Annotated in this window: 51 protein-coding genes, 1 tRNA gene and 1 pseudogene; 25 read left to right on the top strand and 28 right to left on the bottom strand. The window is 62.5% G+C overall.

Annotation, left to right across the window (positions count from 1 at the left end; genetic code table 11):
* Window positions 1-259: 259 nt before the first annotated feature.
* The 7 genes from DCO49_RS06970 to DCO49_RS06940 form a co-directional block, all read right to left on the bottom strand.
* On the bottom strand, window positions 260-1,129 hold the full coding sequence (locus DCO49_RS06970) for a DMT family transporter (RefSeq protein WP_116863404.1): 870 nt from the start codon (window positions 1,127-1,129) through the stop codon (window positions 260-262).
* Window positions 1,130-1,179: 50 nt separating this feature from the next.
* Window positions 1,180-2,244 (bottom strand): UDP-N-acetylmuramate dehydrogenase, encoded by a 1,065-nt coding sequence (gene murB / locus DCO49_RS06965; RefSeq protein ID WP_116863401.1) that lies wholly within the window; start codon window positions 2,242-2,244, stop codon window positions 1,180-1,182.
* Window positions 2,245-2,252: 8 nt separating this feature from the next.
* Window positions 2,253-3,308, bottom strand: a complete 1,056-nt coding sequence (locus DCO49_RS06960) for a quinone-dependent dihydroorotate dehydrogenase (protein WP_116863400.1) — start codon at window positions 3,306-3,308, stop codon at window positions 2,253-2,255.
* Window positions 3,309-3,316: 8 nt separating this feature from the next.
* Entirely contained in the window at window positions 3,317-4,087 is a 771-nt protein-coding gene (locus DCO49_RS06955) for a class I SAM-dependent methyltransferase (protein ID WP_116863399.1), read from the bottom strand.
* Between the two features lie 5 nt (window positions 4,088-4,092).
* The gene (locus tag DCO49_RS06950) at window positions 4,093-4,377 is read right to left on the bottom strand and encodes a DUF4190 domain-containing protein (protein WP_108768676.1); all 285 of its coding nucleotides are present in this window, start codon (window positions 4,375-4,377) and stop codon (window positions 4,093-4,095) included.
* A 140-nt stretch (window positions 4,378-4,517) separates the two neighbouring features.
* Window positions 4,518-5,327 (bottom strand): SDR family oxidoreductase, encoded by an 810-nt coding sequence (locus tag DCO49_RS06945; RefSeq protein WP_116863398.1) that lies wholly within the window; start codon window positions 5,325-5,327, stop codon window positions 4,518-4,520.
* Window positions 5,328-5,368: 41 nt separating this feature from the next.
* Complete coding sequence (locus DCO49_RS06940) at window positions 5,369-6,901, bottom strand: aldehyde dehydrogenase family protein (protein WP_116863397.1); 1,533 nt, start codon at window positions 6,899-6,901, stop codon at window positions 5,369-5,371.
* A gap of 393 nt (window positions 6,902-7,294) precedes the next feature.
* On the opposite strand from DCO49_RS06940, the gene DCO49_RS06935 reads away from it, so the two are divergent.
* The 9 genes from DCO49_RS06935 to DCO49_RS06900 all read left to right on the top strand — a co-directional run bounded on the left by DCO49_RS06935 (window position 7,295) and on the right by DCO49_RS06900 (window position 18,230).
* The gene (locus DCO49_RS06935; RefSeq protein ID WP_116863396.1) at window positions 7,295-8,752 is read left to right on the top strand and encodes an undecaprenyl-phosphate glucose phosphotransferase; all 1,458 of its coding nucleotides are present in this window, start codon (window positions 7,295-7,297) and stop codon (window positions 8,750-8,752) included.
* Window positions 8,753-8,900: 148 nt separating this feature from the next.
* Window positions 8,901-9,335: a low molecular weight protein-tyrosine-phosphatase gene (locus DCO49_RS06930; RefSeq protein ID WP_116863395.1), complete on the top strand. Its 435-nt coding sequence runs from the start codon at window positions 8,901-8,903 to the stop codon at window positions 9,333-9,335.
* Window positions 9,336-9,388: 53 nt separating this feature from the next.
* A complete protein-coding gene (locus DCO49_RS06925; protein ID WP_116863394.1) occupies window positions 9,389-11,602 on the top strand; it encodes a polysaccharide biosynthesis tyrosine autokinase in 2,214 nt (737 codons plus the stop codon).
* 120 nt (window positions 11,603-11,722) lie between these two features.
* The gene (locus DCO49_RS06920; RefSeq protein WP_165835699.1) at window positions 11,723-13,183 is read left to right on the top strand and encodes a lipopolysaccharide biosynthesis protein; all 1,461 of its coding nucleotides are present in this window, start codon (window positions 11,723-11,725) and stop codon (window positions 13,181-13,183) included.
* A 191-nt stretch (window positions 13,184-13,374) separates the two neighbouring features.
* The gene (locus tag DCO49_RS20320) at window positions 13,375-14,136 is read left to right on the top strand and encodes a hypothetical protein (RefSeq protein WP_165835698.1); all 762 of its coding nucleotides are present in this window, start codon (window positions 13,375-13,377) and stop codon (window positions 14,134-14,136) included.
* Window positions 14,129-15,040: a glycosyltransferase family 2 protein gene (locus DCO49_RS06915; protein WP_116863392.1), complete on the top strand. Its 912-nt coding sequence runs from the start codon at window positions 14,129-14,131 to the stop codon at window positions 15,038-15,040. Before DCO49_RS20320 ends, DCO49_RS06915 begins: the two co-directional genes overlap by 8 nt.
* A gap of 31 nt (window positions 15,041-15,071) precedes the next feature.
* Complete coding sequence (locus tag DCO49_RS06910; RefSeq protein WP_116863391.1) at window positions 15,072-16,247, top strand: O-antigen polymerase; 1,176 nt, start codon at window positions 15,072-15,074, stop codon at window positions 16,245-16,247.
* A gap of 33 nt (window positions 16,248-16,280) precedes the next feature.
* Window positions 16,281-17,192 carry a glycosyltransferase gene (locus DCO49_RS06905; RefSeq protein WP_116863390.1) on the top strand — a complete coding sequence of 304 codons (912 nt, stop codon included), beginning with the start codon at window positions 16,281-16,283 and terminating at the stop codon, window positions 17,190-17,192.
* Between the two features lie 12 nt (window positions 17,193-17,204).
* Window positions 17,205-18,230 carry an NAD-dependent epimerase/dehydratase family protein gene (locus DCO49_RS06900; protein WP_165835697.1) on the top strand — a complete coding sequence of 342 codons (1,026 nt, stop codon included), beginning with the start codon at window positions 17,205-17,207 and terminating at the stop codon, window positions 18,228-18,230.
* A 26-nt stretch (window positions 18,231-18,256) separates the two neighbouring features.
* Here DCO49_RS06900 and DCO49_RS06895 read toward each other — a convergent pair whose 3' ends face one another.
* The 6 genes from DCO49_RS06895 to DCO49_RS06875 form a co-directional block, all read right to left on the bottom strand.
* Complete coding sequence (locus tag DCO49_RS06895; protein WP_116863388.1) at window positions 18,257-20,392, bottom strand: YjbH domain-containing protein; 2,136 nt, start codon at window positions 20,390-20,392, stop codon at window positions 18,257-18,259.
* Window positions 20,392-21,165 carry a capsule biosynthesis GfcC family protein gene (locus DCO49_RS06890; RefSeq protein WP_243402685.1) on the bottom strand — a complete coding sequence of 258 codons (774 nt, stop codon included), beginning with the start codon at window positions 21,163-21,165 and terminating at the stop codon, window positions 20,392-20,394. The genes DCO49_RS06895 and DCO49_RS06890 overlap by 1 nt, the downstream gene beginning before the upstream one ends.
* Window positions 21,162-21,791, bottom strand: a complete 630-nt coding sequence (locus DCO49_RS06885) for a YjbF family lipoprotein (RefSeq protein ID WP_243402684.1) — start codon at window positions 21,789-21,791, stop codon at window positions 21,162-21,164. Before DCO49_RS06885 ends, DCO49_RS06890 begins: the two co-directional genes overlap by 4 nt.
* A 77-nt stretch (window positions 21,792-21,868) precedes the next feature.
* Window positions 21,869-22,975, bottom strand: coding sequence for a polysaccharide biosynthesis/export family protein (locus DCO49_RS06880; protein ID WP_116863386.1), 1,107 nt, complete (start codon window positions 22,973-22,975; stop codon window positions 21,869-21,871).
* Window positions 22,976-23,064: 89 nt separating this feature from the next.
* Entirely contained in the window at window positions 23,065-23,370 is a 306-nt protein-coding gene (locus DCO49_RS20145; RefSeq protein WP_133249407.1) for a hypothetical protein, read from the bottom strand.
* A gap of 88 nt (window positions 23,371-23,458) precedes the next feature.
* On the bottom strand, window positions 23,459-23,992 hold the full coding sequence (locus tag DCO49_RS06875; protein WP_243402683.1) for a phosphatase PAP2 family protein: 534 nt from the start codon (window positions 23,990-23,992) through the stop codon (window positions 23,459-23,461).
* 166 nt (window positions 23,993-24,158) lie between these two features.
* On the opposite strand from DCO49_RS06875, the gene DCO49_RS06870 reads away from it, so the two are divergent.
* Together DCO49_RS06870 and DCO49_RS06865 are read left to right on the top strand one after the other, a co-directional pair.
* Window positions 24,159-24,235: transfer RNA gene (locus DCO49_RS06870), tRNA-Arg, on the top strand.
* A 94-nt stretch (window positions 24,236-24,329) separates the two neighbouring features.
* On the top strand, window positions 24,330-25,187 hold the full coding sequence (locus DCO49_RS06865) for a hypothetical protein (RefSeq protein WP_133249406.1): 858 nt from the start codon (window positions 24,330-24,332) through the stop codon (window positions 25,185-25,187).
* Here the strand turns inward: DCO49_RS06865 and DCO49_RS06860 are convergent.
* From DCO49_RS06860 to DCO49_RS06840, 4 genes are all read right to left on the bottom strand, one after another.
* On the bottom strand, window positions 25,184-26,173 hold the full coding sequence (locus DCO49_RS06860; RefSeq protein ID WP_116863384.1) for a tyrosine-type recombinase/integrase: 990 nt from the start codon (window positions 26,171-26,173) through the stop codon (window positions 25,184-25,186). The genes DCO49_RS06865 and DCO49_RS06860 overlap by 4 nt on opposite strands.
* Before the next feature lie 179 nt (window positions 26,174-26,352).
* On the bottom strand, window positions 26,353-26,670 hold the full coding sequence (locus DCO49_RS06850) for a hypothetical protein (RefSeq protein WP_116863383.1): 318 nt from the start codon (window positions 26,668-26,670) through the stop codon (window positions 26,353-26,355).
* Window positions 26,667-27,257: a hypothetical protein gene (locus tag DCO49_RS06845; RefSeq protein ID WP_116863382.1), complete on the bottom strand. Its 591-nt coding sequence runs from the start codon at window positions 27,255-27,257 to the stop codon at window positions 26,667-26,669. Before DCO49_RS06845 ends, DCO49_RS06850 begins: the two co-directional genes overlap by 4 nt.
* Window positions 27,254-29,206: a DNA cytosine methyltransferase gene (locus tag DCO49_RS06840; protein ID WP_116863381.1), complete on the bottom strand. Its 1,953-nt coding sequence runs from the start codon at window positions 29,204-29,206 to the stop codon at window positions 27,254-27,256. Before DCO49_RS06840 ends, DCO49_RS06845 begins: the two co-directional genes overlap by 4 nt.
* Before the next feature lie 82 nt (window positions 29,207-29,288).
* Here DCO49_RS06840 and DCO49_RS06835 point away from each other — a divergent pair, with 82 nt between their 5' ends.
* Both DCO49_RS06835 and DCO49_RS06830 read left to right on the top strand, forming a co-directional pair.
* A complete protein-coding gene (locus DCO49_RS06835; RefSeq protein WP_116863380.1) occupies window positions 29,289-29,513 on the top strand; it encodes a hypothetical protein in 225 nt (74 codons plus the stop codon).
* Between the two features lie 75 nt (window positions 29,514-29,588).
* A complete protein-coding gene (locus DCO49_RS06830; protein ID WP_116863379.1) occupies window positions 29,589-29,816 on the top strand; it encodes a hypothetical protein in 228 nt (75 codons plus the stop codon).
* A 32-nt stretch (window positions 29,817-29,848) separates the two neighbouring features.
* On the opposite strand, the gene DCO49_RS06825 is transcribed toward DCO49_RS06830, so the two are convergent.
* From DCO49_RS06825 to DCO49_RS20315, 4 genes are all read right to left on the bottom strand, one after another.
* Window positions 29,849-30,061, bottom strand: a complete 213-nt coding sequence (locus tag DCO49_RS06825) for a hypothetical protein (RefSeq protein ID WP_116863378.1) — start codon at window positions 30,059-30,061, stop codon at window positions 29,849-29,851.
* A 79-nt stretch (window positions 30,062-30,140) separates the two neighbouring features.
* Window positions 30,141-30,377 carry a hypothetical protein gene (locus DCO49_RS06820; protein WP_116863377.1) on the bottom strand — a complete coding sequence of 79 codons (237 nt, stop codon included), beginning with the start codon at window positions 30,375-30,377 and terminating at the stop codon, window positions 30,141-30,143.
* Window positions 30,377-30,724 (bottom strand): hypothetical protein, encoded by a 348-nt coding sequence (locus DCO49_RS06815; RefSeq protein WP_133249405.1) that lies wholly within the window; start codon window positions 30,722-30,724, stop codon window positions 30,377-30,379. The genes DCO49_RS06820 and DCO49_RS06815 overlap by 1 nt, the downstream gene beginning before the upstream one ends.
* Entirely contained in the window at window positions 30,711-30,878 is a 168-nt protein-coding gene (locus DCO49_RS20315) for a hypothetical protein (protein ID WP_165835696.1), read from the bottom strand. Before DCO49_RS20315 ends, DCO49_RS06815 begins: the two co-directional genes overlap by 14 nt.
* 170 nt (window positions 30,879-31,048) lie before the next feature.
* Between DCO49_RS20315 and DCO49_RS06810 the strand changes: the two genes are divergently transcribed.
* The 3 genes from DCO49_RS06810 (at window position 31,049) to DCO49_RS06800 (ending at window position 33,398) form a co-directional block, all read left to right on the top strand.
* Window positions 31,049-32,320, top strand: coding sequence for a hypothetical protein (locus tag DCO49_RS06810; protein ID WP_133249404.1), 1,272 nt, complete (start codon window positions 31,049-31,051; stop codon window positions 32,318-32,320).
* A gap of 215 nt (window positions 32,321-32,535) precedes the next feature.
* Window positions 32,536-33,021: a hypothetical protein gene (locus DCO49_RS20140; RefSeq protein WP_133249403.1), complete on the top strand. Its 486-nt coding sequence runs from the start codon at window positions 32,536-32,538 to the stop codon at window positions 33,019-33,021.
* A 74-nt stretch (window positions 33,022-33,095) separates the two neighbouring features.
* Window positions 33,096-33,398, top strand: a complete 303-nt coding sequence (locus tag DCO49_RS06800) for a hypothetical protein (RefSeq protein WP_116863373.1) — start codon at window positions 33,096-33,098, stop codon at window positions 33,396-33,398.
* Here the strand turns inward: DCO49_RS06800 and DCO49_RS06795 are convergent.
* Window positions 33,395-34,060: pseudogene (locus DCO49_RS06795) on the bottom strand (SOS response-associated peptidase). The gene DCO49_RS06800 and the pseudogene DCO49_RS06795 sit on opposite strands and share 4 nt — an antisense overlap.
* Before the next feature lie 278 nt (window positions 34,061-34,338).
* Here DCO49_RS06795 and DCO49_RS06790 point away from each other — a divergent pair.
* On the top strand, window positions 34,339-34,845 hold the full coding sequence (locus DCO49_RS06790) for a hypothetical protein (RefSeq protein ID WP_116863372.1): 507 nt from the start codon (window positions 34,339-34,341) through the stop codon (window positions 34,843-34,845).
* 38 nt (window positions 34,846-34,883) lie between these two features.
* Here the strand turns inward: DCO49_RS06790 and DCO49_RS06785 are convergent, their stop codons facing one another.
* The 4 genes from DCO49_RS06785 to DCO49_RS20310 form a co-directional block, all read right to left on the bottom strand.
* Complete coding sequence (locus tag DCO49_RS06785; RefSeq protein ID WP_116863371.1) at window positions 34,884-35,342, bottom strand: carboxymuconolactone decarboxylase family protein; 459 nt, start codon at window positions 35,340-35,342, stop codon at window positions 34,884-34,886.
* Window positions 35,343-35,936: 594 nt separating this feature from the next.
* Entirely contained in the window at window positions 35,937-36,350 is a 414-nt protein-coding gene (locus DCO49_RS06775; protein ID WP_133249402.1) for a hypothetical protein, read from the bottom strand.
* Window positions 36,328-36,822, bottom strand: a complete 495-nt coding sequence (locus tag DCO49_RS06770; RefSeq protein ID WP_165835695.1) for a helix-turn-helix transcriptional regulator — start codon at window positions 36,820-36,822, stop codon at window positions 36,328-36,330. Before DCO49_RS06770 ends, DCO49_RS06775 begins: the two co-directional genes overlap by 23 nt.
* A complete protein-coding gene (locus DCO49_RS20310; protein WP_165835694.1) occupies window positions 36,752-37,243 on the bottom strand; it encodes a hypothetical protein in 492 nt (163 codons plus the stop codon). The genes DCO49_RS06770 and DCO49_RS20310 overlap by 71 nt, the downstream gene beginning before the upstream one ends.
* An 832-nt stretch (window positions 37,244-38,075) precedes the next feature.
* Between DCO49_RS20310 and DCO49_RS20525 the strand changes: the two genes are divergently transcribed.
* Window positions 38,076-38,186: a DUF3827 domain-containing protein gene (locus DCO49_RS20525; protein WP_234455939.1), complete on the top strand. Its 111-nt coding sequence runs from the start codon at window positions 38,076-38,078 to the stop codon at window positions 38,184-38,186.
* A 70-nt stretch (window positions 38,187-38,256) separates the two neighbouring features.
* Here DCO49_RS20525 and DCO49_RS06765 read toward each other — a convergent pair whose 3' ends face one another.
* Together DCO49_RS06765 and DCO49_RS06760 are read right to left on the bottom strand one after the other, a co-directional pair.
* The gene (locus DCO49_RS06765) at window positions 38,257-38,616 is read right to left on the bottom strand and encodes a response regulator (protein WP_116863368.1); all 360 of its coding nucleotides are present in this window, start codon (window positions 38,614-38,616) and stop codon (window positions 38,257-38,259) included.
* Window positions 38,609-39,739: a PAS domain-containing sensor histidine kinase gene (locus DCO49_RS06760; protein WP_116863367.1), complete on the bottom strand. Its 1,131-nt coding sequence runs from the start codon at window positions 39,737-39,739 to the stop codon at window positions 38,609-38,611. The genes DCO49_RS06765 and DCO49_RS06760 overlap by 8 nt, the downstream gene beginning before the upstream one ends.
* Before the next feature lie 177 nt (window positions 39,740-39,916).
* On the opposite strand from DCO49_RS06760, the gene DCO49_RS06755 reads away from it, so the two are divergent.
* The 7 genes from DCO49_RS06755 (at window position 39,917) to DCO49_RS06725 (ending at window position 47,956) form a co-directional block, all read left to right on the top strand.
* Complete coding sequence (locus tag DCO49_RS06755) at window positions 39,917-43,021, top strand: response regulator (RefSeq protein WP_116863366.1); 3,105 nt, start codon at window positions 39,917-39,919, stop codon at window positions 43,019-43,021.
* Entirely contained in the window at window positions 43,018-43,842 is an 825-nt protein-coding gene (locus DCO49_RS06750) for a CheR family methyltransferase (protein ID WP_116863365.1), read from the top strand. The genes DCO49_RS06755 and DCO49_RS06750 overlap by 4 nt, the downstream gene beginning before the upstream one ends.
* The gene (locus DCO49_RS06745; protein ID WP_116863364.1) at window positions 43,842-44,414 is read left to right on the top strand and encodes a chemotaxis protein CheB; all 573 of its coding nucleotides are present in this window, start codon (window positions 43,842-43,844) and stop codon (window positions 44,412-44,414) included. The genes DCO49_RS06750 and DCO49_RS06745 overlap by 1 nt, the downstream gene beginning before the upstream one ends.
* Window positions 44,411-45,544, top strand: coding sequence for a hybrid sensor histidine kinase/response regulator (locus DCO49_RS06740; protein WP_116863363.1), 1,134 nt, complete (start codon window positions 44,411-44,413; stop codon window positions 45,542-45,544). The genes DCO49_RS06745 and DCO49_RS06740 overlap by 4 nt, the downstream gene beginning before the upstream one ends.
* Window positions 45,545-45,631: 87 nt before the next feature.
* A complete protein-coding gene (locus tag DCO49_RS06735; protein ID WP_116863362.1) occupies window positions 45,632-46,060 on the top strand; it encodes a BLUF domain-containing protein in 429 nt (142 codons plus the stop codon).
* 75 nt (window positions 46,061-46,135) lie between these two features.
* A complete protein-coding gene (locus DCO49_RS06730; protein ID WP_116863361.1) occupies window positions 46,136-47,188 on the top strand; it encodes a linear amide C-N hydrolase in 1,053 nt (350 codons plus the stop codon).
* A gap of 66 nt (window positions 47,189-47,254) precedes the next feature.
* Entirely contained in the window at window positions 47,255-47,956 is a 702-nt protein-coding gene (locus DCO49_RS06725) for an AraC family transcriptional regulator (protein ID WP_116863360.1), read from the top strand.
* The last annotated feature ends 42 nt before the right edge of the window (window positions 47,957-47,998 follow it).

The raw sequence follows: 47,998 nt of genomic DNA, 5'->3' as shown, positions 1-47,998 counted from the left end.
ACTGTGGGTTTGCGGGGTGTGAGCCGCATGGGCCCGAGGCATGCCTCGGGCGGGTTGGGCAGGACGCCCAACCCCGGTCTTGCCGTGTGCGCAGGACAGCGCACAGGAGCAAGCGGCGACCAAGCCTACATGGACGTATTTACGGCGTCCCCGCAAACCCACAGTGCCCCGCCATCCCACGGAATGCCGCTCTGGCTTCTGACGTTGACGTTGACGTTGATTCTGCAGGTGCAGGGCTGCAAGCCCTGCCGAACAACCCTTACTCGGCCGGCTTGGCGGCCGCCGTCGCTGCCACGCTCGCGGCGCGCCGTGCCAGCACTGCCTCGCGGTGCGCGATATACGCGTTCGCCGCCAGGATGATGCCAGCACCGATCAGCGTCCAGCGGTCCACGCTTTCATCAAACAACAGCCAGCCACACAGTGTGACCAGCGGCAGCTGCAGGAAGCTGATCGGGGTCAGGGCCGATACCTCGCCCAAGCGCAGTGCACGCGTCCACAGCAGCTGGCCGACCGTGCCCATCACGCCCGTCGCCACCAGCCACACCCAGGCCATGCCCGTGGGCCAGACCCATACGAACACGGCCGGGACCAGCGACAGCGGCACCCAGAACACATAGGTGTAGAGCACCACGGTGTCGGCGCTGTCCACGCGGGTCAGCTGCTTGATCTGGATGGCCACCAGCGAACTGAGCAGGGCCGCGGCCACGGCGATCAGGCTGCCGGCGGAAAACCCCGCGGTGCCCGGCCGGACGATCACCAGCACGCCGATGAAACCCACCACCACCGCCGCCCAGCGCCGCACGCGCACGGTTTCACCCAGCCACAGCACCGCGGCAATTGTGACGAACAACGGTGTGGAATAGGACAGCGACACCGCCTGCGCCAGGGGCAGGTGGCCCAGCGCCCAGAACGCGCACAGCATCGAGCCCAGGCCGATCGCGCTGCGCACGAAGTAGCGCGGCAGCTGTTGGGTCTTCAGTGGCGCACGGCCCGGGCGCAGCAGCATCGGCAGCAGTGCCAGCAGGCCAAACGTGTTGCGGAAGAACGCAACTTCCTGGGTCGGCACGTAGCGGGTCGCATAGCGGATGGCGATGGCCATCAAGCCAAACGCCATCGTGCTGGCGAGCATCAGCAGCGCCGCCCGCGCCGGGCTGGCGAGCGCGGGCCGCGCCGTGGCGTTCACCACTGGGCGCCGAGCAGGCGCGGCTCCGGTTCGATCGGCACGCCGAACTTCTCCAGCACCGAGGCGGAGATGCGCCGTGCGAGGTCCAATAGTTCGGCGCCGGTGGCGTTACCGTGGTTGACCAGCACCAGTGCATGGCTGGGTGCCACGCCGGCGTCGCCTTCGCGGAAACCTTTCCAGCCGCAGGATTCGATCATCCAGGCCGCCGAGACCTTGCGCTGGTCATCACGCTCGGCCGGGAACACCGGCAGTTCAGGGAAGTGCTGCAGCAGCACGTCGACCTGTTCCAGCGGCAGCACCGGGTTCTTGAAGAAGCTGCCTGCGTTGCCCAGCACGTCCGGATCGGGCAGCTTGCGGCGGCGGATGGCGATGACCGCATTGGCCACGTCGACCGCACTAGGCAGTTCCACGCCCTGTGCCTGCAGCTCCTCGCGGATGCCGGCGTAGTCCATGCGCAGGGCGTGCAGCAGCGGCAGTCTCAATTCGATGGCGGTGATCAGGTAGCGGTCGGGCTGCTGCTTGAACACGCTGTCGCGGTAACCGAAGCCGCACTGTTCGTTATCCATGCGCACCCAAGCCTGCTCCTGGCAGTCCCAGGCTTCGACGGTCTGGATGAACTCGCCCACCTGCGCGCCATAGGCACCGATGTTCTGGATCGGTGCTGCACCGGCGGTGCCGGGAATCAGTGCGAGGTTCTCCAGGCCGGACAGACCTTCCTGCAGCGACCACATCACCAGGCCGTGCCAGGACACACCGGCGCCGGCGCGGATCACCGCGTGGTCGGCGCGGTGCTCGAGGAAGCTGATGTCGCGGTTGCCGAACACCAGCACGGTGCCCGGGAGGTCATCGGCGATGAGCACGTTGCTGCCGCTGCCCAGCACCAGCAGTGGGCCGTTGGCCACGCTGGGCAATGCCAGCACGTCCGGCAGCAGGGCAGGGTCGTGCAGTTCCAGCAGCTGCGCCGCGTTGGCGCGCACGTGGAAGGTGTTCAACGCCTGCAGCGGGGCGTTTTCGGTAAGGGTCCAGCGCAGCGGTGCGGCGGAGGTGTCGTGGCCGTCCATGGGCGCGCTCACAGCGGCGCCACCGCGCCACGGCTGGGCGCTTCCCGGCGGCGACGGATCGCCTCCACGCACTCGGCCACCAGCGACGGGCCACGGTAGATCAGGCCGCTGTAGCACTGCACCAGGGCGGCGCCGGCGGCCATCTTGGCCACTGCGTCGGCACCGGAGAGGATGCCACCCACGCCGACCAGCGGCACCGATTCGGGCAGGCGCGCGCGCAGGCGACGCAGCACCAGGGTCGACTGGTCGAGCACCGGCGCACCGGACAGGCCACCAGCCTCGCTGGCCAGCGGATCGCCGGCGATGCCGCTGCGATCAATGGTGGTGTTGGTGGCGATCACGCCGTCCACCTGGAGTTCGCCCAGCACGCGGGCGGCGGCGTCGATGTCGCGCTCGCTCAGGTCAGGCGCCACCTTCACCAGCATCGGCACGCGGCGGCCGTGCTGCGCGGCCAGGGCTTCCTGGCGGTCACGCAGCTGGCTCACCAGCTGGCGCAGCGCGGTCTCTTCCTGCAGTTCGCGCAGGCCGGCGGTGTTGGGCGAGGAAATGTTGACGGTGATGTAGTCGGCCAGCGGATAGACCTTGTCCAGGCAGGTGATGTAGTCATCGACCGCCCGCTCGTTGGGGGTGTCCTTGTTCTTGCCGATGTTGATGCCGAGCAGGCCGCGGCGGTTACGCGCGCGCTCGACGTTGCGTACCAGCGCATCGACACCGGCATTGTTGAAGCCCATGCGGTTGATGATGGCCTGGTGCGCCGGCAGCCGGAACAGGCGCGGCTTCGGGTTGCCATCCTGCGGGCGCGGGGTGATGGTGCCGATCTCGACGAAGCCGAAGCCCAGCGCGAACAAGGCATCGATGTGCTCGCCGTTCTTGTCCAGGCCGGCGGCCAGGCCGACCGGATTGGGGAAGGTCAGCCCGAACACGGTGCTCGGCATCGGCGCGATGCGTGCGGCCAGCAGCGGCGTGGTGCCGCTGCGGTAGGCCAGGTCCAGTGCGGACAGGCCGAGGCCGTGGGCGCGCTCGGCGTCGAGCGAGAACAGGAAGGGGCGGGCAAGCGAATACATGCGTCGGTTCAGTCCAGCGTGCCGAGGAAGGCTCGGGTTCGATATTCAAAGACGACCTGTCCATCCACCGCATGGGCGTTGAACAGGTCCTGCAGCGCAGCCAGCATCGGCGCATGGCGCGGGTGCCCGGGCTGCGGTGCGTAGGAGGAAGAAAGCAGGCGCCCGCGCAGAGCGTCGAAGTCCAGGTGCTGCACGTTGGGCAGCTCGATCATGCCGCGCAGGCCGGGGCCGAACCAGGCCTGCATGGTGGCATTGTCCTGGTAGCGCTCGGCCACCGCGGTGTAATCGGTGCCGTAGTCCAGCAGCAGCTGCTCGTAGCCGACCAGGAACGGGCTGGCATCGAGCAGGCGCGAATTCCAGTAGATCAGGGTGAGTCCGCCCGGGTGCAGGATGCGCTGCCATTCAGCACGCACCGCCATGGTGTCGAACCAGTGGAAGGCCTGCGCGGCGCTTACCAGATCGACGCTGGCATCGGCCAGCCCGGTCGCCTCGGCGCGGCCATCGACGGCGCGGAACAGCGGAAACTGCGGTGCCAGCCACTGCTCGGCGGCCGCGCGCATGGCCGCATTGGGCTCCACTGCCACCAGCGGATGGCCGGCGGCCAGGAACGGGCGGCTGGAAATGCCGGTGCCGGCACCGACATCGGCGACGAGCGCTGCAGTCGGCACGGCCATCGGCCCGTGCAGCCAGTCCATCAGCGCAGCGGGATAATCCGGGCGGTAGCGCACGTAATCGGCGACCCGGCTGCTGAAGCGTTCAGTGCTGTCCGATGCGCTCATGGCGGTCAGTTCGACAGCGTGGCCAGCCAGGCCAGACCGCCGAAGAACAGGACGAGGACCAGCAGGCCCAGGCCCAGCATGATCACGTTCAACCAGCCCAGGATGAGACCGGTCAGGGCCAGTCCATCGCCTTCCAGTTCGGCGGGACGGCGGCGGATCTCGCTGCGGGCCATGTGCCCGGTGATGATCGCCACGATGCTGGCCACGAAGGGCAGCACGGTCCAGCTGGCGATGCCCAGCACCAGGCTGAGGACGGCCAGGCCGCTTGTCTGTCGGGGTGCCACGCTCATGGGATCCTCCTTGGCAGTGCACACATGATAGTGCCTGCGGGCCGGCAAGCCCATGGGCGGCACGGCGGCGGCCGGGGTAGGCGTCGACCTTGGTCGATGGAGAGCGCCAGCCAAGGTTGGCAGCTACCCGGGCGTAAGCATCAGCCCATCAACACCTGGCCACCATCCACGTTGAGCACGTGGCCGGTGATCCAGCGCGCCAGCGGCGAGCACAGGAACAGCGCGGCGTCGGCGATCTCGCGCGGGTGGCCGAAGCGGCCGAACGGGATCCGCGCCAGGGTGGCCTGGTACAGCGCGGGATCCTCCACGCGGCGTCGGTCCCACAGGCCATCGGCGAACTCGATCGAGCCCGGCGCGATGGCATTGACCCGGATGCGGTCCGCCGCCAACGCCAGTGCCTGCGAGGTGGTGTAGTGCGAGAGTGCGGCCTTGGCCGCCGCATACGGCGCGCCACCGGGGCGGGGCTGCTGCGCGGCGATCGAGGACAGGTTGAGGATGCAGGCGTCATCCGAGGCCTGCAGCCAAGGCAGGGCCAGGCGGGAGGCACGTACGGCCGCCATCAGGTCGATCTGCAGGCTGGCCGCCCAGCCGTCTTCGTCGTCGGCCATGCCGTAGCCGGTGGCGTTGTTGACCAGCACGTCGATGCCGCCAAGCGCATCGGCGGCGGCCTGCAGCCAGCCGCCGATCTGCTCGATCTCGGCCAGGTCGGCCGCGACAACATGCACGGGCGTGCCCTGTGCCTCGGCGTCGGTCTGCAGTGCCTGCAGCCCGGGCAGGCCGCGGGCGCAGACCGAAACCCGTGCCCCGGCGCCCGCGAATGCCAGCGCCAGTTCACGGCCGATGCCCTTGCTGCCGCCGGCAATGAGCACGCGGCGGCCGCTCAAGTCGAGGGTCGGCTTCATACCTTGTAGAGCCGAGCCATGCTCGGCTGCACTTCCTGCAGTGTTCATGGCCCGTCCTGCCGAGCATGGCTCGGCACTACAAAACAGCGTTACAGGTCGAACTTGATGCCCTGGGCCAGCGGCAGCGAATCCGAGTAGTTGATGGTGTTGGTCTGGCGGCGCATGTAGACCTTCCACGCATCCGAACCCGACTCACGACCACCGCCGGTGTCCTTCTCGCCACCGAACGCGCCGCCGATCTCCGCACCGGACGTGCCGATGTTGATGTTGGCGATGCCGCAGTCGCTGCCGGCCGCCGACAGGAACTTCTCGGCGGTCTTCAGGTTCTGGGTGAAGATCGAGGACGACAGGCCCTGCGGCACGCCGTTCTGCATGTCGATGGCTTCATCGAGGCTGTCGTACGGCATGACGTACAGGATCGGCGCGAAGGTTTCGTGCTGGACCACCGCGTCGCTGTTCTTCAGGCCCGAGACAATGGCCGGCAGCACGAAGTTGCCTGCACGATCGATGCGGGTGCCACCGGTTTCGATGGTGCCGCCGGCGGCCTTGGCCTGGGCGATGGCATCGAGGAACTGCTGCACGGCACCGTCGCTGTTCAGCGGGCCCATCAGGTTGGCAGCATCGGTCGGATCACCGATCTTGCCTTCCACCTGCTTGTAGGCCTTGACCAGCGTGGCCAGCACGTCGGCGTAGATCGAGCGGTGCACGATCAGGCGGCGGGTGGTGGTGCAGCGCTGGCCGGCGGTACCGACCGCACCAAACACGATGCCCGGCACGGCCAGCTTCAGGTCGGCGGTTTCGTCGAGGATGATGGCGTTGTTGCCACCCAGCTCCAGCAGGCAGCGGCCCAGGCGGCGGGCGACCTTTTCGTTGACCGTACGGCCGACCTGGGTCGAGCCGGTGAAGCTGATCAGCGGCACGCGGCGATCGTCGACCATCTTTTCCGACAGGGCGGTGCCGGCGTCGTTGACCAGGAAGAAGATGTCCGGGAAACCGGCTTCGCGCAGCGCTTCATTGCAGATGCGCATGGAGGCGATGGCGGTCAGCGGGGTCTTGTTGGACGGCTTCCAGATGCAGATGTCACCGCAGATGGCCGCCAGGAAGGCATTCCAGCTCCACACCGCCACCGGGAAGTTGAAGGCCGAGATGATGCCGACCAGGCCCAGCGGGTGGTACTGCTCGTACATGCGGTGGCCGGGGCGCTCCGAATGCATGGTGTAGCCGTACAGCATGCGGCTCTGGCCCACGGCGAAATCGGCGATGTCGATCATCTCCTGCACTTCGCCGTCGCCTTCGGGCTTGCTCTTGCCCATTTCCAGGGCGACCAGCGAACCCAGGGCGTCCTTGTGCTTGCGCAGCGCTTCGCCGCACAGGCGCACGGCTTCGCCGCGGCGCGGGGCCGGGGTGGTGCGCCAGGTCTTGTAGGCCTCCTGGGCACGGGTAATGACGGTTTCGTACTCGGCCTCGGTGGTGGCGCGGACCTGCGCGATCGGCTCGCCGGTGGTCGGGTTGACCGGGGTGATCAGCTCACCGCCGGTGCCGCTCGACCATTCCCCGTTGCCCAGGTAGGTGCCAGCGTTGATCGCGTCCAGACCAAGGGACTTGAGCAGCTCGGAAGACATGCAGACTCCTGTGTTTCGTTACGTAGTTGGTGCCGCCGCGGGCAGGTGGGGGATGCGGCGGACTGAACCGGCGATGGTAGCAGAGGGGCGTGGCGGGGCTTGGTGCAGTGCGGGGTAGGGTGGCAGCGCTTGGTGCCGAAGGCTTGACGGCGCGGCCGTCACGATTTGAGATCGCGCAAGGTGACGCAAAGTGAAGAAAATCAGCGGTCTGCGTCTCACTTGGAGACGCTCTGACGTACATGAACGTCGGCTTGCTGCTATCTTTTGTGACGGACTTCAGGCACAATCACGCAGTACTCAATAGAACCGCAACGAAATGCAGGCGCCGGCTGGGGAGACCGGGGCCGCTTTGGATCTCGCCCGGATCTGCGGAACGTTCATAGGAGTTTTCTCGTGCTACATGGATCCGTAGAAGGGCTCGCCAGCCACCCCAGCCGGTCACGCAGGCGCGTCGAAGCGCGGGCCGCCCTCGAGCTGGCGCTTCGAGTCGGCGACCTGGTTGTCGTACCGGTTTCGGCCATCCTTTCCCACGTGCTCTTCTATGGTTCGGCAGCGCCGGACCCGTCGCAGCGTGTAGTGTTTGGTGCCGTGCTGCTGAGCGCGATGGTCTGCTTCATGATCGGCCCCGTGTACCGGGGCTGGCGCGGCCGCGGCCTCGTGGTGGATCTGTGGATCCTGCTGCTGGCGTGGTCGTGCAGCTTCGGGTTGTTCTCCTTCTATGCGGTCCTGGTCGATATGGCCGGGGCTGTCCCGGCGCGCTGGCTGCTGACCTGGTATGCGTCAGGCCTGATCGGCATGGTCGGCGTGCGCGTATTGTTGCGGGCGCAACTGCATCGCCTGCGCGCCCGCGGCCTGGATCGCGAGCGCGTGCTGCTGGTCGGCCTGCGCTCGTCGGGGTTGAAGCTGCATCGTCTGCTGCGCGGCAAGCCTGAGCTGGGCAAAGAAGTGGTCGGCTATTTTTCCGCCAAGGGCGATCTTGCGACGCGCCGCGGCGGCGACGCGCCCCGTTGCCTGGGGGCTCTGGCCGACCTGCCGCGCTACATGGACCAGCATCGTGGCGAATTCGATCAGCTCTGGGTGTCGATGACCCCGGGCGACGCCGGTGACATGAAGGCCATGCTGAAGCAGATCGAGCGCTTCCCGGTGCCTGTACGGCTGATTCCGGACACCACCGGCTGGGGCACGCTTAATCCGGGCGTGCACCAAGTCGGCAATGTGCCGATGATCGGTGTCCGCCAGGGCGTGGCGGATCATAATTTCCGGCTCGTCAAGCGCATTGAGGACATTCTGGTGGCTGGTCTGGCGGTGGTCATGCTGGCGCCGGTATTCGCGGTGCTGGCCGTCGGCGTCAAGCTGAGCTCGCCTGGCCCGGTGCTGTTCCGTCAGCGTCGCCATGGCTTGGGCGGCAAGGAGTTCTCGATGCTGAAGTTCCGTTCCATGCGGGTTCATGCGGAAGGCTCCTCGGACAAGATCACCCAGGCCACCCGCAACGATCCGCGCGTGACCCGCTTTGGCGCCTTCCTGCGCCGCAGCAGCCTGGACGAGCTGCCGCAGTTCTTCAATGTCCTTGGCGGCAGCATGTCGGTCGTTGGGCCGCGGCCGCATGCCGTGCAGCACAACAATCACTATGAGCGCCTGATCGACCGTTACATGCACCGCCACTACGTCAAGCCGGGCATCACCGGTTGGGCGCAGGTACATGGGCTGCGGGGCGAGACGCCCGAGCTGCGTTCGATGAAGAAGCGTGTGCAGTACGACATCGATTACATCCGCCGCTGGAGCCTAACGCTGGATGTGCGCATCATTGCGATGACGGCATTCAAGGTGTTGGGCCAGAAGTCAGCGTATTGAGGCGCTGCTGGGCGGGGAATTGCGACGTAATGCCATGAATTTGCTGGTCATTTCATCGCGTGTAACGTCATCGTAAGGTATCCTGTATGGCTGCCGCCGCCTCACTTGGGGCCGTGGCACTGCATGGAATGCCACAGGATCGAAGTCAGTGTTCAAGAACGTTCTATTCGTATGTGTCGGCAACATCTGCCGCAGTCCTTCAGCTGAAGTCATGCTGAGGCAGGCTGTGGCCGGCAAGGGCATCCAGGTCTCCTCCGCAGGGCTGGGGGCGCTGGTCGGCCATGGGATTGATGCCACGGCACAGGAATTGCTGGCGGAGCAGGGCATGGATGGCCTGGCGCATCGCGCCCGGCAGATCGATGACGCGATCCTGGGAGCGGCCGACCTGGTGCTGACCATGGAGCGGAAGCATGTGCGTCGCATTGCCGAAATCGCACCGCAGGCCTCGGGAAAGACGTTCCTGCTGGGCAAGTGGCAGCAGGAGCAGGAGATTCCTGATCCGTACCGCCAGCAGCGGCCGGCATTCGAGCATGTTTACAAGCTGATGGCTGAGGGTGTTGAGAGTTGGGCGCGGCACTTGTAGTGCCGCTGCCATCCTTCTGCCGCAGCCCGTAATCAATTGAAGAGCGCTTACTGATGACCACTGACACCCGTAATCCGGCACAGGACGATGCCGATGAAATTGATCTGCGGCAGCTGCTTGGCACGTTGATTGACCATAAATGGTGGATTGCGGGCATCACTGGAGCGTTCTTCGCTGTTGCGGTGGCCTACGCCTTGCTGGCAACCCCGATCTATCGTGCTGATGCCATCGTGCAGGTGGAGTCGAAAGTGCCGAGCCTGCCGGGGCTCTCTGATGTTAGTCAGTCGCTCGGAATGGGCGGTGGTGCTGCTGAGGCGACCACCGAAATTGCACTCATTACTTCACGTGCGGTAGTGGGCAGCGCCGTTGATGCCATGAAGCTTGATGTTGAGGTGGAGCCTAATCGTTTTCCGCTGATCGGTGGTTACTTTGCCCGGAAGTCCGAGCGTGCGGAACCCGAAAAGTTGGCGGACCTGCGATTTGGAATGTCTAGGTTTGGTTGGGGCGGGGAGAGGCTTGAGGTTTTCCAGCTAGAAGTTCCACGCCACCTCATGGCCGAGCCTCTCACCCTTGTCGCGGGTGACAATGGAAGCTATGAGTTGTTTGATGACTCAGGTGATCTTCTGGTGAGGGGCAGCGTAGGCGCCGTCGCAAGTAAAAATGGTCTTGTAATTCAAGTTGCCGAAATGCGAGCGCATCCAGGTATGCGATTTGAGGTGACGCGTCAGCGCCATCTCACTGTGGTCAATGAGTTGCAGAAGAAGATCGGCGTAAGCGAGTCGGGTAAAGACTCGGGCATCCTGACGTTGACTTATGAAAATTCGAACCCTCAGTTGGCGCAGGAGTTGCTTCAGCAAGTGGCGCAGGCATATGTGCGTCAGAACGTAGAGAGGAACTCCGCGGAAGCATCAGCCCAGCTTTCCTTTGTGAAAGAACAGCTGCCTAATGTGCGCAATCAGGTCGATGCGGCCCAGAAGGCCTTGAGCGCCTATCAGACTAAGGCGAACTCCGTCGACTTGACGTTGCAGACCAAGGGGTTGCTGGATCAGGAGGTTGCGGTTGAGACCAGTATCCAGCAGTTGCGTCTTCAGCAGGCGGAGATGGATCGCAAGTTCACTCGAGATCATCCTGCATATCAGGCGCTGATGCGTCAGATTGGTGAACTGGAAGGCCGTAAGAACGGGTTCCAAGGGCAGGTCAAGCAACTGCCCGAGGCCCAGCAGGAGCTTCTGCGTCTGACGCGCGACCTGCAGGTAAGCAATGAAATGTACACCGGCATGCTGAATCAGGCGCAGCAGCTGGACGTTGCGCGTGCAGGTACTGTGGGCAACGTTCGAATTGTCGATGTCGCCGAAGTGGACGCGACGACGCCAGTTAAGCCTCGCAAGTCGATGATTGCACTTGTTGGACTCGCTTTGGGTGTCTTTCTCTCCGTAGCTCTCGTGCTGCTGAAGCAGGTGCTGAATCGGGGTGTGGAGGATCCTGCTCAAATCGAGGAACTTGGGCTGCCGGTCTATGCCTCTATCCCAGTGAGTGTGCAGCAGCAAAGCGACTCTGTGCGGGGCAAGTTCAGGGCCGATGGCAAGCTCCATTTGCTGGCAGTCAAGGATCCTGCCGATTTGGCTGTGGAGGCTGTTCGCAGCCTGCGTACCAGCCTGCATTTCGCTCGTTTGGAAGCGAAGAACAATGTCGTTCTGATCTCGGGCGCAAGTCCCAACGCGGGTAAAACCTTCGTTTCTTCGAATCTCGCGGCAGTGATCGCACAGGCCGGTCAGCGGGTTCTTATTATTGATGCCGACATGCGCAAGGGAACGCTGCACAAGGCGCTAGGGGAGGTTCAGACTCCGGGGCTTTCCGACCTTCTGGTCGGCAAGGCGGACCTGTCGCAGGTCGTACGTTCCATGCCGGGAGTCGACAATCTGAGCTTCATTGCCAGAGGCGATGTTCCGCCGAATCCCTCCGAGTTGCTGATGCACTCAAACTTTACGCAGCTCCTTGAGCAGGTTTCGCCGAACTATGACCTGGTCATAGTTGATACCCCACCCATTCTTGCCGTCACTGACGCTGCGATCATTGCCCAGCACGCGGGAACGTGCCTCATGGTCGCGCGTTTCGGCTTGAATCAGGCGAAAGAGTTGGCGCTCGCGAAGCGGCGCTTTGAACAGAATGGTGTTCGTATCCGAGGTGCGATCTTCAATGCCGTCCAGCGTCGTGCCACCGGGTACTACAGCTATGGCTACTATGAGTACAAATCGCATGATGCCTAAGCCTCTCCTGCACGAAGCCGCCTGGAATGGGCATTTTTAGGCTTGAATTGAGTCTGGCCAGATGACTACTTGCAGGGTGAGTGCATCGCCAGTCTGGCTAGATCGTCTGGAGTGCAGGAAGTGACGGGGCTGGCAACCGGTGCTGCGTGGGTCGCGGCATCTCAGTTCGTGCGCGTTGTCGCCCAAGTGGTGAGCATATTTGTTCTTGCAAGGCTAATGGGACCGACTGAGTACGGCTTGGTTGCGCTGGTTTCAGTAGTGTCGGCATTTGCAATCCTGTTCAAGGACCTTGGTTCGTCTGCGGCGATCATTCAATCAGAGACGCTCGACCCATCAATGGTCAGTACCGCTTTTTGGCTGAACATTGGATTCGGGCTGTTCTTGATGTTCGCAATAGCGGTAGGTTCGCCTCTAGCGGAGAATCTGTTCGGTGCCTGCGGACTTGCCCCGGCGTTGGCTTTGCTCTCCATCGCTTTCCCTGTGCTGAGTGCATCCGCAGTGCATCAAGCGCTGCTGGAGCGCTCTCAGCGTTTCGACGTCGTGGCGAGGATCGAGATTCTTGCGGCGGTGACTGGTGTGGCGGTTGCCTTGGTGGCCGCCGCCCTTGGTGCAGGCGTCTACAGTGTCGTGCTTCAGACAGGCGTTGGCGCTGTTGTTTCCAGTGGGATGCTCTGGAGAGTCAGCGCATGGCGGCCATCTTCTCCGCGACGATGGAGTGGGCTTCACTTCACGACGATGCTTGAATACAGTCGGGGCGTTATTGGCTTCAACTTCGTCAACTATTTCTCCAGGAACGCTGATTCCGTAATCGTTGGGCGAGTGCTTTCAACTTCTGTGTTGGGTGCTTACTCGCTTTCCTACCGGATAATGTTGTTCCCTCTACAAAGTCTGACAGTTGCTGTCTCGAGATCCCTGTTCCCGGCGATGTCTCGCCTTCAGAGTGATCCAGAGGGTATGCGGCTGGCATACTTCGGTTCTGTCCGAGTCGTTTCATTCATTGTCGCGCCGCTAATGGCGGGCATTTTTATACTTCGAGAGCCATTCGTGCGGCTTGTGTTCGGTGCTGAGTGGGCGTTGGCCAGCGATATTCTGGCGTGGCTTGCGCCTACAGGATTTCTCCAGGCCATTCTCAGTACTACGGGAGTGGTGTTCATGGCTACGGGGAGAACAGGACTGCTGTTCAAGCTCGGTGTCTTGGGTGCAGTTCTACAAGTCGGTGCATTCGTTGTCGGGGTTCGTTATGGAATTCTTACGATGGCTGCCTGCTACCTCGCGGCGAATGTCGTTAATTCCATTCCGGTCCTGGGTGCCTGTTTAGGTGCTCTCGGCGCCACCGTCAGGCCGCTCATGGGAGCGGTCTGGCGGCCAATGGTTGGCGCATCGCTTATGGCGTGTGTCGTCCAGTTTTTATGGTCGACGAGTCTTCAGGATAAAAGTATGAGCTTGGTTGATCTTTTGATTGCTGTAAGTGTAGGGTCAAGTTTTTACGGCCTCTTTGCAGCTTTGATAGATCGCAAATTTGTCGGAGATGCCGTAAACGCAGTTCGGCGGAAAGGAAAGCCTGCTAGGAGTTTGAGTTAATGCAGTGCGCAAACGAAGCTGGGAGGGCGCCTTCCCAGACTGCACGGATATCCGGTGATTACGATCTATGCATTTGTATAGTTCTCTACGGAAAGTCTGCGCCTGACTGTAAAACGATCGCCTCTCTTCATCGGCAGTCGCACCTGCTAGTCCGCGCTCGCGTCAAGATTGTGGTGTGGAATAACGGACCTGTGAGTTTCTCTAACGCCAGCGTTGAATCTCTCCGAAAGGAGTTTCCGGAGCCGATCAGTATTGAGGTTTTGGAGGATCTGAACAACACGCCGCTGGCGGCAGTGTACAACAGCGTTCTTGAGCTTGTTCCGTGTCAGAGGCTATGCATCCTGGATGACGATTCCGAGCCAGATGAGCGCTTTATAGTCTCTGTTTGCAGTAATAACTGCGTGGACCTCATCGTTCCGCAGATCGCGGTATCCGGTGTCCAGCATGGTCCAGTCAGGCTTGGCAAGTTCATGGCCGCGGGACGACATCAAATTATTAGGCCTTGTGGATTCTTTGCAATCGGGTCAGGACTGGCACCGTCAAGAGCGTTGATGAATAGAGTTCGCGAATCGTTCGGGCAAGTTTTTGATGATAGATACGCGCTTTACGGAGTAGACACGAGCTTTTGCATGCGAGTAGAGCGACTGGCTCGGTCTAGAGCGATTGAAGTGCAGTGCATCGGTAACATTGAGCACGAGCTTTCTCGATTGGATCCTGGAGCTAGCCGGAATGAATTTCGTCGAAGAGAGCGCGGCTGGGATTTTGGAATTACTTTGCGCTACTACTTCGAACTGCGACTCATCAAGCCGCTGCTGGGTGTTCTTCTTCGTGGGCCAGTTGGAGGTGGTAGCGTGTCGGTCTTCACAATGGCAAAAGGATACATGCGCGGAATCCATCCGCGGGCCATCGCGGCTCGCGCTCGGCCCATTTGCGAGGACATGAAGAGTGAATGAGGTACTGGTTAGCGTCGTCGTTCCAACATTCAATCGTGCCAACTATCTCGGGCGATCTATCGATAGTGCATTGGTGTCCTGCAGGGGGGTCGCTCATGAAATTATTGTAGTGGATGATCTTTCTACGGATCATACTGCTGAGGTTGTTTCTGCGTACGACCCTGGGGTTGTCAAGTACCTCCGATGTGAAAGCAAGCAGGGTGGCGGTGGCGCGCGGAATGTGGGCATCGCGGCGGCTAGTGGCGAATTCATCGCATTTCTAGATAGCGATACGATTTGGGCGCCGGATAAGATACAGCGGCAGCTCAAGGTCCTCGAGTCCACGAGCTGTAGAGTTGATGGCGTGTACTCTCTTGTTCGGAAGGTCGATCCTGATGGACGGGAGATTGAGGTGTTTCCGCGGAAGATTCATAGTGAGAATGTTTTCATGAATCTTCTTGTTGACAACTTCATTGATACGCCTTCCGCTGTCGTGAGAAGCGAGGTTGCTCGTGACATTGGTGGTTTCGATCCATCTATCCCAAGGTTTCAAGACTGGGAGTTCTTTCTCCGTGCGTCACAGAAATTCGAGCTAATCGGCATTGATGAAGTCTTGCTGGACTCCATTGAGTTGCCTGACTCCATTTCAAAGAACGATGCGGCCAGAGTTACCGCTCTGAAGAGGATTTTTGAGAGGCACTATTCCCCTGGTATTGTCAGTCATGCGAACTACCGCAGAATGATAGTGAAGATTGTAAATGCTATGAATATATGCGGACATTCCGCGGCCGGCCGGGACTTTATTCGATCCACAAGTCTTTCTGCAGTGGAGAAATTCCTCCTCTCATTCAGTACGCTGATCCCGATCTCCGCTGTAAAGTGGCTCAACCACGTTAGAAAGGGGTTGCTTTCACGTGTCCGCTGACCGTCTACAAAGTCAAAGGCGTCTTCACCTGATGTCGCCATTGACAGTGTTTCTCCTCTCTTGGTTGCTTGTCGCGCTGCTCTACAGTCTTCGCCTATCGGAGTTGCAGTTTTACGGTACTTCGGAGGTATTGTTAGCGCTTGCTATCTTCGTCTTCCCTTTTTTCGCATTCTATCTTGCCAGTTCTGCGGTATTTCGAGCTATGCGCAGTCTGTATGGTGGGGGGGCGCGAATTGTTCAGGTTGGTGAACATTCGCAGGTGGAGGCTTGGGCGGCACGTGTAAACGTGATGTGTTTTATTTTCTTTGGATTAACATTGATTGAAGTGGCGGTGGCAGGATACGTGCCCTTGCTCTCCATGATGCGTGGTGCCCAGATATCGCACTTTTCTTTTGGAATATCATCTGTTCACGGGTTGGTGTTGGCGCTCGGGTCACTGCTTGCAACCGCGGCTTTTTACTGCTTTCTTCTTGGGGCGGGCCGGCGTTATCTGGTACTTTCGCTCATGTGCCTCGGTGTATTCGCGCTGCTCGTTACGCGCAAGATGATTGTAGTATCGGCCCTGCAGATGCTTTTCATATGGATTGCAGCCAGAGGGTTTCCATCTTTTGGGAGAATGCTGGTCATTATTCTCTCCGGGCTCGCTGTCATCTGCCTATTCGGATGGATTGGAGATGTGCGTACAGGCAGGGAGCTTTTTCTTTCTTTATCTAACCCGGTCTTTCACTATCCTGATTGGCTTCCAAGTGGGTTCATGTGGATATATATGTATCTGGTGACCCCGATATTGAACTTCACCAATGCCACCCATGTCATATCGGAATTCTCTGGCGATGCTTCATTCACATGTTCCTTGTGGCCGCGTGTAATTCGCGGTGCATTCGGTTGCATTGATGTGGAAGATGCATTCTCATTTCCTTACCAGGTCAGTGGGGCGTTCAACGTGGCAACGGGTTATATAAACATATTTATGTCCCTGTCCAAGCCTGGTGTTGCTATGTTCTCGGCCCTTCACGGAGTGGTTGCGGCTTGGGTTATGGTGTTTACCAGTGCCAGAGTTTCCAAGGTCGTCGTCTACTCGATCATCATGCAGATTACCCTTTTGATGGTCTTTGGTAATGGATTCTTCAACTTGAATGTCCTGGCGCAGATTCCGCTGGCTTGGCTTGTATTTATGAGGCCTAGATTGAAGCTGCGCTTCGGCTGAGGGTGGATAACGGTGTCTAAAGTGAATGGATCAATGGCGCGTGTTCTGGTCGTCCTCGCCTACTTTAAAGGTGCTGAGTGGATCGAAGAGCAGGTGAGGTCTGTGTTGGCGCAAGAAGGTGTTGAAGTAAGATTGATCGTTTTTGACGATTGCCCGGCATCCTGTCTTGCGGCTGAGGCCTCAGTTGGTTCGATCGATCCGCGCGTTAAGGTCTGCAATAGACGAACTGAAAGCGGCGGCGCAGGTCAGAACTTCCTGAAGGCGATTCAAGATGTTCGGGGCGAGTCCTTCGATTTTCTCTCCTTCTGTGATCAGGATGATGTATGGGACGCCACGAAGCTGTCCCGTGCTATCGATGCGTTACGGTCCGAGGGGGCGGTTGGATACTCGTCTGCCGTCCGTGCAGTCTGGCCAGATGGTACCTCTAAGGCTCTTGTTCAGAATGCTGTAGAGACCGATATGGATTTTCTTTTTGAGGGTGCCGGTCAAGGCTGTACGTTCGTGATCGATCGCGATTTCGCGATGCGCCTGGCCGATATTGTGGAAGAACATTCTGACGCTGTTTCAGGGCTGCACTATCACGACTGGTTCATTTACTCGATGTCTCGAGCTCTCGGAAAGAAGTGGGCATTCGATCCTTCCTCGTCGATGATGTATCGGCAGCACCAGAGCAACGACACAGGTGCCAGAGCGTCTTTCGGTGGTGTGATGTCAAGAATCGTAAAGATTCGCGACGGGTGGTATCGGTCGCAGGTTGCATCAATTATTGAGATTGTGAAGCGGGTTGGCTTGAATTCTGTGCCGTCCGATTTGTTGAAAGTATATGAGAGTCCTGCGACCGTCGTTCGGAGAATTTGGCTTGCAAGGATACTTTTTGCTCGTGGCAGGCGCCGATTCACGGATCGCGGAGTTCTAGCGGTTTCTGCGCTTTTGGGCTGGATTTAAATGGGTGGTGAAATGAGTGGCGTAGCGGTGATATTCGGCGGGTCAGGATTTATAGGCGTGTGGTTCGCTGACATGCTGATTCGTGAGCAGGGATATACTAAAGTTTACCTGGCGGATCTTGAGCGCGTGGACGACAAGCCTCATCCGTTTAGGGTGCGGTTGGCAGGTGTCCATGGATCGGCGCTTCAGTTTGTTTCGGTGGATGTTCGGAACTCAATCGAATGGCGTCCACTGGAGAGCGTCTCGCTAGTTGCAAATTTTGCGGCTGTTCATCGGGAGCCTGGTCACGAGGATTCTGAGTACTTCGAGACGAATATTCATGGCGCACGTAATGTCTGCGCGTGGGCTGATCGAGTAGGGTGCGACAGCATTGTGTTCACCTCGTCGATCTCGCCTTATGGGATAAGTGAGGCGGAGAAGACCGAAGAAACGTTGACCGTTCCTGTGACTGCTTATGGCAGCTCAAAGTTGATTGCGGAGGAGATTCACCGCACTTGGCAGGCTTTAGCTCCGGCCGCGCGGAGGCTAACAATTGTTAGGCCTGGTGTTGTTTTTGGCCCGGGTGAGGGCGGAAATGTCAGTAGATTGGTTAAAGCCGTCAGTCGTGGCTATTTCCTGTACATGGGGAATAGGAATACGCGAAAGGCTGGCATCTACGTGAAGGAGCTTTGCAACTCTATTCTATGGGTCCGGCGTAGGCAGCTCGATCATGGGATTGGGGTGGAGCTCTTCAATGCGTCTATGAATCCCGGTCCATCAATTTCAGACTACGTAGAGTCTGTTAAGCGAGTCGGTCGTGTGAAAGCAATTGTTCCAAATATGCCTTATGGACTCCTGCTTGCTGCGTCCTACCTGATCGAGCTCGTTGCTCGGCCGCTGCGGATCTCTCACCCGTTCAGTCCTGTACGGATTCGAAAGCTCGTTCGGTCTAATAATGTGCTACCTGGTTACCTGGAGTCTTCCGGGTACCAATACAGGTACGATCTGGACTCCGCGTTCGCTGATTGGAAAAGCGAGTGTCCTTCAGAGTGGGCCTGAAAGGGGGAGGGGCGGCCCCTCCTCCTCTAGTCGGTGACACGGTCCAAATTTCTGTAGAAGAAGTCCGGGTCACGCTCGGACGTCATCTGATAGAGGCCGTAGCTACGCGACAATCGCGCGCCGCCATCGCGATAGAGTGGCGTCCATGCGAAGTTCGCACGGGCTCGCGTCGATCGCGGAAGCATGAAGTCAAACGGTATCGAGACGAAAATGCCCTTGTCGAAACTGCCTTCGCCAAAGTCTGCCGACGAAACGTCCGTCTTCGTGGCGTAGGCGCCAATAGATGCCCCGTTGTTGAAGGCCCGCGAGACCGAGAGGGTCGCGCCCCAATCCTTGGCGAGATAGCGTCCGGCGCTGACAACGCTGACGATCTTCCGCTCGGTTCCCCACTGGTAGTAAAGGCTTGCATGCCCGGTGGCGACGCTGTAGTCGCGGAAACTGAAGCGCTGGTCGAAATCGCGCTGCTTTACCCAGTTGAGTTCTGCGCCGATTGCCCAGCGCTCATTGAGCGGCCGATACAGGAGCTCGCCACCAAGGCCTCCATACATCGACTCGAACAGGCCGGCGTAGGCCGAGCCGTACAGGTCATTTCCCAGTTGGTGCACGGTGGTGAACTGCAGGTTCGGGAGGGTCAGGTCTTCTGTGGTGAGATACCTGCGGATGTTCGTTCGCACGCGAGGCAATCTGCTCGGAGCGTCATACCTGAAGCGGTCGTAATTGTTATAGGCGTTGTAGCTGAGCGTGCCAGTAAGCCACGTGTTGCGGGTGAAGTGCAGGTTGCCGGAGTAAGTGCCTGCAACCTGGAACAGGATGAAGCCATCAGGGCCGCCAACCGACTGTTGGTACCCGATATTGAAGCCGCCGTCGAACCGCTTTATGGGTGCATCGTAAAGCGTTGTGCGCCGTTGCTGTGCCGGGGTCGCCATTTCGATGTGACCGGCCAGTTGGCTCAGCTCGATGCGGTGGTCGGCGTAGTCCGCAAATGCCTTACGCTCAAGGCTGGTCTCGACGATCGGCGCCCCCAAACGAGTGTTCTGTACCGTGAACCAAGTGATGTCGTCCGGCAGGGTTGCATCTAGTAGGCGGCCAGAACGTCCCAGTCCTTGTGCAGGGTAGAAGAACCGCCGCTGCTCGCCGGTAACGATGACCTCCTGCCCACGCTGGGTGATGCGGGACACGCGCAACCCTGCGTTATCTTCAAGTTCTGCGGCCAGCGTCGGCCAATCAACAGCATCCAGCGATGTGTTTTGCTTGGTGCCCTGTGATTCCCGAAGCGTGGGAGCAGGAGCGGGGTCGAGCAGCTTTGGCGTTGCGCTCGCCTGCGCAATATTACCGCGCAGGGTGATTGCCAGCATCAGTGCGTCCCCGCGCTCCCATGCAGCATGGAACTGCACATTGGAGTTCAGGGCGTAACTGGCGCCAAAGTTGAACGGGGTGCGCTGGCGCTGATTGTTGTTCTGGGGTTCACGCTTGTAGTCATTGCCATCGTACTCAAGCTTTAGCTGCAAGGGCTCCCAAGGGGTCTGGTAACTTACGCCGCCGAAAACGCCCACCGGTCCCCGGAACATGCCATCACTGTTTAGATTGCCCGTGCCTTGTGCGCGCGGTCGAACCTTGAATCTGTCGTCCAGCGATGCCAGTGGGTTTCTGAAATCGCCGCGGTTGCCGATGTAACCCGTAGCCAGGCCGAGGCTCGCGTCTAATGCGCCGAAGCGCTTACTGGCAACCAGGTACTCGCTGGAAAAGAGTCCAGTGCCGCCGAGGTCCCTGAATCCTGCCGAGACCTCCGGAATCCACCGGCTCTCCTGCCACAGGCGAAGCTTGACGTCGATCGACTTGTCTTTGTAGTTCTGGTTGCCGCTAAGCCACTCAGGGCCATAACGGCGATTTGCCACAGAGACATAGCGGAACGCGCCTTCAAACCAAGGCAGCGGCTGCATCACGACGTTGTAGCGGCTGTAGGGCGAGGTATGACTGGCAGTAAAGGCGATCTCACCTTCGTCCGCCATGCGCGCAGTAGGTGTCTGCAGCAGGCCGATTCCGCCCCAGTCACTGGCGGTCGGTGCGGGCGCGGTCTGTGCCTGAAGCGCGGCGCTGATGCTGAGGCTGAGCAGCGCGATGCCGACACGAATTGGCGTCAGCGGTGGCAAACGGTGGTGCATTAGAGAGGGGCTCCCGACGCATCCAGCACCTGGGTTGCAAGGAAGCGCGCAGCCTCCTCATTGATGTCTGGGGTAATGGACTTGATCTTGTTATCGTTCAGCGGAACGAACACGACGGCGCCCGGCGCCAGGTGCACGGGTTCTCCGAGGTTCCAGAGGGCGATGCCTGCCTTCTGGATGTGGCCATCCGGTTGGATAACGTACAGATTGTCTGGGCTGGCGACGCGCAACACGCCGCAGGCCTTCCGGTAGACGCGCGCGTCTTGGCTGAAACTGTGAGGAAGCGTGCAGGGGTGAGTCACTGCGCCGGTCACCCGTATTGTAGCGGGGCGGGCAGGGTAGATCAGCCGGTCTCCTGCTTCGGCAGGACGGTCCTGCTCCCGGCTTGCTTCCAGTCCGCGTGGGTCAAGCAGTTGTGGCTCGCGACCGGTCACTGGCAGATTGGCGAGCCTATCGGCCATTGCACGCGCGACCTCGGCAAGATCCGGTGATCCAGGTTGCGAGGCAAGTGTCTCCAGGTCGAACAGAAGTCCCGCCTTCAGGCGCGTTTGCGACTCCATGGCGCTATGGCGCAGCAAGGCTGCGCCCAACAGGTACGCATCATCGGTAGGCGAGGCCGCCAGTACTGCGACGCTCAGGCGACTTCCGGTCGGGATCGACTGGCTGCCGCTGGTGTGGACATGACCAGTGACTTCAACCTGGATCGGAGCGGCAGCACTGGCGCAGCAACCCATGCCCATGCCAAGCATGAGTGTTGTCAATCGCAGCATCATTGGGCTTTCAGGTCCTGCGAATAGGGCTTGAGTTGGATGATTTCCAGGCTGGTGCCAGGTGCTATGGCCTGCACGCTTTTCCAGATGAAGCCATTGGAAGGGTCAACCCAGTAGTCGTTGTTGCTGCTCCAGCCGCTGCCACGCAGTCGCTCACGGACGTGCAGCAACTCGCGCGACTGGCCAAGAATTTCCACGCTCTCACGACCGAGCGTGTTCAGCGTGCCCGTGACTTCCATACCGAAGCGGTAGCCGGGCATCACGTCGTAGCGCCGGCGAACCGTTGTGCCGTCCGCAATCTGGTGGAGTGCCCGGAAGGGCGACTCTCCTTCAATACGCATTCCCTGCAGCTGCGGCTGGCCGCGGTGGGTGCCAACAACCAGGCCATCGGTCAGGTAGACAATGCTTCGATCTGCGCTGTACCACGCGCGCCGTTCACCGTCCACGTTACCTAGTACGAGCACGGCGCCGCCGGACGGGCCGGTGACCTTGATCTGCGGATAAGGTTTGGCTGCAACCTGAGCTGCAGTTGGCTGCACGTCGGGCTTGCCCTGGATGGCCAATTGCACCGTCTTGACACTGGTGCGACCAACCACGCCGCAGCCCGCCATCGTCAGCGTGGTCAGCACGGCGAGCACCAACGGTAGCCGACCTGCAGCATGGCGCGTGAGATTGGCCAAAGCGCTCCTGCGCATGGTGAACCTCGTCAGTTGTCCAGATCGTTCTTGACGCTGGCAGCGTTGTTGATGATGGCGGTGAACGGCAGCAACTGATTCACGAAACGGCTCCAGCGCGTGACACCTGCGGCACCGACGAAGACGACATCGCCAGGCTGCAAATTGAACTGGCTTGCCACGGCGAATGCGGCGGGCGAGCGCGCTTCCAAGTGGAACACCTGAGAAGGCGTGTTCTGCAGATCATTGGAGCCACGGATCACATACACGGCATTGCCGTTGGAGGTGGTTTGGAGCAGGCCGCGGGCCCGGCCAAGTGCTTGGCTCAGCGAGATGTCGCCGGTTTTGAAGTTCAGCGCGCCGGGCTGATTGACCTCGCCGACCACGAACACTTCCTTGCGATCCAGGTAAGGCACGTAGATATGGTCGCCGGCAGCCAGGAACACGTTGGTGTCCCCACCACCGTTACGGCCCAGACGGTCCAGGTCGATGGTGTAGGTCGTGCCATCACGCGTCAGGCGTACGCCCGATAGGTCCGCCTGGGTCGGGTCCAGGCCGGCCTGGCTGATGGCGTCGCCCAGCGTCAAGGGAACGACCGTGAGAGCCACGGTAGCGGGCTGACGCGAGGCGCCGGTAACCCACACGCGCTGACTCGCATACGTCAGCAGCGAGACATCGACCTGTGGCGCCTCAATGTAGCGCGCGAGCTTGGAAGTCAGCTCTTCGCGAAGTTCGCCGGGGGTCTTGCCTGCCGCAGTGACCTTGCCGATATATGGGTAAAACAGGGACCCGTCGGCCTGCACCGGCCGACCGGCGGCATTGAGCTGCTGCTGCGGGCCGGCAGGAACGGTCAGTTCCGGGTGATCCCATACAGTGATGTAGAGCACGTCACCCGCGCCGATTCGGTACGGGCCCGGCTGGAACTGCGTCAATGCAGCCGGCAAGCCTGGCGCATTGTTCGACGCACGATCCATTGCGATCAGCTTCGGCGTGATGGGAATCAGCTCAATCTGATCATTACCGACAGGCTGGTCGTCGCGCGCCAGTACACTTGAGCGCATGTGCTGGCCTGGGGCCCACACGCAGCCGGTCAGGGTAAGAGCGATTGCCATCGTGGCAACGAGACGCTTGCAGTCCATCGAAAATTCTTCCTGGCCCTGACGGGCATGAAAAAACCCCCGCCGAACTGACGCCCGGCGGGGGCGGGGGTACAACGTCGGTCAACCGATCAGTTGGTGCCGGTGGTACCCGTCGTGCCGGTCGTGCCGGTCGTGCCGGTCGGCGGCGGGGTGGTGCCACCGCCATTGTTGTTACCCGCATCGTCCTTGCTGCTGTCAGCGCCAACGCTGTAGAGCACGGCAGCTGCAGCAACACCCAGGCCAACGGTCGCAACCGTGGTCAGGGTGCCAGTGGCGGCAGCGCCGGCGCCTTCAGCACCAGCGACTTCAGAGGCCGGCTCGGCAGCCGGGGCTTCCTGAGCGAACACCGGGGAGGACAGACCCAGCAGGGCCAGAGCGGCAATCATCTTCTTCATCTACGGGGTCTCCTACTCCGTGAGGGAAATTTCCGCAGCCATCCTCGCTAATTGGAGGGTGTTGTGTCAAGAAATATGAATGCCTGCGTTACGAACTGTGACGTTGCATGACTTCAGAGCGGCCGGAAAGCCACTTTGCGAGTTCGACCACGACCTCGTGGGTTCGGAGATGGGGCGCTGCAATCGGCAGTGCGAGCCCCGCAACCAAGGCTGCCGTCAGGATCCAATGGCTCGGTCTTTCCGGTAGCTCCTTGGCTCGAACAGTCCATGCCGCAGCGGCAATGCCGAGTACCAGCCCGGCGACTACTTCGGAGAGGCTGTGGGCGTGCAATGGAATGCGGGACCACCCAATCAGCAGGGCGAGGATTGCCCCTGCTGCAAAGCCCGCAATTCTCGCTGGCCTTGTGGTCCCGGTTAGCAGGGTCCCCGCCACCGGATAGATGGCGCTCGACATCGCGGCATGCCCGGAAAAGCCTGTGAAATCGATGCCCGCGATGCCCAAGCCCCAGCCCATGTAGGCGAGCTTGCTTGCGAGCGTCAGCGCGGCCGTGAAGGCGATGGCCGCCAGTGCACGCCACTTGAATGCCGATCGGGGAAGGCTGATCAGCAGGATGGCGGTCATGGGCAGCAGCCAGCGGCTGTCACCCAGGCTCGATAGCAGTTTCCAGACGTCCGGCATCTTATTTGGAATGGGGCGGGGCAGGAGATGATAGCGACACCCGCTCCGTTCCATTGCCTCTCCCGCTTGGTCCATTCAGCCAGACGCGGTATCCTTCCCAGCTGCCAATGGCCCCGTAGCTCAGCTGGATAGAGCGTCCCCCTCCTAAGGGGAAGGTCGCCCGTTCGAATCGGGCCGGGGTCACCATAATCAAGGACTTAGGTCGGTAGATGACCTTTGAATTTGCCATGAAGCGGTTCATCTGGGCCGCTATGTGGCACACATGGCACAGGGGGAGCCAATGCAGGAAGAAGGGTTCAATGTCCATCTAGACCTGGTTCGGGACTGGTCATCCGACCTCAAGGACATGATCAGAGCCTTGGGCGTGGATCCGCTGGAATCGGCGGATTTGACTTCGCTTGCCGTCCAGTACCGCATGCTGGTGCAGAGAATTGTCCAGCCTGGCAGGAGGGAGGTGAAGTATGCTACTCAATTTGAATGTCCCAAGGACAAAGAAGCGGCCCTGGCCGACTTTGTGGTCGCATCGAATGAAGGGTCGAGCTTGCGGAAGTACCAGAGTCGGCTGACTCGGGACGGTACGTATAAGGATGCAATGCTGATCTCTTGGGGCATCCAGCACTTCCATCTTCATCAGGTCGTTGAAAGCGACGGTTTCGTTGAGCGTACTGATCCGCTCCTGTTCGCAATAGTCAACTCAGACGCGGTGTATTGCATAGGCTTCTGGGGGCATGGAGACTGGTCGGAACAGGAGATAATCGGGATCGTTCACGATAACTGGCCTGAGCTCATCGCGGCACATCGCATACAGGGGATGACGCTAGCAGGCGATGTGCCGACGAACGAGCATCTCCGGTTGATGAGGAAGAATCGGGTCAACGCTGCGTTCTCACCCCGCCCTGGAGTGTTGTACTTCCCACCGGGAGGCGGGCAGACTGCTGATGGCGGATCGTTTACTGCGTTGCGAGAAGCAATGGCGCTGCAGCGATACGCCAGAGGGTTTGAACCGTTCGCAATCGATGCGTACAAGAAGGCAAACTCGCCGCTCACTAAAGACGTTAGTTTGCGGGGCCGCTTGGCCGGCGATAGAGCATGGGTTGAGGACGAGAGCGGACGTGTTGTTGCGACAGTGGGGAGTTAGTAGCGCAATCTTTTAACCGCCCCGTGGTCCCCCTCGGGTGTCAGATGGGCGTAGTACTTCTCGGTCGTGGCGTAGTCGGCGTGTCCAGCAAGCAGCTGGACACGCCGCAGTGGCACAGCTGCCATCACTAGGTGCGCGCAAAAAGTATGTCGAAGCCGATGTAGATGCCCGCCGACACCGGCGAGCTCCGAATCTTTCTTGAACCAGTCCGAGACAGTGTCCTTGTGCACTGTAACCAGCGGGTCAGGTAAGTGGCGTAATGCCCACCTGGCGTAACGATTGAGCGGTACTTCCCGCCACTTCCCGGACTTCGTCCTGCCTTCGCCGCTCTCGTCCGGGTCGCTCTCCACCAGAAGGCGGCCAGCCACGACAGAGCTTTTCTCCAAGCCGATGATTTCGCCCCGCCGTAGCCCGGTGTGGGCCATGAACAGCCACAGCGGCGCCCGCCCAGGGTTCGCCCGATACAGCCGGCGCATTGCCGCCCGATCATAGAACTTGACGGCCACGCTCCGCACGCCGCGAGGCGCCTTAACAGAGGCCAGCGGGTTCACGTCCAGCTCTTTCCATTCGACGCCGCGGTTGAACGCCGCCTTCAGCCGTCGAATCTCCTTCCCCACAGTTTCCTTAGCCGCCTTGTCGTCCAGCAGCCTCACGCGCTTGTACTGCTCCACCTCGACCGCTCGGATGCTGTCGATCGGCCGGTGACCGAAGCGCTCGATGAAAAGCTTCACCTCGCTCTTGGCCTTCGAGATCGTGGTCGGGTGTTCGGCCTCGTACCAGTCCAGATACCACTCCAGGTAATCGCGGACCTTGGGCAAGCGCGCCAAGATCCGGACCCCATGGGTCAGTTCTGCTTCTTTCGCGGCACGTATTCTCTCCGCCTCACGGGCGTCAGGTTCCCCAATGGACCTGCGAAAGCGCTCGCCGCCTTCCGACCAGTCGAAGTAGGCATTGCTGCCGCGCCAGTAGAGTCGAACCTTTGCCATTCCTCTGCATCCTCAATCGCGGCATAGAGCGCCGCCTTTTCGTACAACTGCTTTCCCATGAAGCGGCGGGGCGTGAGCCCATAGCCATGGCGTTCTTTCTGAACTGGCTGTTGGAGACGCCGCAGTAGTGGGCGGCTTCCTCGACGGTGAGCCAGTCTTTGCCGGAGAGGTCCAGCTTTTCAGCGGCTCCCATGGGCGCCTCCCGCTGCCTTCCTCCTGCCGACGGGCTGCTCGGCCAGGCTGAGGTTGAACTGCACCACGTTGTCGGCGACTTCCGGCGCGGGCGCAGGGCGCGCGCTGCGGGCTGGCCGGTTGATGCGCCGCCACTCGGCCAGAGCCTTTTCGGGATCCTGGCTCTTGCTGGTCGCCCTGCATGCGCACTCAACGAAGTGGCCGCCGCCGGCGGCCGGGCCGCGCAGGTCGTGGATGTGGCGCGCGCGGTGGCCGGCGGCGCAGTTCGGCAGGCCTTCGGGATGGCTGATGTGTTTCTGCGTCATGGCTTTTGGCACTCCAGGATGTGGGCTTCGATCTTTTCCAGCAGGAATGCGGCTTCCCTGGCGCGCTTCTCCCGGTCGTAGCGGTTCAGGACGTAGGGACCGGCATCGCGCAGCCATTTCAGGGGCTCGACCAGCATCCGGGCATCGATGGGGAGTCGGGTGCGCGGATCCACGGGTTTGACCATCGGCTTGCAGTCGGGGCCGGCCCAGTCCTCGGGGTCGCCGCACCTGGTGCACACGCCAGCCTTGAACGCGTGGTCGCGCTCGGGCTGGATGACGCGCGGGGTTTCCCACAGGGCCCGGACGACCCAGCGGCGAACGCGAGCGTGATAGACGTGTTCCGGGGTCGCGGTCATCCAGCAGCCGGGGCGCGAGTCGCCTTGGTGCCGGTACTCCCAGCGGACGGGAGGCTGGGAGTACAGCTCCTGCAGCAGTGTGTCGCTCCACTCGCGGACCTGGTTGGCCGAGATCGGCGCGCCGGCGGCGCCCAGGCGGCGCATGGTGGTGACGACCGCGGCGACGGGCGAGGATGCCTGGCATGCGTCAGCGGCGGCCGCCGGGGTGGTGGGGTAGGTTGCAGCGGTCATGCGGCCACCGCCATCTTGGTCGGCACGCGATCCAGATTGGCCTCGGCCAGTGCGCGCAGCGGCGGCGGGCTGACGCTGTTGCCGACCATGCGCACGGCGGCGCTGGTGCTGAGCGGCGTGCCGTTGGCGGTGCGATCGATGATGTAGTTGGCCGGGAACCCCTGAGCGCGGTACAGCTCATGCGGCTTGAGCATGCGCAGGCCGATATCCACGATCACGTGCGGCACGCCCTGGATATGGACGGTGACCAGAGCCAGACGATCCTTGGTGGTGATGGTATCCACCGGGTCGTGCAGGTCGACCGCGATGCCGCTGCCGTAGTATTTCACCAAGAAGGCCGCTACCCGCAGTGCACCGGCTTCCTGCTCAGGGCTCAGCGTGCATTCGACTTCGGCGAAACGGGTAGCACCCGCCAGGATGGTTGGCAGCGGGGAGCGGAGGTCGTTGCCTATAACGTTCTGCGCCATCGCGGTCAGATGAGCGGCGACCAGCCTCTGCTGGCTGCAGCTAGCGGTGATGGTGCTGACCGGGTCGCGCGCATCATTGCCTGCGCCCCGACAGCAGCCGCCGTTGGCCTGCTCGATGAAGGCGGTGGCCAAGGCGTGATGCCCGCCCTGCGCGGCGATGGTGGCGAGCGGCTCGGTGGGACCGGTGCCAACCATGTTGTTTCGCAGCGTGACCATGCTCGCCGCTGCGACGGCGTGCTTGACGCCGCCTGCCACTACCGTGCCCAGCGGCTGCTGCAGGTCGAGCGCACGCGGAGCCTGGCCCTCGCGCTCTCCGTAGCCGGTCTGCACCAGCGTCGGCGCTACCACGGAGAAGTGGCCACCCTTCACCCCGGCGCAGACCGTGCGCAGCGGCTCGTCGGCGGCCATCGTGCGCTGGTTGCTGGCGTTGGCATGCTCGGCGATGAAGGGGGCCAGCTCAGGCGCGGCCAGCATCAGCTCGCCGCGGTTGGCGGCGGTGATGGTGCGCATGGGATCACGCACGTCGTGGACGCGGTCGTCGCCCTGGTGCGTCACCGGCACGATGAACGGATCCGCCGATTCGACGACGTGGCGCATGACGCCCTTGGCGATACGGCGCATGGTGGCGTCGGCCAGCGGCCGGTTGCGGGTGAAGATTGACGGGCAGGGAATGGAGAAGTCCAGGCAGTCGGCGGCGGTAACGCGGGGCGTCTGGCCCGGCGCCGGGCCGTGGCTGGCCTGCGGCCACACGATGGCCTCGCCGTCGCGGCGCGCGAGCAGGAACAGGCGTTCGCGATTGGTGCTGGCGCCGTAGTCGCTGGCCACCAGCTTGCGCCATTCGACGGCATAGCCCAGCGCACGCAGCGCGGCCACGAACTGCTGCCAGGTGCGTCCGCTGTGGCGCTTGTCCGGCACCAGCTGCTGGTTCTCGACCGGCACGCACTCGCCGCGCGCTGCAACGGTGCCGTCCATCTTGATGACGCGGCCTGTTTCCTTGCAGCGCTTGGCCACCAGCGGACCCCAGGTGAGGATCTGCCAGACGTTCTCCATGGAGATGATGCGCGGCGCGGTGTTGGTGCCGTGCAGGCGATCAGCACGCAGCAGCTGGCCAACCCACTTCAGCACCACCCACGACAGGGCGCGGGTCTTTCGGCTGCGCGGCTGGCCGCCCTTGGCCTGGCTGAAATGGGTGCAGTCCGGGGAGGCATGGAACCAGCCGATGGGACGGCCGGCCACGTCCACGCGCGGGTCAGCGTGCCAGATATCCTCGCGGTGGTGCTGGGTGAGCGGGTGGTTCGCAGCGTGCATGCCGATGGCCAGCTCGTCGTGGTTGTAGGCCAGGGCGGGATCGATGCCGAGGGCCTGCTTGAGGCCCTCGCTGGCACCGCCGCCGCCGGCGAACAGGTCGACCACGATTTCGCCCGGGCGCAGGCGTGAGCGCTGCGGCGGGGGGAAGTTGAAGGAGCGGGAGCCGTCAGCCATTGGTCGAATCCTTCGCGGTGCGCGCGCTGTGTATGCTTTTCGGGTAAGCGCACCGGAATGGACCAGGTGCGAGGGGAGTGGGATGCACAGGCAAGAAGACTGGGATCTGAAAATTCGGGGCCGCGACGTGACGGTCCGGGTGGTGCTCGACGGCATTGGCCGAGTTGGACAGGGAACGTTGACGGCCTTCCATGTGCTGTACGGCCCTAGCCGGATCGGCTTGGAGGTTCGCGTGGAGTCCAGGGAGGACGCTGCAGCCAAGACCGAGGCGCTGATCTCCGATCTCATGGGTGCCGACTGGTACTGAGCCGCCAGAGTTGGCCCTTTTCTTCAGACTTTCCCGTGAAGTAGATTTGCCATCGCTGATGGTCGGGGAACCGAGATGAAGACAGAGGGCTATCGCCGGACACTGCAGGGCGTGATCGGCGGGCGTCGCTTCCACGTCACGATCACCAGCCAAGTGGAGGACGTGTTTGAGTTCGCTGCCATGGTTGATGGTGCTGCCGTGGCCGCGCCGCGCGCCGGCGCGATCCGCAACAAGGGTGACGCCATGCAACTCGCCATGGCTGCCATCGAGAAGCACATTGCAGGCCTGGCGCGGGGCGCCTGAGCTGCATTGGCCCCGGATGTTGCTGCAACTGCTCATGCTCGCGGCTCCTTTGCGCCGTTGATCTGCTGGCCGCCGAGGGCGGCGCTGAATTCCCAGCGCTCTGCCTCGCGGGTGTAGTAGGCGGCGCGCTCCTGGCGCTCGCTTTCGGTGAACTGCATGTCGCGCAGCGCCTGGTCGGCGGCAGCGCGGTTGGCCTTGGCCATGCGGACCGGGTCGTCCTTGAAAATGTCGAGCTGGTTGCGCATGCGGTTCCCTGTGATGGGTTGCCGGCTGTGTGGAAGTCCCGCCGGCGTAGGAGGCCGGTTGCGCCGGCCGGGCGGTTGCTCAGTGCGTGTCGTCGGCGGGCATTGCCCGGCGGCGCTCGGTGCGGCGCTGCATTTCGGCGCGGAAGGCGGGCCAACCGCGGCGTGCGTCGTTCCAGCCGTGCCAGCCGAAGTACGCGATGCCTGCCAGGGCCACCAACACGAAGGAGGCGGCGCCGGTGTAGATGGCGCGCGCGAGCAGCGCCATCAGGGCGCCGACGATCACGGCGCAGTAGAAGGGCAGGGCCAGGTGGTGCATCAGCCGCTTGCTCCCGGCTTGAAATTGCGCAGCGCGCCCAGGAAGCCGTCTTCCGCGAAGTCACGGATCAGGCGGGCCTGCGCCCTGTGATCGTCCGACATCGCGGCAATTCCCTCCGGTTCCGCGAATGACCAATCGATGCCAATGCTCTGCCATGCCTCGGACGCCGCGACTGCCAGGGCCAATCCTTCCACCATGGCCATACGACGCAGCGATGGCATGTGGGTAATCGAGATCGAGAACCTCGCGCCGACCGTGTCATGGATGGCGAAATGCTCAGTGACTTGGATAGCAGTTAGTGTCTCGCTGCCCTGCAGGGTGGGCACGGTCAGTTCAATCAATTTCACTGTTCGCTCCTGCGCCGACGGCGTCCGGGTGGTTGATGGCGATATCGGCGTTGCCCTTGATGACGCCGGTAGCGTCGACGGCGGCGAGGCCGGCGGGCGAGGGGATGTGCGGGATGCCGATCTGCATCTGCGCGAAGAAGTCCTGGTCGGTCACGGCGCACCGCCAAGACGTGGACGGATCGGCTTGGCGTGGTGCGAAAGAGCTGGACCGGTATCGAGACGGATTTTCAGCAGTTCTTAGCCGATGGCAGCACCATCGAGTTCCCGACGTGGGCTGCGGCCAGCGCGGCGGCCGGGGCAGGGCAGATCCCGCTGAACCGCTAGGTGGCGGTGGCGGGCGACTCGGGCACGCATGTAGATCCGGCCTCTGGACAGTCGGTCCCCAATAGCGGTCGTTACGTGATGACGGCCGGCGGGCTCCAGTGGCGAAGCGGCGATGTCATTTCCCAGAAGCTTGATCGCGCGGAGTTCCAGGACGTGATCGATGCTGCTCGTGTTGATCAGATCCTGGTCGCGATCTGCGATGAAAACGACTCGAGCACCTGGCTGCAGGCACGCACCGAAGACGGTGGTCCCAGTGACCTGTCGCTCCAGCTGCTGCGAAAGCGCGTGCCGGCGCTGCCTGATGACACGTTGCCTGATCCCGAGGTGCTTGTCCGCATCACCGATGGATCAACTCCGCCTCTGCGGACGTGGCTTGAAGCAAGTACGTCTGATGGTGGCCCTACCAAGTTCGCGCTGTACCTGCTGCGTCGCGCGCTGGGCCTCAACCCAGAGAATCAGGTCGGTTACGTCGGGGAAGGGGACTCGATGATGCAGTCGGCGATGGGTGGCGGCTCTAGCATTCCCGACATCCTGTCGCGCATGCTGGATAAGCCATTCCAGAACTTTGCATGGTCAGGAAGTGACGCATCGGAGCAAGCGGTTCGCGCCGGCGGGTATGTTCCGATTCTGACGGTGCCAGGCGGAAAGATCCCCGCAGACACCGGGCAGGTCGACGCGACGTGGGATGTGCCAGGCACCATGAGCAGCACGCAGCGCGTGTTCCTCGGCACCGTACAAGGCATTGCATGCCGGCTCGTATACGAGGCCGGCGTGCTCCGATTGAACAGGGTGGCGGCAGGGACCGAACTGCAGATCAAGTCACCGATCCCCTTCATCCCGGCCGACACCTTTACTGGCTCCTACGTGCACGTCTACTTCAGCGGCCGCAACAACACGCCGAAGAGCGCAGCTGAAGCGCCGATTGCAGCAATCACCGGTCGATATCGCGAGGTTGGAGACAAGTTTCTGATCTGTGGTGTCACCACTGCCAGTGATGAGCCCTTTGGTTCTGCTGGCTATGCGGCAATCGAAGCGTTGAACCTGACGACCATGAAGCGAAACCCTCGGGAGTACGTGGATATGCAGGGGCGGATGATCCGGGAAGGGTTGTCCATCGCTGGCATTTCGCCTACGGCGGCTGACGAGGCCGCGATTGCGCAAGGCCTGATCCCGCCATCCCTCCTGTTTGACGGAATGCACTTCAATCCGAGCGGTCGCCAAGCAGCCGCCACCATCATCCTCAACGAACTCCAGATCAGGGGTCTTGCATGACGACGATCATTCGCGCCAACGGCGTTATCACCAATCCGCAGCCGGGTAGCCTGTTGCTGCCGAGCCTGGGTATCTCTGGGGCTATCGGGAGGTGGCATGCCAAGGCCTAAGGAGCCCTTGGCCCGATCACCAGCATCAAGGACAGCATCAACGGAAACAATCTCGCCGTCACCTTGGGGGCTGTGACACTCGCCGAGCTGGGTGGCCGAAAGGTTATGGATTTCGGCGGTTCCACCGACACCACCGCTTACCTTGATGCGATTCCACAAGGTAAGGCCAGCCGCGCGGTCGCTGTCCTGGTGAACTTTGCCAACTGGCCTTCGGGGACTTCGCCATTCTTCGCCACCACCAACCCGGCAGGCGCAAACGCCGGTATTGGCATGCGCTCGCCTCAGAACGCACCCTACCTCTATGGCAACAACAGCCCGACCATTCAGTCATCGACGCCCGGTGTTCGGAATGCCTGGATGGCCATCGTCGGCAGTTTCAACAACGAAACGAAGATTGGCAAAATCTGCGCAGGCGGGGCGGTGGACGAAGGCTCCATCACCTACGCGGTGGGCGTGACCCCAGCGATGCGGATCCAAGGCACTTCAGTGTTGTCGCCGAAGTATCTCGACGTTGCCCTGTTTGATCGGGATCTGAGTAATGCGGAGATGCAAACTGTAGCCGCTGCGCTGCTTTCCCAAGTTTCGGCTTAACGTCGTGTAGGGAAAAACCCTACAGACTTTGTAGGGCTGTCGACTCATGATCGGAGAACTTCAAGGAGATACACATGAGCACTGGAAACGCTAATGCATGGGCCTCTACGACGGCGACTGTTTTGGTCGGTGGTGGGCTATTGGCTTTTTTGCTTTCGCTGACGTCCGGAACCATTCGCGGCAATACGCTTATCCTGCTGGCGCTTGTGGTCGCTTATATCGCAATTGCGGACGCGGCAATCGATCTCGTTAAGGCCTATGACACGACCCCGCGTAAGTCACTCGATGTGATCAAGGTGGTCTACCGAGTACTTTCTGCTGGTTGTGCGGCTGCGGTCGTGGTGTCCCAAGAACTGAGCAAGGTTCCTGGAGCCTAAGCGATTCCATCCAGTAACGCCGGCGAGTTGCTGCGCGGCGTGTTCACCGCCCGGCTGACCCGGTACGCCTCCATCGATGGGGGCGTGCTGGCCAGCAGCATCGCCATCGCATCGTCTGGGCCGGCGGCCATCCAGTCATCGATCTGGCCAGCCTGGAGCCACACCGGCATGCGGTCGTGAATGTCCGCCGACACGCCGCTGCTGTCGCCGGTGATGATCGTGAAGGTGCCCAGGTTGCCATCGGGTAGCAGCGGGCTGGTGTCTTCCCACAGGCCGGCCGCCAGCAGCGGTCCGGAGGCATGGATGAACCACGGATCTTTCTTCCCGTCCTCGGGGCTCACCGACCACTCCTAGTACCCGGCCATGGGGATGACGCAGCGGCGCTTCTTGAACGCCGTCCGGAAGGCGGGCTTGGTGGCCACCGTCTCGATGCGGGCATTGATGGTGGAGCGCTGCAGGCCCTTGGCCTTCGCCCAAAAGGGCAGGAGGCCCCAGGCCATGCGGGTCACTCGGCGGCCCTCGCCGCGGTCGAGGATGACCGCGGCGCGCTGGGTGAGAGCGAGGTTGAAGCTCGGCCGGATCTCGGCCAAGCCCGGGGCGAGATCCGCCAGGCCGGGCAGGCCGAAGTCGACAACAGGGAGCTGGACGAATCGGCCGCACATGGCCGGAGGGTAACCCTGCCGCCCGTGGCTGGCGCGTGTAGGGGCATGCCGTCCCGGTGCCGCGCTGTTGCCCGATGGCGGCCGGCGGCAGGCCGGTGCACTCTGGTCATGCCGGACCCGGGGCCACAGGCCGCTCAGCCTGGGTGGCGCCTGAGCAGCGCCGCGCCGGCACAGAGTCGAGCAAGCTCGAGTCGACTCGACTGTCCGCAGTTCAACGGTTCAGGCAGGTGCCTGCCGCGTTCGCAGGATCTGCGACGGCCGGTCGTATTCTTCCGGCCATGCTTCCCTCGCTCGGCTATCAAGGCTTCCGTACAGCCCCGATCCCTTCGGGTTGGGTGCAGATGGGTGAGCGCTGGGCGCTGTGGTGGAACGGGCGCGAGGTGGCCAGCGTCACCCCGACCCGGGAGGGTAGCTACCGCCTGCACATGAACGCCCTGAAGATGTGGCAGACCAAGAACGCACCGGTTGCCGGCATCCGGCAGGGCAAGCGCTTCGCCGAGCGCTGGTGCGCCGCCAGGCTGTTTCCGGACCTGCCGCTGCGAGAGGCGGTCGTCCGCCTGACCGACAACACCCCCATCAAACCGGCGCGGCCGCTGCCCAGCCTACCCCCGACCCGCGAACAGCAGCTGCAGGCCCAGCGCCTGGACGAGGCGGCTGCGGCTGCGGCCGCCCGAGTGATGCCTGCACTGGCGCTGATACGGCCGCCGGCGGAGACAACGCCCAGACTGATGGATCGCGCTGACGTTGAGTTGAGGGAGGGAAAAGTCGGATCAAAGAGGCGCTGAGGAGGCGCTGGGTCAATGCCCAGCGCCCGCGGGTGCCGTTACTCGGTAGCGGGCTTGGCACGGGGCTTGAGCCTAAAGCTCACCCCTAGCCGATTGATCGCGTTCATTGCCGCGATGGTGAGCGTGAGATCTACAAGGTCCTTCTCGCTGAAGGCCGCGGCCACGGCTTGGTACGCCTCGTCAGATGCGTGGGTGTCGCTGACAAGCGTCACTTCCTCAGCCCATGCCAATGCGGCGCGCTCTTGCTCCGAGAAGAGGTACGCGGCTTCGTGCCATACAGGCAGAAGTGTGATTGTGTCGAAGGGCACGCCTTCCTTGAGCAGATCGCGTGTGTGGATGTCTATGCAGTGCGCGCATCCGTTCAGTTGAGAAACGCGCAAGAACACCAGGTGGATCAATTTTGAGGGCAACGATGTGCCGGTGGTCACAAAGTGATGGAGCTGTCCAACCGCTTTGGCACCCTCGGGAGAGACCACAAACCAGTTCGCTCGGTTCATTTCTAACGTCCTTTTTCTCTAAGTGTGGGCCGGAGTCGGTCCACTCAAAGGTAGGGACGCCGAGCAGGGACGGTTCGTGACAGCTGATAGCGTGCGCCAGGATAAGCGCTTGGCTGAGCACGGTGTGCGGTGCGGCTCTACCCGGGCCTGCCGCTGCGCGAGGCCGTGGACCGCCTGAACGACAGCGCGCCCATCGCGTCGACAGCGCCGCTGCCGGCCTTGCCCCGACCCGCCAGCAACAGCAGCAAGCCCATCGCCTAGACGAGGCGGCTGCGGCTTCCGCCGCGCGGGAGATGGCGGCACTGGAGCCGATCCGGCCGCCGGCGGAGACCAAGCCTAGGGCGACGGATCCGAGGAAGGGGCGGCTCAGTGCGAGCGGGTGGCAGCACACCCGCGTTTGAGGGCTTTGCTTCCAGAAAACTCCGGACAGTTCCCTTGCGCCCCAATGGATCCGCAGCCCAGCTTCCAGAAATCAATTCAATGCAAGTCTTTGATTCGGGTCCAGAGTCAGGCAGACTTCTAAGCCGGTGCTTGAAGAAAAAAGGACGCCAGCAGGCGTCCTTTTTCTCCAAGGCGAGATTACAGGTTCAAACACTAGCTCGTCTTTGCATCCGGCTTTCTTCGCTGGGCTTTCGCAGTTGCAGTGGAAGATTCAATTAGCTTCGTCGACGGGTCAGTTTCAATTAGGATGTCTTTAATGGCATCAGTGGGGGAGCCATCGACGCCTCTTGAAATCCGCTCGACTGCGCTCGCCAGCTGCTTCGCCATGTCGCTCTTAAACGCGTCGCTCTCAAAAATATGCTTGAGATCCGTAACCAATTCTATAAGTGCGGTCGTTTGGATCGCAATCGTAACCGTGGGACGCGGGTACTCGCTATCACTATCTTCGTTCTGAACACCGAAGGTTAAGCGGCAGACACTGGCGCCGAGCAGCATCCCGGCTGCCTGATCCGCGTAATAGAGAGGCGTATCAGCTAAATCAATTTTATTCGAGGACGGCTTTGCCACCGAATTTCTCCGCTTCTAGTTCAAAGGGAAGGGCGTACTGATGGGCCTCAGATAACTTCTGGCTCTCAGACGCTAGGTCCGAATAAGAGATCAGCTTTACGACTAGTGCGCAATCAAAAGCATTTGCGACCCTGGTTAGCATCGGAATACTTTGCGAACCATAAAGAGGATCTTCTAACCTGGAAATCGAGGATTGCTTGGTTCCGATTAGCTTTGCGAGCTGCGCTTGAGTTAGTTCGCGTAGTTCTCGGTTCAGTTTTATCTGCCAGGCAATTCCTTGCTCAACTGAGGCTTCCATATAAGCCTGGCGGCGATCTTTGTCTCGCCAGTGTTTCTTCAGTTCCGTTGCAGGCTTGTAATGTCTAACCGCGACAGCATCCTGTTTGTACATTTTTCCGATGCTACCCGCACTCTGGTTCGCAGGTTTCACAGTAACTTTGATAAGCAACTGTTCGCGATTCAAAGTCTTCATCGCAAGATTTTTTGTGGCTGGTTGCGAGATCTTCGTAATTTTCCGGAGTGTAAACATTGTCTTTTTCTATGCCCGTCTCGGTCATCACGAAAGCAGTGTGCGGCGTGTAGAAGTGGCCGAACACTCGCAGTTGGACGCGAGCAACGTCTACGAAGCGTATCACATATGTGTTATCGCCGCGTATTTTGCTCGCGTGGGGCCTCGTCCACTGTTGGATGGGAAGAGGCCGAAGCTGGTCCATGGCGCGCTCAAGGCTCCCTTGAGCCTTCTTCGATATCCGGTCCTTCTGTATCCAGTGCGTGATGACCCCGCGCTCGCGATCAACGCGTTCGTGGAAGTTCCATTCTTCGTGACAAACCTGCGCGACCTGCGCCATGCGCGCGAGTCGGCTGGCCGCAGTCCTTCCTGCCATGAGATCCATCCCCCTTAAGCTCGGATGCGTCCGCCTCCGTCCAGCTGAATGAACTGTAACCGCTTGAGGGCGCTCGCGGAAGCCGCCTTGGCACAACTTTGGCACAGGTCGTTCCATCTCCATTGCGCTGCAAGGACGCGTCGCCCCCCTCCTAAGGGGAAGGTCGCCCGTTCGACTCGGGCCGGGGTCACCACGCGCTTGGCGCACTCATCCGCAGTGCCGCGCTCGTTTCCCCGCATTCATCCGCATCGCATTGCCGGAAATGCGTATCACCCTGCAGAACGGCGAGGCGGTTTGCCCTTACGGTGATCCTGCAGCACAGGTTGGCCGTCATTTCTACGCCATCAGCCTGGCCGCAACCCTGCCGTCCGGAGTATTGCCGTGGACCTGTTGCTCGCTATTGGTGAGGTAGCGCTGGTGGCTGCCTGCCTGCTCGGGCTCGTCCATGTTGCAGACCGTGCCTGGCGCCGTCGCAAGCGCTGAACGGGCCGGGTGGGGGGGTATCTTCCAGCGGAAAGAAATTGGCGCTATTGTCCGCAAATCGTGATGACAATCACATTTGGGGTGAGCCCGTGCAAGCTCGTCGTTTTCGGTATGCGTACAGGAAAGTACGGGAATGGCATGTGGGCTCGCTCCGCGCCGGTTGGTTGGCGCTGCGCTACGGCCTGACCGGTGATACCGGGCGCTTCAATTCGCATGGAGGCTGGCGGGTCAGTCGTCTGCGTGTGGACCGCGACGCGGATTCCTGAATGCATTTGGTCGCATCTGGCGACCCTGCACGCGCACTGCACATGTAGAACGCGAAGCTCGTTCCATCCCTGTTATCACGATGGAGCAAGCGATGAACAACCCCGGTACCCGTAAGCCCTCCTGGCGCCAGAGCAAAGGGCTGTGGATCGTCATTGGCGTGGCCTTGGCCATTTTCGTGGTGACGCTGTTCATGCGCTGGTAAAGGCGTCGAGCCGCCGGGCATGGCCCGGCGCTACCAGGCGCGATTTCGATCCACGCCATGCGTGGATGCCTCAATCCTGCTTCAACAGCTCCACCAGCTGGCGCAGCCGATAGGGCTTCGGCAGAAACTCCACCTGGTCGGGCAGCGGCGGTAGCTGCGAGCGCGCATAGCCTGAAGACAGGATCATCCGCGCGTGCGGCTGGTCGCGCGCCACGTGCTCGCTGAGCTCGATGCCGGACATGCCGTTGGGCATGCTGACGTCGCTGAACACCACGTCGAAGCGCTCGCCGCCCTGCATCAGGGCGACGGCTTCGTGGCCGTCGGACGTGGTTGCCACATCGATGCCGAAATCGCGCAGTGCCAAGCCGATCATTTCGCGCAGATCGGACTGGTCCTCCACCATCAATACGCGGAGCGGGTCATCAGTCATGGGCAGGGTCCTCCATTTCGGGTAGCAGCAGGCTGACCGTGGTGCCAACACCGGGCGTGGTGGACACATCAACGAAGCCGCCGCTCTGGGTAGTGAAACCGAACACCTGGCTGAGGCCCAGGCCGCTGCCTTTGCCGATGTCCTTGGTCGTAAAGAAGGGCTCGGTAGCCCGTTCAGCGATGTCCGGGGCCATGCCGTGGCCCTCGTCGCAGACGCTTAGTGTCACATATCGACGCTGCCGCGCGGTGTCCGCATCTGGATCGAGCCGGTGCTCAAGCGACGTGGCAACCAGCACGCGACCGCCATCCAGTGTAGCGTCGGCAGCGTTGGCCACCAGGTTGACGAGAGCGGTCTGCAGCTGCAGCGGGTCTGTACTGAGCAGGGGCAGGCCGGGGGTGAGTGCAGCCTCGACCGTGACCCCGGGCGGGCAGGTGCTGCGCAGGCCGGGCAGCCACTCATGGATCTGCTGGTTGATGTCCAGCGGCTCGCGGATCAGGGTCTGGCCGGTGCTGAAGGCCAGCAGTTGCCGGGTCAGGAGCGATCCCCGGTCGGTGGCCGCCTGTGCCATGGCCAGCAGCTCGGCCGCGCGGGCGTCGCTGCCCAGGCGCATCGACAGCAGGTCCAGCGCGTTGCCGACCGTGGTCAGCAGGTTGTTGAACTCATGCGACAGGCCGCGGCTGAGCCGGCCCACGGTCTCGAACTGCTGGGTCTGGCGCAGGGCGCGCTGGGCGTCACGCAGCAGCCGTTGCGATTGCCATTGCTCGGTGATGTCGCGGGTGATCTTGACGAAGCCCAGCAGTTCGCCGTTCTCGCGGACCGCTTCGATGACGATGCTGGCCCTGAACGACGAGCCATCATGGCGCACCCGCCAGCCCTCAGTAGCCACGTGGCCATTCTGCGCGGCCAGGTGCAGCAGGCGCTGCGGCTCGCCGGCCTCGCGTTCATCGGCCAGGTAGAAGCGGCTGAAGTGGGTGCCGATGACTTCGTCGGCACGGTAGCCCTTGATCCGCTCGGCGCCCGGGTTCCAGCTGCAGACGATGCCGTGCGGATCAAGCAGGTACAGGGCATGGTCACGAACGCTGTCGATCAGCAATCGCAGTTGTCGGGACGTGTCCGTCAGCACGGAAGGCGTAGAGGCAAGAGCGTCCACCTGGAAATCAGTAATACCCCTGTAGGGGCTGAGACCGTAGGCAGGCCAGTGTGAAGAGTGTGTGCACGCACCGCGTGTGCCAATGGTCGTATGCGGCTGAATGCGACACGGGGTAGCATAACCGCCTCTTTCTGCCCGGGAACCTTCCTGATGCGTGCTGGTGCAACAACGCGCGACCGCTGGATCTGGACGACGGCGGCCATGCTGCTGGCGGCCACCGTTGCCCTGGAACTTGTCGTACCACTGGGCTATGCGGTGTGGCTGACCTATTTCATGGCCGTTGGCGTCACCATTTTCCAGCGAAGTGCGCGGGTTCCCTTCGTCGTAGCACTGGTGGCATGCATCCTGTTGGCGGTGGGTTACAACGTGGCGCCGGCCAGCTCCAACTCGTCGTTCTCCTTCATCAACCGAACCATCGGTGGCGTGGCTTTCCTGATGATTGCCGGCATCGTGTCGCGCGCGGTGCATGCGCGACGCGAGGCGCTGCGTGCGCTGTGGCTGCAGGAAGCGGAAAATGCCGTGGCGGCATGCCTGCGTGGCGACCTGGGGCCAGAACAGATTGCCGATGCGTCGATGGCGTGCCTGGCCACGCAGCTGCGCGCCGATGTGGGCGCCATGTACCGCATCGAAGGCGGTCGTCTGCATCTTACGGGCGGCGTTGCCGTGCCCAGCGGTGTCCCGGCGTCGGTGACACTGCAGGAAGGCCTGCTGGGCCAGACGGCGCGTGACCAGCAGATCCGTCATCTGCCGGGTGACGATGAGCGGGCTCTGCAGTTGCAGTCCAGCTTCGGGCTGGTGCAGGTGCGTGAACGCATCCTTGCGCCGATCAGCAGCGATGGCACCGTGGTGGGTGTGGTCGAGCTGGGTCGCTCGCAGGCCGCCGGGCAGCAGGCGCTGGATGCGGAGCTGCTGGAGCGCTGCGGCGACACGCTGGGCATGGCGTTGCGTGCCTCGTTGCTGCGCGCGCAGCTGGTCGTGCTGCTTGAGGAATCGCAGCGGCAGGGCGAAGAGTTGCAGGCCCAGCAGGAAGAGCTGCGCGTGGCCAACGAAGAGCTGGAAGAGCAGAGTCGCAGCCTGATGCAGTCGCAGGCCAACCTGGAGCAGCAGCAGGTCGAGCTGGAACAGAGCAACGTGCAGCTGGAAGAGCGCACCCACGAGCTGGAAGCGCAGAAGCAGGCGCTGCTGGTGGCGCAGGGCCAGCTGGTACGCAACAGCAACGAGCTGGCGGCGACCTCGCGCTACAAGTCCGAATTCCTGGCCAACATGTCGCACGAGCTGCGCACGCCGCTGAACAGCTCGCTGATCCTGGCCAAGCTGCTGGCCGACAACAAGGACGGCACGCTGACCGAAGAGCAGGTCAAGTACGCCCGCGCGATCCTGTCGTCCAACAACGACCTGCTGGCGCTGATCAACGACATCCTCGATCTGTCCCGCATCGAAGCCGGCCATGTGGAACTGGCCGACGAAGTGGTGGTGGTCGACAGCGTGCTGCAGCGCCTGCGCGAGACGTTCGAGCCGATGGCCCGGCAGAAGGGCCTGGCCCTGCAGATCGAGGCCGATGCGCTGGCGCCGACCCAGCTGGTGGCCGACAACCAGCGCATGCAGCAGATCCTGAAGAACCTGCTGGCCAATGCCGTGAAGTTCACCGAGCACGGCAAGGTGAGCCTGCACGTGCGTGCGGGTGGCAATGGCCGCATCCGCTTCGAAGTCTGCGATTCGGGCATCGGCATCGCCCGTGACCAGTTGCAGGTGATCTTCGAGGCGTTCCGCCAGGCCGATGGCAGCACCCGCCGTCGCTACGGTGGCACCGGCCTGGGCCTGTCGATCTCGCGTGACCTCGCCGTGCGCATGGGCGGCGATATCCAGGTGGACAGCGAACCGGGTCGCGGCAGCTGCTTCATCCTGGAACTGCCGTTGCAGGGCGCACCGGCCAGCGACGTGCCGGCCGAGCCGACCGCGATGGCGCCGGCACCGATGCCTTCGGTGCAGAACCTGGCGGCCGCCGCGCCGCTGGCCATGGCCGCCGCACCTGCGGTGGCCACCGCCAGCGTTGCCGATGATCGCAGTCGGCGCCAGCGTGTCGGGCGCCTGATCCTGGCAGTGGAAGACGATGCAAGCTTCGCCGAAGCGCTGGTTTCGCTGGCACACGAACTTGATTTCGACTGCGTGGTGGCCACCACCGCCGAAGAGGCGTTGACTCTTGCCAGCGATCTGCGTCCGAATGGCATCCTGCTCGATATCGGCCTGCCGGACGTGTCGGGGCTGAGCGTGCTCGAACGCCTCAAGCGCAACCCGGAAACCCGCCATATTCCCGTGCATGTAGTCTCGGGCATGGACCGCAGCCAGGTGGCGCGTGAGCTGGGCGCGATCGGCTATGCGGTGAAGCCGGCCACCCGCGAGCGGTTGGCCGCAGCCATCGAGCAGCTGGAACAGACCAGCCAGCGTGATGTGCGCCGCCTGCTGATCGTCGAGGACGACAGTGATCTGCGGCGCAACCTGGAGCTGCTGCTGGGCCGCGACCAGCTGCAGATCGTGGCGGTGGGTACCCTGGCCGCTGCGGTGGAGCAGCTGAGCACGGTGACCTTCGACTGCATGGTGATGGACCTGTCGCTGCCCGACGGCAGTGGCTACGACCTGCTGGAGCACATGGCCGGCAACGATGATGTCGGCTTCCCGCCGGTGATCGTCTACACCGGTCGCGCGCTCAGCCGCGAGGAAGAACAGCGCCTGCGCCGTTATTCCAAGAGCATCATCATCAAGGGCGCACGCTCGCCGGAGCGCCTGCTGGATGAAGTGACCCTGTTCCTGCACAGCGTCGAGGCCAGCCTGCCCAGCGACCAGCAGCGCCTGCTGCGGGAGGCCCGCCGCCGCGACACCGTGCTCGATGGCCGCACCGTGCTGCTGGCCGAGGACGACGTGCGCAACATCTTCGCGCTGTCCAGCGTGCTCGAGCCGCTGGGCGTGACCCTGGAGATCGCTCGCAACGGCCAGGAAGCAGTTGATCGCCTGGCCCAGCGCGAGGTCGATCTGGTGCTGATGGACATCATGATGCCGGAGAAGGATGGCCTGACCGCCATGCGCGAGATCCGTGCGCAGCGCCACCTGCAGGACCTGCCGATCATCGCGCTGACCGCCAAGGCCATGCCCGATGACCGCGAGCGCTGCCTGCAGGCCGGTGCCAACGATTACATCGCCAAGCCGATCGACGTCGACAAGCTGGTTTCGCTGTGCCGGGTCTGGTGCTCGCGCCAATGAACGAGCAGGCGCTGTTCGACCTGGAATTGAAGGTGCTGCTGGAGGCGCTGTACCAGCGCTACCACTACGACTTCCGCAGCTACGCGGTGTCCTCGCTGCGCCGGCGCATCCGCCAGGCCATGCAGCGCTATGACTGCGAGCGCCTGGTCGACCTGCAGCACCGGCTGCTGCACGAACCGGAGCTGTTCGCCCAAGCGATGCAGTTCTTCACCGTGCAGGTCTCGGAAATGTTCCGTGACCCGGCCTATTTCAAGCAGCTGCGCGAGCAGGTGGTGCCGGTGCTGCGCACCTACCCGTCGGTGAAGCTGTGGGTGGCGGGCTGCAGTACCGGTGAAGAGGTGTGGTCGCTGGCCATCCTGCTGCATGAGGAAGGGCTGCTGGAGCGGAGCATCGTCTACGCGACCGACATCAATCCGGCCGCGCTGGCCAGTGCGGAAGCCGGCGCCTACAGCATCGACCGCCTGGCCCAGTTCAGCCGCAACTATCTGGCTGCCGGCGGTACCGGTTCGCTGTCCGATTACTACGCCACCGCCTACGACGGTGCGGTGTTCGACCGCCAACTGCGCCGCAACGTAGTGTTTGCCGACCACAGCCTGGCCACCGACACGGTGTTCTCCGAAGTGCACCTGGTCTCGTGCCGTAACGTGCTGATCTATTTCAACCGCGACCTGCAGGACCGTGCCGTGGGCCTGTTCCGTGAGGCGCTGGTGCATCGTGGCTTCCTCGGCCTGGGCAGCAAGGAATCGCTGCAGTTCGGCCGCCACCATGATGCGTTCGAAGCCTGCTCGCGCGAGCATCGGCTGTACCGGAAGGTTGTTTGATGACTGCCCCGCGTCCGCATCTGCTGGTCGTCGGCGCCTCTGCCGGTGGCGTGGCCGCGCTGCAGGTGCTGCTGGGTGCGCTGCCGGCCGGTCTGCCGATACCGGTGCTGGTGGTGCTGCATCTGCCGCGTGATCGCAGCAGCCGTATTGCCGAAGTGCTGGCGCCGTATTGCGCGCTGCAGGTGCGCGAGGCAGAAGACAAGCAGCCGCTGCAGGCAGCGACGGTGACCTTCGCCGCACCCGATTACCACCTGCTGGTGGAGGACGCGCAGACCATCGCGCTGTCGATGGATGAGCCAGTGCTGTTCTCGCGCCCGGCCATCGACCCGTTGTTTGAATCCGCCGCGGCCGTGTTCGGGCCGCAGCTGCTGGCGGTGCTGCTGACCGGTGCCAGCAGTGATGGCAGCGAAGGTGTGGCCGCGGTGCGTGCCGCCGGTGGCCGTGCCTGGTTGCAATGCCCCGAGGAGGCTGAGGCATCGATGATGCCGGCCTCCGCCCTGCAGCACGCCGGCGCTGATGCCGTGCTGCCTCTTGAATTGATGTGCCGTCGCTTGAAGGAGTTGTTCGCATGAACCTGCTGCCACCGGACCCTGCGCAGTCGCAGACCCCGGTCAACCTGCTGATCGTCGATGACGTGCCGCAGAACCTGGTAGCCATGCAGGCGCTGCTGCGCCGCGAGGGCGTCAACCTGCTGCTGGCCGGCTCGGGCGCGCAGGCGCTGGAGCTGCTGCTGGAGCATGAAGTGGCGCTGGCGCTGCTGGACGTGCACATGCCGGAGATCGATGGCTTCACCCTGGCCGAGCTGATGCGTGGCTCGCAGCGCAGCCGCGATGTGCCGATCATCTTCCTGACCGCGTCGCCGGATGATCCGGTGCGTGCGTTCAAGGGCTACGAAAGCGGTGCGGTCGATTTCCTGCACAAGCCGGTGGCGCCGCAGGTGATCCTGAGCAAGGTCAACGTGTTCATCGAGCTCTACCAGCAGCGCCAGCTGCTGAAGGCGCGCAACGAGGCGCTGGAGCGCGCGTTGAAGTTGAACGAGACGATGGCCGCCGTGCTGACCCACGATCTGCGCACGCCGCTGTCGGCCATCCTGCTGTGCGCCGACAAGCTGTCGCTGGAACTGCCGCCGGGCAACACCAGTGCGCAGCAGACCCTGCAGCACCTGGAAGCCAGCACCGTGCGCATGGCGCGCATGGTCGAGCAGCTGCTGGATTTCTCGCGGATCCGCAGTGGCGGCCTGCGCTTGGAGGCTGCCAGCTGTGATCTGGAAGCGCTGGCCCGCGCTGTGATCGCAGAGGCGGGCAGTGCGCATGGCAGCGACCGCATCGCGTTCGAAGCCAGCGGTGATGCCACGCTGCACGGCGACATGGATCGCCTGGGGCAGGTGGTGGCCAACCTGGTCGGCAATGCGATCACCCACGGGGGCAAGGACGTGGTGTGGGTTGCCGTCGATGGCAGCGATTCGCGCGTGGTGACCCTGCGCGTGCGCAATGTCGGGCACATCGAGGAGGCACTGCTGCCGCGCCTGTTCGAGCCGTTCAAGGCCAGCTTCCACCAGAGCAAGGGGCTGGGCCTTGGCCTGTACATCGTCGATCAGTTCGTAGCCGCACACGGTGGACGGCTGAGTGCACGCAACGAGCAGGGGCAGGTGGTGTTCGAAGCGGTGCTGCCGCGGCGTGCCGACACGCGCATCAGCCGTTAACTGAATTCTTCAGGGAGCGCGTGGGCGAACTGAGACGGGCTCGTCCGTAGCTGCTACCGTGGCTGCTCACGTTGCCAAGGAAGATTCATGCCACTACGCGCCATTGCCTACGTCAGCCAGGCCCGGCCGGACCTTTCCGCCGAACGCCTGCAGACGTTGGTGAACGATGCCACCCGGTTCAACCGGATGGCCGGGGTGACGGGCGTGTTGTTGCACGATGGGCAGCGTTTCCTGCAGTACATCGAAGGGCCGCCTGATGGCATCGATTCGGTGTACGAGCGCATCCTGCAGGCGGGCAGCCACGTGGACATCGTCGAACTGGCGCGCGGGCGGTTGGGCCAGCGCCAGTTTCCGTACTGGTCGATGCGCGCGTTGCCGGTCGATGCGCTGAAGCTGCGCCAGCTGGCCAGCAGTGACTGGTCAGGTTTCTCGCGCACGGTGGAGGGCGATGATGCCGAACCCACCGCGGTGGATCTTCTGAGCGCCCTCGTGCGCCCGATGCTCAGCGCCGGTTGACGCCGCGCGCGGGGCTTCACCCCGCTGTCACCGTTGCCGGGTTCCCATCGGGCTTCCTGGGGAAGGGAGCACAGCATGAAGCGGACGAAGTGGCAGGGCAGGGCGGCGCTGGCCATGGCGCTGGCAGCGGCGGTCGCACCGGGATGGGCCTGCACGCGCGCGGTCTACCTGGGTGACAACGGCGATGTGATCACCGCCCGGTCGATGGACTGGAAGGTCGACGTTGCCACCAACCTGTATGTCCTGCCCCGCGGAATCGAGCGTACCGGCCAGGCCGGACCGAAGTCGGCGAAGTGGACCGCGCGCTACGGCAGTGTGGTGGCCACCGGCTACGACGTGTCCACCACCGACGGCATGAACGAGAAGGGCCTGGTCGCCAACCTGCTGTGGCTGGTCGAATCGGAGTATCCCCAGCAGCGCGGCAACAAGCCGGGGCTGGCCATCTCGCTTTGGGCGCAATACGTGCTGGACAATTTCGGCAGCGTGGCCGAGGCCGTGGCTGCACTGGAGCGCGAGCCGTTCGCCATCGTCACCGACAAGGTGCCCGGTGAGGACCGCCAGGCGACCCTGCATCTTTCGCTGTCCGACGCTACCGGCGACAGCGCCATCATCGAGTACATCGGCGGTCGCCAGGTCATCCATCACGACCGCCGCTACCAGGTGATGACCAACTCGCCGATCTTCGATCAGCAGCTGGCGCTCAATGCGTACTGGAAGAGTATCGGGGGCACGGTGATGCTGCCGGGCACCAACCGCTCGGCCGATCGCTTCGCGCGCGCCTCGTTCTACATCAATGCCATTCCCAAGGCCGAAGACCCTGTGGAGGCGCTGGCCGGTGTGTTCAGCGTCATCCGCAATGTGTCGGTGCCGTTTAGCATCACCACGCCCGGCGAGCCGAACATCTCGTCCACGCGCTGGCGCACGGTGGCCGACCACAAGCGCCGGTTGTATTTCTTCGAATCGGCACTGACGCCCAACAAGTTCTGGGTCGATCTGAACAAGGTCGATTTCGGCGGACAGGTGCTCAAGCTCGACCTGGGCCGGGACCAGCGCAACACCTTCTCCGGTGATGCGCTGTCGCAGTTCGTGCCGAGCAAACCGTTCGCGTTCCTCGGTACCGACGGCTAGGGCGCGCGGCTGTCTGGCCGCGATCCGTGGATTGCAGGCAGCCCATCGCACGCGCACACTGCCGCGATGGGCGCCATCTTCCACCTGCGGCACTACGGCCAGGCAACGGGCCTGGACCGCCACGACTACGCACAGTGGGTGCTGCCGCTGCAGGGCGAGCTGCAGTTCGAGCTGGAAGGGCGCGGCGGCCGCCTGGATCTGTTGCAGGGGGCGTTCGTTGCCTCCGGTGAGGCGCATGACCAGGTGGCACATGGGCCGAACGGTTTCGTGATCGTCGATTGCGGCCCGGGCGTGCTCGATGACCTGACCCAGGAACACCTCAGTCGCCAGCGCTGGCTGCACCTGCCGCTGTCGCTGCGCCAGCGCCTGGCCCAGGTAAGGGTCGGCGGCTGCATGCCGGAGCTGCTGCCCGACCTGCTGCGGATGTTTACCCCTGCGGGCAGTGGTGCGCGGCGGCAGGGCCTGTGTGCGGCCGTGCAGGCTGAACCCGGGCGGGCGTGGCCGGTGCCGCGCATGGCGGCCCATGTTGGCGTCAGCGAAAGCCGGCTGCATGCCTTGTTCCAGCGCGAATTCGGGGTCAGTCCGCAGGCCTGGCTCAGCGCCGGCCGGCTGCGCTGGGCCAAGCATGCGCTGCTGACCAGTGCAGCGCCCATCAGCGCTATCGCGCTGGCAGCGGGGTACTCCGAGCAGAGCGCACTGACCCGTGCGCTGCGCCGCGAGACGGGCCTGACCCCGAGCGCCTGGCGGCGTGGTGAGGGGGCGCTGTAGAGCCGAGCCCATGCTCGGCTGACTTTTGCCGTCGTGGTTACA

It is taken from the genome of Stenotrophomonas sp. SPM, from assembly GCF_003105135.1.
Taxonomy (GTDB): domain Bacteria; phylum Pseudomonadota; class Gammaproteobacteria; order Xanthomonadales; family Xanthomonadaceae; genus Stenotrophomonas.
This window is presented reverse-complemented; position numbering and strand designations above follow the sequence as displayed.

Excerpts from the sequence above, each read along its gene's own strand:
- DCO49_RS06970 (WP_116863404.1), bottom strand. The coding sequence starts at position 1,129 with ATGCTCGCCAGCACGATGGCGTTTGGCTTGATGGCCATCGCCATCCGC.
- murB (WP_116863401.1), bottom strand. The coding sequence starts at position 2,244 with ATGGACGGCCACGACACCTCCGCCGCACCGCTGCGCTGGACCCTTACC.
- DCO49_RS06960 (WP_116863400.1), bottom strand. The coding sequence starts at position 3,308 with ATGTATTCGCTTGCCCGCCCCTTCCTGTTCTCGCTCGACGCCGAGCGC.
- DCO49_RS06955 (WP_116863399.1), bottom strand. The coding sequence starts at position 4,087 with ATGAGCGCATCGGACAGCACTGAACGCTTCAGCAGCCGGGTCGCCGAT.
- DCO49_RS06950 (WP_108768676.1), bottom strand. The coding sequence starts at position 4,377 with ATGAGCGTGGCACCCCGACAGACAAGCGGCCTGGCCGTCCTCAGCCTG.
- DCO49_RS06945 (WP_116863398.1), bottom strand. The coding sequence starts at position 5,327 with ATGAACACTGCAGGAAGTGCAGCCGAGCATGGCTCGGCTCTACAAGGT.
- DCO49_RS06940 (WP_116863397.1), bottom strand. The coding sequence starts at position 6,901 with ATGTCTTCCGAGCTGCTCAAGTCCCTTGGTCTGGACGCGATCAACGCT.
- DCO49_RS06925 (WP_116863394.1), top strand. The coding sequence starts at position 9,389 with ATGACCACTGACACCCGTAATCCGGCACAGGACGATGCCGATGAAATT.
- DCO49_RS06910 (WP_116863391.1), top strand. The coding sequence starts at position 15,072 with ATGTCGCCATTGACAGTGTTTCTCCTCTCTTGGTTGCTTGTCGCGCTG.
- DCO49_RS06905 (WP_116863390.1), top strand. The coding sequence starts at position 16,281 with ATGGCGCGTGTTCTGGTCGTCCTCGCCTACTTTAAAGGTGCTGAGTGG.
- DCO49_RS06900 (WP_165835697.1), top strand. The coding sequence starts at position 17,205 with ATGAGTGGCGTAGCGGTGATATTCGGCGGGTCAGGATTTATAGGCGTG.
- DCO49_RS06895 (WP_116863388.1), bottom strand. The coding sequence starts at position 20,392 with ATGCACCACCGTTTGCCACCGCTGACGCCAATTCGTGTCGGCATCGCG.
- DCO49_RS06890 (WP_243402685.1), bottom strand. The coding sequence starts at position 21,165 with ATGATGCTGCGATTGACAACACTCATGCTTGGCATGGGCATGGGTTGC.
- DCO49_RS06880 (WP_116863386.1), bottom strand. The coding sequence starts at position 22,975 with ATGGACTGCAAGCGTCTCGTTGCCACGATGGCAATCGCTCTTACCCTG.
- DCO49_RS20145 (WP_133249407.1), bottom strand. The coding sequence starts at position 23,370 with ATGAAGAAGATGATTGCCGCTCTGGCCCTGCTGGGTCTGTCCTCCCCG.
- DCO49_RS06875 (WP_243402683.1), bottom strand. The coding sequence starts at position 23,992 with ATGACCGCCATCCTGCTGATCAGCCTTCCCCGATCGGCATTCAAGTGG.
- DCO49_RS06865 (WP_133249406.1), top strand. The coding sequence starts at position 24,330 with ATGCAGGAAGAAGGGTTCAATGTCCATCTAGACCTGGTTCGGGACTGG.
- DCO49_RS06860 (WP_116863384.1), bottom strand. The coding sequence starts at position 26,173 with ATGGCAAAGGTTCGACTCTACTGGCGCGGCAGCAATGCCTACTTCGAC.
- DCO49_RS06850 (WP_116863383.1), bottom strand. The coding sequence starts at position 26,670 with ATGACGCAGAAACACATCAGCCATCCCGAAGGCCTGCCGAACTGCGCC.
- DCO49_RS06845 (WP_116863382.1), bottom strand. The coding sequence starts at position 27,257 with ATGACCGCTGCAACCTACCCCACCACCCCGGCGGCCGCCGCTGACGCA.
- DCO49_RS06840 (WP_116863381.1), bottom strand. The coding sequence starts at position 29,206 with ATGGCTGACGGCTCCCGCTCCTTCAACTTCCCCCCGCCGCAGCGCTCA.
- DCO49_RS06835 (WP_116863380.1), top strand. The coding sequence starts at position 29,289 with ATGCACAGGCAAGAAGACTGGGATCTGAAAATTCGGGGCCGCGACGTG.
- DCO49_RS06830 (WP_116863379.1), top strand. The coding sequence starts at position 29,589 with ATGAAGACAGAGGGCTATCGCCGGACACTGCAGGGCGTGATCGGCGGG.
- DCO49_RS06825 (WP_116863378.1), bottom strand. The coding sequence starts at position 30,061 with ATGCGCAACCAGCTCGACATTTTCAAGGACGACCCGGTCCGCATGGCC.
- DCO49_RS06820 (WP_116863377.1), bottom strand. The coding sequence starts at position 30,377 with ATGCACCACCTGGCCCTGCCCTTCTACTGCGCCGTGATCGTCGGCGCC.
- DCO49_RS20140 (WP_133249403.1), top strand. The coding sequence starts at position 32,536 with ATGGATTTCGGCGGTTCCACCGACACCACCGCTTACCTTGATGCGATT.
- DCO49_RS06800 (WP_116863373.1), top strand. The coding sequence starts at position 33,096 with ATGAGCACTGGAAACGCTAATGCATGGGCCTCTACGACGGCGACTGTT.
- DCO49_RS06790 (WP_116863372.1), top strand. The coding sequence starts at position 34,339 with ATGCTTCCCTCGCTCGGCTATCAAGGCTTCCGTACAGCCCCGATCCCT.
- DCO49_RS06785 (WP_116863371.1), bottom strand. The coding sequence starts at position 35,342 with ATGAACCGAGCGAACTGGTTTGTGGTCTCTCCCGAGGGTGCCAAAGCG.
- DCO49_RS06770 (WP_165835695.1), bottom strand. The coding sequence starts at position 36,822 with ATGAAGACTTTGAATCGCGAACAGTTGCTTATCAAAGTTACTGTGAAA.
- DCO49_RS20310 (WP_165835694.1), bottom strand. The coding sequence starts at position 37,243 with ATGGATCTCATGGCAGGAAGGACTGCGGCCAGCCGACTCGCGCGCATG.
- DCO49_RS20525 (WP_234455939.1), top strand. The coding sequence starts at position 38,076 with ATGAACAACCCCGGTACCCGTAAGCCCTCCTGGCGCCAGAGCAAAGGG.
- DCO49_RS06765 (WP_116863368.1), bottom strand. The coding sequence starts at position 38,616 with ATGACTGATGACCCGCTCCGCGTATTGATGGTGGAGGACCAGTCCGAT.
- DCO49_RS06755 (WP_116863366.1), top strand. The coding sequence starts at position 39,917 with ATGCGTGCTGGTGCAACAACGCGCGACCGCTGGATCTGGACGACGGCG.
- DCO49_RS06750 (WP_116863365.1), top strand. The coding sequence starts at position 43,018 with ATGAACGAGCAGGCGCTGTTCGACCTGGAATTGAAGGTGCTGCTGGAG.
- DCO49_RS06745 (WP_116863364.1), top strand. The coding sequence starts at position 43,842 with ATGACTGCCCCGCGTCCGCATCTGCTGGTCGTCGGCGCCTCTGCCGGT.
- DCO49_RS06740 (WP_116863363.1), top strand. The coding sequence starts at position 44,411 with ATGAACCTGCTGCCACCGGACCCTGCGCAGTCGCAGACCCCGGTCAAC.
- DCO49_RS06735 (WP_116863362.1), top strand. The coding sequence starts at position 45,632 with ATGCCACTACGCGCCATTGCCTACGTCAGCCAGGCCCGGCCGGACCTT.
- DCO49_RS06730 (WP_116863361.1), top strand. The coding sequence starts at position 46,136 with ATGAAGCGGACGAAGTGGCAGGGCAGGGCGGCGCTGGCCATGGCGCTG.
- DCO49_RS06725 (WP_116863360.1), top strand. The coding sequence starts at position 47,255 with ATGGGCGCCATCTTCCACCTGCGGCACTACGGCCAGGCAACGGGCCTG.